This window comes from uncultured Halomonas sp., from assembly GCF_947501415.1.
Lineage (GTDB): Bacteria > Pseudomonadota > Gammaproteobacteria > Pseudomonadales > Halomonadaceae > Halomonas.
On record NZ_CANMVL010000010.1, the window covers coordinates 111330 to 169000 of the forward strand.

The following is a 57671-nucleotide window of genomic DNA, read 5'->3' on the forward strand; positions in this document are numbered from 1 at the left end:
GAGGGTGAGTGGCGCATCCAGCTCTCGGGTGTCGAAGATGATGTTGCCGTCCGCGTCACGGTCGATGAACTCCCCCGCCGCCTGGAGATAGAGGACGCTGGGCCATCGATGGGAATGTAGGGGCTCCACCACGCCCGGCAGCAGGGTGACTTCCAGCACTCGCACCCTGTCATTCTCCAGGAGGATCTCGTGGTTGTCCGGTGCGGCGACCACGGCATCCAGCTCTTATGGCCAGTTGGCAGGGTCGCCCGTCTTGTAGGTGACGGCAGAAGCCGGCGAGGTGACCTGGCTGAATGCCGTCATGGGGTGAAGGCACAACCTGAGGATGGCAGGGAAGGTGATCAGGGGCTTTTTCATGGCGAGATACCGGTGGTAGAGCGCCCACGTGAAGGGGTGGCGGTTGTGGGTCACTCCAGTGTAGGGAGGTTTTCGGCGGAGAGGTGAGCAGGGGCGTCGCCCGGGGCCGCCCAGTCGCTGGCCAGGGCTCTCGCTCGATGCGTCTTGGGGCTTACGCCCCATACCCGCTTGAACGCGGCGCAGAACTACCTGTTCGAGACGGTGCTCGACGGCCGCAATGCCTACATTGCCGACGGGCCCGGCCGAGCACATCGAGGCCTATCGCCGGGAGCGGGCGCTGCCCTTGCCGCCGTTGCTCGAGCACACGGGCGTCACGATGCAGCGGCGGCGGGTTGGGCCACCGCCGGGGCCTGCACCGGCGAGAAGCGATAACCCAGCAGCCGCATGGCATTCAGGGTCACCAGCACGGTGGCACCGGTATCCGCCATCACGGCAATCCACATGCCGGTGAAGCCCAGCGCCGTGGTGGCCAGGAAGATGGCCTTGAGTCCCAGGGCCAGAGCGACGTTCGTCTTCACGTTGTTGAGAGTGGCGCGAGACAGGTCGATCAGCTCGGCGATGCCGGTCACGCGGTTCTTGAGCAGGGCTGCATCGGCGGTCTCCAGCGCCACATCCGTGCCACCGCCCATGGCGATGCCCACGTCAGCCGAGGCCAGGGCCGGCGCATCGTTGATGCCGTCGCCCACCTTGCCGATCGGGCCCCGGCCGGCGGCCTGCCAGTCGCGAATATGGCGCGCCTTGTCTTCGGGCATCAGCTTGCCATGGGCCTCGATGCCGAGGCTTTCGCCGATGGCCCTGGCGGTGCGCACGTTGTCACCGCTGAGCATCACCGCCTGTACGCCGAGGCGCGAGAGGGCAGCGAGGCCTTCGCGGGCATCGTCGCGGGGTTCATCGCGTACGGCGATCAGGCCGAGCGGGCGCTCGCCCTCCACCAGCACGGCGAGGCTCTTGCCGGCCTCCTCCAGTGCGCTGACCTGTGCGCGCTGCCTATCGTTGAGGAGCCCCTGGTCGAGGAGGTGATGGGGTGGCACCAGGCCAAGCTCACGCCCCTCGACCAGAGCGTCGATTCCTCGACCCGCCACGGCGCGGCTCTCGCTGGCCCGGGGAAGCGTGAGATCCTGCTGCTGGGCATGGCCCAGGATGGCCTGAGCGATCGGGTGGCTGGAGTCCTGCTCCATCGCCGCCGCCAGGCGCAGCACCTCGTTTTCGCCCTGATCGCCGGTCCAGTCAGCCACATCGGTGACCCGCGGTGCACCGACGGTGAGCGTCCCGGTCTTGTCCAGCGCCACCAGGCGTAGCTTGCCCAGCTGTTCGAGCACGGCGCCGCCCTTGATCAGCAGCCCACGGCGCGCCCCCGTCGAGAGGCCGGCCGCGATCGCCGCCGGGGTCGAAATCACCAGGGCACAGGGGCAGGCGATAAGCAGCAGTGCCAGGGCGCGATAGATCGACTCCGACCAGGCCATGCTCGAGACCAGTGGCGGCACCACCGCCATCAGCAGGGCCAGCCCGACCACCGCCGGCATGTAGTAGTAGGCGAAGCGATCGATGAAGCGTGCCACCGGCGCCTTGGCGGCCTGGGCCTCCTCCACCAGGCGAATGACTCGCGCGATGGTGTTGTCCTCGGCGCCGCGGGTCACCTCCACCTCGAGGGCGGCGTTCAGGTTCACCGTGCCGGCCAGGACCTCGTCGTCGACCGAACGTGAGCGGGGCACGGACTCGCCATTGACCGGTGACTCGTCGAGCTCGGAGGTTCCCGCCAGGATACGACCATCGCAGGGAACGCGATCCCCCGGCCGAATCATGACGCGCTGGCCCGGGGTGAGGGAGGAGGCCGACACCTCGCGAGTCCCCTGCTCCTCGATCAGCCTCGCCGTCGACGGCGCCAGGTTCGCCAGGGCCGAGATGCTGCGGCGCGCCCGAGAGGCGGCCACCCCTTCCAGAAGTTCACCCACGGCAAACAGGAACACCACCACGGCGGCCTCGGCGGCGGCGTCGATCGCCAGCGCACCCAGGGCGGCGATGCTCATCAGCATCTCGATGGTGAAAGGGTTGCGCATCTTCAACGCTCCCCAGGCCCCCTTGATGATGGGCACCAGGCCCACCACGGTAGCCGCCACGAAGGGCCAGTTGCCCAGGGCCGGAAAGGTCATGCGCAGGATAAAGGCCAGCGCCAGCAGGCCGCCCGTGACCAGTACCAGCCGTCCCTTGGCGGTTTGCCACCAGGGAGTTGGCGAGTCGCTCGCCTGGTTTCGCTGATCATCGGTGACTACCCGATAGCCCAGCTCGTCGAGGGTACGCTCGATGGTCCGGTGGCTGGGGGAACCCTGCGATGCCGGGACAATCTTCACCGAGCCGGTGACCGAGCTTGCCTGTACCTGTTCGATGCCCTCCAGGCGCCCCAGGGCGGACTCGACCTTGCGCTCGCAGCCGCCGCAGTCCATGCCTTCGACCCGGAGCGTCAGCGCCGAGGAGGCTTGCATAGCGGGGGAAGTTTCCATGATGGCACTCCTGCTGGTAGGTTACTGTCTCCAGCATAAACCTTGTAGCAACTATAGGTTCAAGGTGTAGGCTCAAGGCACAGGTTCAAATGACAGGTTCAAGCCGTTTGGAAGGAGCGTCATCATGTTGGAGACCAACGCCGCCATCGGCATCGGCATCGGCATCGGAGAGCTGGCGCGGCGTGTCGGCTGCAAGCCTGAAACGGTGCGCTATTACGAACGTGTCGGACTGATGAGTGGTGCGATGCGAACCGAGGGTGGCCAGCGCCGCTATGGTGAGGAGGCCGTGAGACGGCTGACCTTCATTCGTCATGCCCGGGACTTCGGATTCTCGGTGGCCGCGGTGCGTGAGCTGCTGACGATGTCGGATCGGCCCGACATGTCCTGCCATGAGGTGGATGTCATCGCCAAGCATCACCTTGAGGAGGTGGAGACACGGTTGCAGCGTCTAGAGGCACTGCGCGACGAACTGCGCAGAATGGTGGGGCAGTGTGCCGGTGGCAAGGTCGAGAGCTGTCGCATCATCGAGGTGCTGAGCGATCACCAGTTGTGCAACAGCGAGCAGGCTCATGGTGGCGCCGGTGACCTGAGGCAAGGTCCTTACCGGTAGCGCTGTCGCCACTCCTTGACCGCGATCTGCTCCTTGAGCAGCTCCAGCATGTCGACCAGCACCTGCTCGGTGACCTGTTCGGTGTGCGGGTCGGTGCGCAGCCAGGCATCGAAGCCACTTTCGGCCAGATGCTCCACCAGGGTGGAGAACTCCGGCGACTGCAGCCCTGCCAGGGCCTCGTTGACCAGGCGGCAGGCTAGATCCGAGAGCGAGGCCTCGAGCCCCCGGGTCAACTGGCCGCCCATTGGCAAGCGCGAGAGTCGCTGGATCTCGGGACTCTCCGTCAGGGTACGGCCGACCAGACCCCGCACATAACGCAGGATATCGGGTCGGTTGTGGGTGTAGGCACTGCCGGCCATGGCCTCCAGGCGCTGGCTGATCTCCTGGATCAGTGCCTGCTGGCGAGGCCGCACCACCCGTTCCACCACCCCACTGGTGAGGGAGTCGTGAGAACGCACCTGAGCCTGGACGTTGTCCAGCATGCGGATGGCGATGCGGTCGGTAAGCTCCTCCATCAGGATGTCGTAGTACTTGGCGAGAACGGCATAGAGGTACCAGCGGCGTACATCGATCATCCCCAGCCGCTGCAGACGGTGCAGCAGCGAGATGACCCGCAGGACGCGCAGCAGACGGAAGCCAGCCAGCGGAATGCAGCCGAGCACGTCGTACCAGTGCACGAAGGGGTAGAAGAACCAGCGGTGATAGCGCCGCTCGGCGATTGCCACCGCCCAGCCCAGCAGGACATCGAGCAGGAAGACCGCCACGAACGCCAGGTCGATGGTGAGAAAGTGGGCATGGATATGGCGTTCGTAGGCGCCGTGAAGGCCTGGCGTCACGGCCTCGAAGGCGCTGTTCAGCGGCGGCAGCAGAAAGAGGCTGTCGAACAGCAGCAGTGCCAGGTTGGCGATGACCAGCGCAATGATCAGCAGGTCCCAGGCCAGATGAACGCGTTCCCCTAGCGGGGTGAGTGGGGGCTGGCGTGTCTCCGGCATGGGACCTCCTGGCCTGTTCTGCACACCGGCGGCCTAGTTGAAGCGTGAGCGAGCCTTGTCGAAGGAGTCACTCATCGACTTCCAGGCGCGCTCGGCACCCTCCTTGAGGTCATCCCAGGCGTCATCGCCGGATGCACGCATCTCCTCCAGCTTCTGGCGCAGCTCTTCACGCTTCTGCTCCAGCTGCTCGGCCTCCTGCTCCCGCTCCTCCTTGAGTCTGGCATCGGCCTCGGAGCTTTGGGCCTGTGCCTTCAGCTTGTCGATCTCCGCTTTCCATTCGTCCAGCTTGGCGCGCAGCTTCTGTTCATAGGCGTCACGGTTGCTCATGCGTCCTCCTCGTTGTCGACGGTCTGGATAACCTCGAATCCCTCGAAGCGCGGTGGGCCCAGGTAGAGCCCCTGCGTGGCAAGGGCGTCGCGCCTGATCATATGCTCCGCCGACGATGACATCTCTCCGCCGGCGGGACAAGAGCATGCCGGGCCATGGTCAGTAAAGGGCGGGTCGATAGCTGTGGTGCTACCTTGAGGGAAGGACAGGAAAGAAAGGTCAGGAAGGCAATAAACGGGCTGGCTTGCTGTAAACGCTGCGCTCTTCCCTCTTCCCTCTGCCCTCTGCAAGGCCTTGCCATCCACCTTCCTGGACAACACTCGTAAGGATCCCCTCCGACCGCACCAGGAGTCACCGATACGCAGCCGTTTATCCCCTAGCGTTATCGCCGAGCGTTTATCACCGAACGTTTATCTCTGAACAAGGAGACAAGACAATGAGCGATCAGCCTTCTGTCGTGCCAATTGAGGTGAAAACGGCGCCAGAAGCGGGAAAGGATCCCTTGACGAAGATGATCGAAATTGCCAAGGATGACAAACTGTCGGACCGCGACAAGGCCGCCTTGATCACCTACTCCCAGCAACGTTTTACCAATCGGCGGCGCATGGCCTATATGGCACTCTCCGGCTTGATCGGTTCACTGGCCTTTATCTTGGTTGCCGCGCTTGTCGACGGGCTTAACTGTCCGCCGGGCCAGACCTGCCAGGGCATCCTCGGTTCCATCGAGAATAGTCAGACCCTGATTGCCTGGATCATGGGCTTTCTGACGGCGATCGTCGGGGCGTACTACGGGGTTTCCGCCTGGCGCCCCGCCAGCTGACAGCGCCCCACGACGACCATCGGCGACCGGCCCCCGCACACTCGTTCTGAATAGCGGAGGCCATGCTGAGGTCAGAAGGCGCCGAACAGGCTGCCCAGGGTGATGACGCTGATCAGCGCCAGCATCGGAATGATGATGGTGACCATGGCGATGTTGAGGTAGGACTGGCGGTGGGTCAGCCCGCAGATGGAGAGCAGGGTGATCACCGCGCCGCAGTGGGGCAGGGTGTCGAAGCCGCCGGCGGCGAGCACCGCCACCCGGTGCATCAGCTCCGGGGCGATGCCGGCCTGCTCGGCCAGCGCCAGGTAGTCGCTACCGAGGGTCTGCAGGGCGATGCTGAGGCCGCCGGAGGAGGAGCCGGTGATGCCTGCCAGTGTGGTCATGGCCACTGCCTCGGAGACCAGCGGGTTGCCAGGCGCCACGCCGAGCACCGCGTCGCGCAGGATGGCGAAGCCCGCTAGCGAGGCGATCACCGCACCGTAGCCCACCTCCGAGGCGGTATTGAAGATCGGCAGCATCGAACCCAGGGCACCCCGGTTGAGGGTGTCCTGCAGGCTTTGCCAGTGGCGTAGCCGGGTCAGTACCAGCCAGGCGCAGGCCGTCAGCAGGGCGATGATGATCGCCCACAGGCCGGTCTGGTTGGCCACCTGCAGCTCCGGATAGGCGGCACTCAGTGCACTCATGTCCAGACGGGGGAAGATCGCGTAGGTGAACAGCGCGTTGATTCCGATCACCAGCACCAGCGGTGTTATGGCCAGCATGAAGGGCATGCCATCGACAGGGCGACTGTCGCCCTCGGGAGTCAGGTTCGCCTCGCGGCTTTCGTCATGCTCGCCGTAGCCTTCACCGGCGGTCTGGGCGCGCAGGGCGCGACCGTTCAGCCACCACCAGCCGACCCCGAACATGATCAACGCCGCGATGATGCCAAGGCCAGGCGCGGCGAAGGCGTTGGTGCCGAAGTAGGGAATCGGAATGGCGTTCTGGATCGCCGGAGTCCCCGGCAGGGCGGTCATGGTGAAGGTGAACGAGCCAAGGGCGATGGCGGCCGGAATCAGCCGCTTGGGAATCGCGGCGGCGCGAAACAGCTCCCGGGCGATGGGGTAGATGGCGAATGCCACCACGAACAGTGATACCCCGCCGTAGGTCAGCAGGCCACAGGCCAGCACCACGGTCAGGATGGCGTGACGCACCCCAAGCACTCGGGTGATCCAGTTGGCGATGGCGCTGGCCGCCCCGGAATCGGCCATCAGCTGCCCGAACAGTGCCCCAAGCAGGAAGATCGGGAAAAACTTCAGCAGGTAGCCGCCGAGTGCGCTCATGAAGGTCTCGGTATAGATCGGCAGCATCAGGGCGATATCGCCGGAGAGCAGCACCGCCAGAGTGGCCATCAGCGGTGCCAGCAGCAGCACCGAGTAGCCGCGGTAGGCCAGATACATCAGCAGCAGCAGCGAGATAACGATCGCCAGGGTACTGAAAAACATGCAGACGTCCTTGTAGACAGAAACAGGGGGTATGGGTGTGGCCCACGCGGGCAGGTCTCCTTGGAGCAGCGAGGTGGCCAAAATGAGGCGGCGAATACTTACATATCCAACAATAAATACAAGAGGCCGATTTCCCCGTTCGTCCAGGGCCGAGATTCGGTGCCTGGAGCCGGAGAGGGGCGCAAGGGTAAGGCGTCAGGTTACATGGGGAGGAAGTTAGAGGCGCACCCTGTCGCGAAGGGCCTGGGTTGCGCCTTGCGACATCCTTGTCGTCAGGCCTCCGTCAGGAGCCCATTGGTGGGCCTGGTACGCTTGTGCCCCATGCGCTGCTGGCAGATGCGGGGGCTATCGTCCGGACTCTGCCGGCTCTTCGACGTTGAACACGCTTCTCAGGTAGTGGACATATTCCGGGTCGCGGGTGGTGGCCTTGCCCGGGGCATCGGAGATCTTGGCTACCGGCTGACCGTTGCACGAGACCATCTTGATGACGATGTTCATCGGCGTCACCCCGGGCAGGTCGCAGGTCAGGCTGGTGCCGATGCCGAAGCTGGTGCGAATGCGCCCCTCCAGCGCCTTCTTGATGGCCATGGCCGAGTCGAAGGTCAGTGCATCGCTGAAGATCAGCGTCTTGCCTCTGGGGTCGATGCCCAGCCGCTCATAGTGGCGGATGCACTTCTCGGCGAACACCAGCGGATCGCCGCTGTCGTGGCGCAGGCCGTCGAACAGCTTGGCGAAGTAGAGATCGAAGTCGGCCAGGAAGGCATCCAGGGTGATGGTGTCGGTGAGCGCCACGCCGAGATGGCCTCGATACTCCTGGACCCAGGCCTCCAGGGCGGCGCGCTGGCTGTCCACCAGCCGGCTGCCCAGCTGCTGGTGGGCCATCACCCACTCGTGGGCCATGGTGCCCATCGGTGCCAGGCCGTGGCGGCGCGCGATATCGACATTGCTGGTGCCGACGAACTGGCCCGGAAACTCCTCGGCCAGCACGCCGATAATCGCCTCCTGCACCGGTTGCGACAGCCGCCTTCGGGTGCCGAAGTCGGCCAGGCGGAAGTCGGCCAGCTGGGCCGACGTGTAGTCGCGGCGCAGCGCCGCCAGCTTGTCGCGCAGCCGGCTCACCGCCTGGTCGATGCTGGCGTCGGGATGCAGCACCCGATTTCGCACCTCGCTGATGATCGCCAGGATCACGATCTCGAACAGGATGCTGTGCGACCAGGGACCGTCGATGACGATGCACAGCTCGCTGCCTTCCATGTAGGTAGCCACGTACTCCGGGCGGAAGCGGTAGAGCTCCAGGAAGCGAATGAAGTCGGGGGACAGGTAGGGAAAACCGCTCAGGTAGGCCGACTCGTCGCGGCTCAGGGCCAGGCTGGCCAGCCGATCGATCTGGTCGCGAATCTCGCCCAGGTAGGGCGCCAGGTTCTCGGCGTTGCGGCAGCGAAACTCCCAGGCCACGCTGGCGTTGGGGTACTTGTGATGCACCCCCTGCATCATGGTCAGCTTGTACCAGTCGGTATCGAGCAGTGAGGTGATGATCTGGCCCGGTGCGCGGTACGCGGCCGCCATGGAGTGCTCCCTGTGTGGTGATGGCATCGATGGTAATCGTATCGCTCGGGGGCGGCCATTTCGAGAGCTATCAAACAAGACACTCTCGCTTCAGGGTGGCAAGGCGGCCCGGGTCGGTGGCATTGTCGAGTCTGACGTGCCCGCGTCGCAATCTCGGCCACGCCGGTCACGCACCCTCGAAATCCGACAGGAGGAGTCGCCATGAAACCGCTTTCGGGAACGGGGTTCGCGATCTTCGGGGCCGCCCTGGTTGCCATCAGCTATGGGTTGGCACGCTTCGCCTTCGGGCTCTTCGTGCCCCCGATACGCGACGAGCTGGGCCTCTCCTCCTATGTGATCGGCATCATCGGCTCACTGCCGCTGATCAGCTTCCTTCTGGCCACCGCGGTGGCCCCCGTGATCACCGACCATCTCGGCGCCCGCTATACGGCGGTGCTCTCGGGACTCTTCGGTGCCGCCGGGCTTGCGCTGATCAGTCGAGCCAGTGGGCCGCTGATGTTGGGCTCGGGGGTATTCGCGTGTGGCATCTGCACCGGCTTGATGATGCCTGCGCTGACCGCGGCCATGCAGGCAACAGTCAGGCGGTCGTTGCATGGCCGCGTCAGCTCGGTGATGAACGCGGGGACCAGCATCGGCGTGATCGTGGCCGTCCCGACGGTGCTGTTCCTGGCTGGCGCCTGGCGCCACGCCTATCTCTCCTTCGCCGTTCTTGCCGTTCTCGGTGTGATCGCCGCCTGGCTCCTCCTGCCCTCGGTCTCGCGGGTCGTGCCGGCCGACGCGGCATCACCACCGCCGCTTGGCGAGCTGCCGTGGTCACGGCTGGTCAGGCTATCGCTGTTTGCCTATGTGATGGGCTTGGTCTCCTCCGCCTACTGGATCTTCGCGCCTGACCTGGTGGTCACCCTGGGTGGCCTTCCCCCGGGCGTTACAGGGTGGTTATGGCTGGCGGTGGGTATCGCGGGGCTTGGCGGTGCCATGGTGGCCGATCTGGCCGATCGCAACAACCCGCCGATTACCCAGGCGCTGATGCTGATGATGTTGGCGGCGAGCCTGGCGCTGCTGGCGGCAAGCCCCGCCAACTCGGTGCTGGCGGCCTTTTCCGCGCTGGTCTTCGGCCTGGCCTACATGAGCCTGACCGGTCTCTATCTGATGACCGGCATCCGGTTGCTGCCGGGCCGGCTCTCGATGGGGCCGGTGCTGCCCTTCATGGCGGTATCGCTGGGCCAGGCCACTGGCTCGCCGGCAGTGGGGGCGCTGGTGGATGGCTTTGGCTATGCCGATGCGTTCGCCATGTTCGCGGCCCTCGGCATTCTGGTGGCCGTGCTCTCGCCCTTCTACCCCGGCGCCATCGCCCAGGCGGAGGAGGAGGCCTCCGAGGAGGAGGGCGGTCTTCAGGCGGCCTACGACCACCAGCTTCAGAACGAGGAGGGTGAGCCGCTGGAGGATCCTCTCGAGGATGAAGATGAAACTTCCGCCGCCACCTCGTGACTGACCACTACCCGGTTCCTGCCGCCGTGCTTGCCATTGTAGAGCGCGCGGTCGGCCCGCTGGATCAGCTCGTCCAGATCGGTTTCATCGTCGAGAACTTCGGCGATGCCGATGGTGACGGTGAGGCGGTGGTCGGGCATGGCCTCCATCACCGTCAGCTCGCTGATCTTGCTCCGCAGGCGCTCCGCCACCATTCGTGCGTCCTTCAGATGGGTCTCCGGCAGGGCCACGATGAACTCCTCGCCCCCGAAACGCCCGATCACATCCTGGGGACGGAGGGATCGCCGGCAGGCTTCCGCGATCGCGGCCAGCACTCGATCTCCCTGGCTATGTCCCCAGGTATCGTTGATGGCCTTGAAGTGATCCACGTCGATCATGAACAGGCAGAAGGGCGCCTGGTCGCGCCGCGTGCGCCGTAGCAGCGTCTTGGCGCGTGTCATGAAGTGGCGGCGAGAGTCCAGGCCGGTCAGCGCGTCCTGCTCGGCGACCCTGCGCAGCTGTGCCTCCAGCGACTTGCGGTGTGCGATCTCCTCGACCAGCTGGCGGTTCTGTACACGCTCCTCCTGCAGAAGCGCGAACTGCTTGCGCTGCAGCTTCTCCAGGCGTAGCAGGGTGAAGAAGCCTACACCATTGGTCATGATAAGCAGCAGGGTGGTGCGCATCACGACCACGGCAGAGGCGTCCGCCGCCATCACGGAAGCAATCAGAAAGCCGATGCCCAGATAGAGGCTGGCGACTGCCGCGACGGGCAGCAGATTTGGGATGAGCAGATAGAAGGCCATGGTGGCGACCACGACTGCCGGCACCTGGGTTGCAAGGCTCTCGGGTCGCAAGGGAACGATCAGGATGATACCGGTTGCCAGTATCCAGAGTGGCAGGGCGTGCAGCCAGTCATGGCAGATGTAGTGGCCTCGGTGTCCAATCACGACGGCGAGGGTCAGGCATGAGACGACCACCAGGATGCGCATGGTGATCAACAGCGTGAACTCCAGGGTCAAGCCGGTATAAAAATAGTCCGAGATGGCAAACATGCCGAAGATCAAGGCCGCCACGCTTAGCGCCAGGCCGGTTTCCGTTCGAACTCGCGGCTGGATGCTTCGGCGATACAGCGCTTCCCTGCCCTGCTCGTGGAACTGACCGGTCAACCGGTGCAAGTGATGTGTGGTTCCTGGTGCCGGCAAGGCCAGGTTCTCCCCGTCCAGTTTGGGTTGAAGGGCATTGCGTCTCCCGTCGGGCATGGTGGACCCGAAGGCGACTGGATCCCGGGTCAGGATATCGGAACCGGGCGTTGCCAGACGTTTAATCGGCCTACGCGGTATTCGCTGACGCGGAGCCTTGTTGGGGCAGTGAGGCCGGCAACGCCACACAGACGCGATTGCGACCGCTGCGCTTGGCCCGGTAGAGTGCCTCGTCGGCATTCTTGAGCAGCAGCGGTAGTCGGTCTTGTTCGGGACGAGGGTGTGTGGCCACGCCGATGGAAACCGTGTAGTGAATGGCCTCACCCGAGGTGAGGGTTACCGGCTTTTCGGCCAGTGCCTGACGCAGTGCTTCCGCTCGGCGATGACCCTGAGCCAGATCGGCATTGGGCAGCAGCACGACAAACTCCTCGCCACCAAAGCGAGCCAGAATATCGGTGCCACGCAGCAGATGCTGGCAGGTTTTTGCCAGCTCTTTCAGTACCTCATCGCCTGCATCATGCCCATAGCGATCATTGACCGCCTTGAAGTGGTCAATATCCAGTGCCAGTGCGGTTAGGGGGTTGCCCTCGCGCTGGAGGCGCTTGACCTCGTTGCTGGCCAGCTCGTCGAAGTAACGTCGGTTGGCCAGCCCCGTCAGCGCATCACGGTAAGCCAGGTCCTCGAGGGAGCGTTCGAGTCTCGCCTGCTCACTGATGTCCTGCACGCTGCAGCGACCCACCATCAGCGTGCTGAAAGGGGAGAGTCGTGATGACACGCTGCACAGCACGGTCAGCCGCTCGCCATTTCGGCACACCAGGTCGGCACGATGCTGCTGTTGTTGACCACTGGCCAGGGAGCCCATCAATGCGTGGATGGTCTCCCGTGACTCCTCGTCCATCAGATCACTGATACGCAGGCGATCCACGATATCGTCGCGTTCATAACCCAGGTAGTCCAGGAGGGCACGGTTGACGTTGGTAATCAGCCCATCCGCCGCCACGGTCACATAGCCGATGGGAGCGTTCTCATAGAGATCCTTGAAGTCCGCCAGCTGCTGGCGCTGTGCCGCACGCGCCGCACGTCGCTCTTCGCGACTGGTGATGATGAAGTGAACCAGTACCCCGGCCATCGCAAACAGGCCGGCCAGGAACGCCTTGAACCAGTTCTTGAGATACAACGCGCCTGCCTGCCACTGAGCCTTTTCAGTTTGTACCAGCATCGTCCACTCGGCGGCATAGGTATCGTTGATAAGCCCCCTATTGATCGCATAGTCACCGTGAAAGAGGCCATTGCGGAAGTTGGCGATATCGAAGCGAGTGAAGCTGAAGAGGTCGTCGTTCAACTCCAGCTGCCCTGTCGGTTCTGCCTGCAGGCGCTCCCACAACCTCGGTTGCCATGCGGAGAGGGTGCGTCCGGGCTGCCCCAACATCCAGCTCCACTCATTTTCGCGCCGGTGGTTGAGCAACCAGTAGCCCTCCGAGTTCAGCAGCATGGCGCGGTCGACAGCGGGGAAGTGTGCGCGATACTGGTTGAGCAATCCGCCCGCCAGGTAGTTCAGCACCAGCAGGCCAGCGGGCTCCCCTTCGCCGTCGCCGATCATGCGCACCAGACGCAGCACCGGTTTGTGGGGCGTCTCGATCCTGCCCTGTTCGACGTTGAGGTCGAGCGGCGAGAGATAGACCTGGCCCACTTCCAGGTTCAGCCCCTCCTGGACATAGTAGCGTCCAGACTTGTCTTGCAGTGCCTCCTCGGACACGGCATGGGAGGCGCCAGGTGCATGGTTGATGCGCACCCGCTCATGGCCCTGCAGGTCGATAAACCGGATCTGGTCGTAGCGTCCATACACATCGCTGGTATCGATCAGGGTGCGTTCCATCCTGGCCTGGTTGACGGCAGACGGGGTCGCCACGAAGTCTCTTACGCTGTCGAGCAGCGCGAGCTGGTGGGCATCCTGTACCGCCTTGAGCAGATGTTCCTGTAGCTGAGTCCTGGCCGTTCTCAGCAGCTGGGTGTGACGCTCGAGGGCTCGCTCCTTGAGGTTGGCGTCGTAGAGCGCCTTGCCGCCCCACAGCAGACCCGCCAGCACCACGAACACTACCGCGGTGGTATATGCCTGTGTCTTGAGTATCGTTTTATGCATCGTGTTTCCCGAGAGCGGCTCGCAAGGCTAGACCCGGTTTGCAGGGCTTTCGTAACGTTGTGCTTGAGCCACCGGTAATGGCTTGGTGAAGATTGCAGGCGATGATCATGCCTTCCCGGGCGCCACCAATCCACCGCTTCGCATCACCTGCCTTGCCATCCGCTAGCGTGGCTGCGCGCCTCGTGAACATATCCTTCGTGCAATGTGGGCATGACTGTGGCTGGTCAGGAAAGCCCTTCAGGCATGGCGAGTCAGGTGGGGGGGCTCAGCTCGGGCTTCAGTGGCTGGACGCAGGAGGCTCGTCAATCAAGTACTGGTAGATTCGAAAAATCTTGATGATGGTCAAGAAGGTGGCGAGAGGGTGTTATAGGATTATGACTTTTTGACCGTGTTGCCTACTCTGTTGGGCCGGCTAATGTTCTGCACATTAACCGTAGCTCTGGACGTCAATCATAAGAGGAGTGCAGTGTGCTGAACCGACAGCTGGGCCGGCATGGGAGGTGGTATGACTGTCAAAAATAACCGTGCAGGAGTGAACCCGGTTCAGTCGGCCGGTAATGCGGGGGCGGAAGGCGCTGCTTGTCACTGCAGCACGATGTCAGCCTTGCGCCAGCGCCTCAATCAACTCTCTACCGCGGTCGAGCAAAGCCCGGTCGCCATCGCGATCACGAACACCGAGGGGCAGATCGAGTATGTCAATCAGCGCTTTGTCGATGTGACGGGCTACAGCCGCGAGGAGTTGCTGGGCAAGACGCCAGCCGTGATTCAGTCAGGAGAGACGGCACCCTCGGTCTACCGGGATCTCTGGGAAACGCTGAAGGCCGGTGAGGTGTGGCGCGGTGAAATGCTCAACCGGCGCAAGAACGGGGAGTGTTACTGGGAAGCCGAGGTGATCACTCCGGTGCGCGATGATCAGGGCCAGGTGGTCAACTATGTCGCTGTCAAGGAGGATGTTACCGAGCGCCGTCGCCAGAAGCGTGAACTCGAACTGTTGGCAACGGTCTTCAAGACCGGTCAGGCGACCATGATTACCGACGCCGAGATGCGGATCGAGCGTGCCAACCAGGCATTCACCGATGTCACCGGGTATCGCGAGGATGAAGTGCTGGGCAAGACACCCAGGATCTTCAAGTCGGGCAGGCATGGCACGGCATTCTATCGGCGGCTGTGGGACTCGCTTTTCGACACCGGCCATTGGCAGGGGGAGATCTGGAATCGCAACAAGTTCGGTGAGGTTTATCCGTTGTGGCAGTCGATCACCGCGGTATACGACGACGAGGGCGAGATTCGACATTTCGTCGCGGTTTTCCATAATATCGCCGAGCGAAAGCGCATGGAAAACGAGCTGGAGCGCCAGGCAACACGGGATCACCTCACTGGCGCCTTGAATCGCCGCGCCTTCGATGACTCCCTGCGCCAGGCCCTGGAACAAGCCGAACGCGACAGCATGCCCTTCACTCTGCTGCTCTTCGATATCGACCACTTCAAGCAGGTCAACGATCGATACGGCCATGATGTCGGCGATGCCATACTCAAGCGACTCACCGAGCGGGTGGCCAGCACGCTGCGTACCACCGATATCCTGTGCCGCTGGGGCGGTGAGGAGTTTACTGTCCTTTTGCAGGGTACCTGCCTCAAGGGTGCTGCCAGTTTCGCCGAGCGTCTGCGTTATCAGGTCGCGAGTGCACGCCTCAACGGCCTGGAAGTGACGATCAGCACCGGTATCGCCCAGTATCGCCCGGGAGACGGCATGGACTCGCTGTTGGCTCGGGCCGATGACGCCCTCTATCGTGCCAAGCAGATGGGGCGCAACTGCATCGTGGTGGAAGACGAATGACGGTCGCCCTGGTACACGCCTGGAGGTAACGCAGCAGTGATGTACCGGCCTGTAGGCTCGGCAACCGTCAGTCGTCCGTTTCATGCCCGGCGCAAGAGCCGGGCTAGCCAAACCCGCTTGCTCAGTATTTGCTGAGGGCACCGCTCTCCTCACGACGTCAGGAGGTATATCTTATGGGGGCCTGTACGTGACCGACGACCTCGCCCTGCTGGAAGCGCAGCAGACCATTCACGAACTGATCGCCCAACAGGCACCGCTTGAAACCACCCTGGACGCCATCGCTCACTGGGTCGGGATTCAGCTTCCCGGTGCCATCGTTGCCTTCATGCGCTTCGACCCAGCACGCTGCACCCTCAGCCTGACCTCGAGTTCGCGGTTTTCTCGGCTCTATTTCGAGCGCCTCCAAAATGTCTCGGTCGGGGAGGGCATGGCGTCCTTCGGCGAGGCAGCCTATCGGCGCCGTCAGGTCCTCACGGAAGATATTCTGACGGATCCAATCTGGGACAGGTTCCGTGACGCAGCGCTTGCCGAGGGGCTGCGTTCCTGCTGGTCGAGCCCGGTCCTTTCCTCTGATGGCGAACTGCTGGGGACCTTCGGTACCTACTATCGTGACCCCATCGCCCCTAGCGGCATCAGCCGGCGACGGCTGCAACAGGCCGCCGCCCTGATCGCTCTGGCGATCATCAAGGACCGCAACAGCCGTCAGCACCGCTCACTGGTCGAGCGGTACCACGCTCTGTTCGTGAATCATCCTGACGGGGTCTACGAGCTCGATCTCGAGGGTCGCTTCCTGCAGGGCAACGCCGCCCTGGAGAGCATTTCTGGTTACTCGATGAAGGAGCTTATGGGGCGTCACTTCAGTAGTTTCGTTGCTCGCGACCATCTCGACCAGGCTCACGCCGCCTTCGATGCCGCCAAGCGGGGCAAGTCACGTCATTACGAAACTCAGGCCCTCCATGCCGACGGCCGCCACCGCTACATTGATGTCATCAACTTTCCGGTTGTCGTCGAGGACGAAGTCATCGGTGTCTATGGCATCTGTCGGGACATCACCGAGCAAAAGCAACAGGAGGCGAAGATCGCCTACCAGGCCAGCCACGATATGTTGACTGGCCTGCCCAACCAGCTAGCACTTGGCGAGCAACTCGAGCGAGACTACCGGTGGTGCCAACAACATCAGCGCCTGCTGGCAGTGATGTACCTCGACCTGGATGGGTTCAAGGCCATCAATGAAGGGCTGGGGTACGAGGTCGGCAACCACCTGCTGGTGGCCATCGCCGACCGTCTGCGACCGCTGCTCGGTCCCCGGGACACTCTGGCCCGCATGACGGGCGACGAGTTTGTCTTCCTGCTGCCGGACCTCGAGAGTCGCGAGGAAGTGGCTGTTGCCGCCGAGCGCATCCTCGCCATCTTCGAGCGCTCCTTCGAGATCGAGGAGAGAGTGCTGCACATCAGTAGCAGCATCGGGGTTGCCTGTAGCGATGAAGATACCCTGCAGGCTCATGAGTTGCTGCAGAAAGCCGATCTTGCCGTGGGGGTAGCAGAACGGCAGGGACGCAACACCTGGCAGTGGTATCAAGGAGGAGGGAAGCAATACACCAATCAACATGTGCTGCTGCGTCATGATCTCCACATCGCACTGCGCGATAACCAGCTAGAGCTTTACTACCAGCCCATCATCGATGCCGTCACTGGCCGCATCCGTAGCCTCGAGGCCCTGGTCCGCTGGCATCATCCGGAACATGGCATGATCTCTCCCGGAGTCTTTATCCCCATCGCCGAGCAGAGCGGGCAGATCATTCCCCTGGGGCGTTGGGTACTGCGGCAGGTCTGCGAGCACCTTGCCGCCATGCGCGCCAAGGGCGAGCGAGTCTTTCCGGTGGCGGTCAATATCTCGTCGCTTCAGTTCCACCGCGACGGCTTCATCACCGAGGTGCAAGCCATTCTCGATGAGACAGGGCTGCCCCCCGAACTCCTCGAGCTGGAGATGACCGAGAGCATCCTGCTGAGCGACGCCGAGCAGGCCATCGAGAGAATCAACACCCTCCGTGGGATGGGCATCACGATCGCCATCGACGACTTCGGCACTGGCTTCTCCAGCCTTGGCTACCTGCGCGACCTGCCGATCCAAAAGATCAAGCTCGATCGCTCTTTCATCGGGGATATCCTCACCTGTCGCGACAATGCCGCTCTGGTTCAGGGCATCATTACCATGGCACACCATATGGATCTCATCGTGGTCGCCGAAGGTGTCGAGGAGCGTGAGCAGCAGGAGATCCTGATAAGTTGGAAAAGCGACATGTTACAGGGCTACCTCTTCGCCAAGCCCATGCCTTGGAGGGAGCTCAGGACCCTCCCTGGTCTGCTGCCCGCTCCCTAGGTATCAGTCGGCATATCGTGTGACGGGCATATGTGGGCAGCACACTGGCGCCTACTGAATCTTACCCGGCGCTCCCAGTCCACTCACCCGCATTACCCGCCTTTCTACCGCGTCCAGCAGCTGGCCGCGGCCGGTTTCGACCAGGGTGAGCCAGTGTCTGGCGCGGGTGATGCCGGTGTAGACCAGCTCCCGGGTCAGGATCGGATTGGGGGCGTCGGGGAGGAGCAGGGCGGTGTGGGTAAATTCCGAGCCCTGGGACTTGTGCACCGTCATGGCGTAGACCGTCTCCACCGCCTGCAGGCGGCTGGGTAGTACCCACTTGATCTGGCCGCTGCCGTCCCCGGCCGGGAAGGCGACGCGCAGTGCCGGAACGCCGCGAACAGGCCCATCGGATGGAGCTCGCGGCCGCGGCAGCGCCAGGGTGATGCCGATATCGCCGTTCATCAGCCCCAGGCCGTAGTCGTTGCGGGTCACCAGCACCGGCCGGCCGGGGTACCAGAGCCGCCGGCCGTTGCCGGTGTCGATCAACCCCTCCTTCTCCAGCGCGGTGCGGATGCGCTCATTGAGCCCCTCCACGCCCCAGGGGCCGCGGCGCAGGGCACAGAGCAGCTGAAACTGGCCGTGGGCGGCCAGTACCGCGCGGGCCCAGTCATCCAGGGGCTCGCGGTCGATTTCACCGTTTGCCTCCGCCGGTGGCGCGACATCTTTCATCGTCTCCAGATAGTGGCGATACCCCACCGGTGGCGGCAGCGGCTGGCCGCGCAACCGGCGACCCTCGCCGGCGCCGGGGAAGCCTTCGGCGTGACCCGAGACCACCAGCCGTTCCAGGCGGTGGTCGTGGTCGGTGTCGAGCTTGAGATGCGAGAGGTCGGCGTAGCCGTGTTCGAGCACGCGGCGAATGTCGGCGCGCTTTTGCTTGCCTGGTACGTCCTGGTTGACCGGGTCACGATTGACCGCACCGGCGAACTGGCCGATGCCGCTCTCGGCATCGAAGCGGTGACTGACCCGCAGCATGGCGATGGCCTGGTCCAGTGGCGCCCCGGCGGGGTCGAGCATCTCCGTGGGCAGCACCTGGCCGGTGGCCTCGCTGAGCCAGTCGGCTGTGGTCGGGGTGTAGTGGCCACCCTCGGCTCGGGCGCACAGGTCGCCCAGCACCGAGCCGGCCTCGACCGAGGCGAGCTGGTCCTTGTCACCGAGCAGCACCAGGCGGGCACGCCGCGGCAGGGCATCGAGCAGCGCGGCCATCATCTCCACATCGACCATGGAGGCCTCGTCCACCACCAGCACATCCAGCGGCAATGGATTGCGCGCGTTGTGGCGGAAATGGCGGGTATCGGGGCGCGAACCCAGCAGGCGGTGCAGGGTGGTGACTTCGGTGGGGACCGCTTGGCGAAGTCGCTCGCTGTTGTCCTGGGAGGACTGATGAGTCGCCGATAAATCGGGCTCCCACAGGGTGGCCAGGCCTTCCAGTCCCAGGGAGCTGACCTGCCCGGCGATGGACTCGTTGAGTCGCGCGGCGGCCTTGCCGGTGGGGGCGGCCAGGCGAATGCGCAGCGGTCGCTGGCCTTCGCTCAGGGCCAGGGCCTGCAGCAGGGTCAGCAGTTTGACCACGGTGGTGGTCTTGCCGGTGCCGGGCCCGCCGGTGATCACCGCGAAGGGCGAGCGGATGGCCAGGGCGCAGGCGGCCTTCTGCCAGTCCAGGGTGTCGCTGGCGGGGAAGAGGGCGGCAAGCGCCTGGGATAGCGTGCCGGTCTCAGCCGCATGGGGATCATGGTCGGAGGCCCCTCCGGCGTCGCTCTCCAGGCGGGCGGCGATATGCTGCTGGATCGAGCGCTCATGATGCCAGTAGCGGCGTAGGTAGAGGCGAGTGCCCTCGAGTACCAGCGGGGTGTTGCCGGGGCCGTCGCCGATGATCGTCGGGTAAGCGAGTGCCGTCAGCCAGTCGGCGAGGCTGAGCTCGGTGAGCAGTTGGCTGGGTCGAGGCGGTGGATCCTCCAGGCTGTCGCCCTCCGGCGGCAGCGAGAGTGCGAGGTCAGGCTCGGCCAGGGTCTGGGCCAGGTCCAGGCACACATGGCCGCGGCCGAGCTGGTGGCTGGCGAGTGCGGCGGCCAGCAGCAGCGGGGCGGGGGTGTCGGCCACCTCCCGGGCCAGGAAGGCGGCGAAGGCGCGGTCCAGGGCGCGCAGCCAGCCGCGCTCCACCCAGCGGTCGAGCAGGGCGAACAGCGCTGCGGTGTCGTGCAGGGCCTCGGCGGTGGGTGAGAAATCGCTCATGGTGGACTCACTGTGACTCATGGCTGTGCCTCCAGAGCGGTAGTGTCGGCGTCACGAAACAGGGCATCGAGCGCCTCGATCAGCTGGCGTGGCGGGCGTTCGCGATGCACGCCGCGGGAGGGGGCATGCTGGCCGCGCAGGAATACGTAGAGCGCCCCGCCCAGGTGACGGTCGATATCGTAATTGGGCAGGCGCGCCCTGAGCAGGCGATGCAGGGCCAGCAGATAGAGGCAGTACTGCAGGTCGTAGCGCCGCTCGAGCACCGCATCGCGCATGGCCGCCTCGGAATAGGCCTCGTCGTCACGGCCCAGGTGGTTGGACTTCCAGTCCAGCACGTAGAAGCGCCCCTCGTGTTCCACCACCAGGTCGATAAAGCCCTTGAGCATGCCGTTGAGACGGTCGCGCTCCAGGGCAGGGCGTGCCGCGCCGCCCAGGGTGTGAGTACTGACCAGCGCGTCCAGACGCGTGGTATCGACCCTGTGCGCGGCGAACCAGAACTCCAGCTCCACCTGATAGCGAGTGCTCTCCAGTCGATCGAGGCGCAGTGGCGCCACCGGTCCGTCGGGGGCTTTCGGCACAGGCAGCTCGCTTGCCAGCAGGCCACGCAGCCAGGCCTGCAGCGCCGGGATGCGATCGCGCCAGCCACGCAGGTTGGCACGCCGCGCCAGGGTGTCGTCCAGCCGTTCGGGCTCGGCGGCCAGTCGCGAGAATCCCTCCTGGCCGGCCCACTCCAGCAGGCCGTGCAGGAAGGTCCCCGCCGCCGGACCACGCGGGAAACGGTGCAGCGAGTCGTCGCTCACCCGCAGTGGCTGGGCGGGGTCGCTGGGCTCGTCGCGCATTTCCCGGGCGGTGGCCTCCAGAGCGGTTTCGGGCTCTATCAACAGTGCCTTTTCGGGCTCTTCCAGAAGAGCGGACTCGTCTCCTTCACCTTCGATGCGTGCGCCGCTTAACTGCAGCGCCGAATAGCTGGCGATCCACCAATGCTCCCGGGCTCGCCGAACGGGGCTCAGAGCCTCGCGAAGGGGCTGGTCGCTGGTCTCGAGAGCCACCACCCGGTCGTCGGCCTCGGGGGCCGGCAGCACCCGTAGCTCCGACTCCTCCGCCCCCTGGGCAAGGGGGACGAGGGCCTCGAGCAGTCCCTCCGTCGCGGGTGGCGAGAGCGGCGCCCCGGCGGTCAGTACCTGGCCGATGGCGCTGCGCTCCAGCTCCTTGAGCGGCGCGAGGCCCAGCCAGGTGGCGTGGCGGGCACGGGTCAGGGCCACATAGAGTTTGCGCAGGTCCTCGCCCAGACGCTCGTCGTCGGCGCGGGCCAGCACGGTTTCGTCGGGCTTCAGGGAGAGCCGACGGCGCCCCGCCTCGTCATGCCAGGTCAGTGGCAGGTCGCTGGCCTTCTTCGCCCGGAAGGCGCAAATAAAGGGCAGGAAGACCAACGGGTACTCCAGCCCCTTGGACTTGTGGATGGTGATCACCTGCACCAGGTCGGCGTCACTCTCCAGGCGCAGCCGGTGGCTATCCGCCTGGGCCGGCGGCTGGGCGCGGGCCTCGCCGAGGTGGCGGAGCAGGGCGTGCTCGCCGTCCAGTTCGGCACTGGCCTGCTGCAGCAGTTCGCCCAGATGGAGAAGGTCGGTGAGGTGGCGTTCGCCGCTGGTACTCTTCAATAGCCGGGTGGGCACGCCGAAGTCGGCCAGCAATCGGTGCAGCATGGGCAGTACCCCCTGGCGCTGCCACTGGCGTTGATAGGCCCGGAACTGCAGGACGCGCTCCTCCCAGACCAGCTCGTCGTGCTGCAGGGCATCGAGTGCGGCGAGGCTCATGCCAAGACTGTGCATGGCGAGCGCCGCATGCAGGCGACGCTCGCTGTCGGGCTCGGCGCAGGCGGCCAGCCATATCTCCAGCTCCAGGGCCGCGGGCGTCTCGAAAACCCCCTCCTTGTCGGAGAGATAGACGCTCTTGATGCCGCGCTCGAGCAAGGCATCGCGGATCGCCCTGGCCTCGCCGGCGTTGTTGACCAGCACCGCCAGATCCGAGGGCGCCAGCGCTCTGAATGGCTCGCCGGGTTCGCTGAAACCGGTGCGACCGGCCTGTCCCTCGCGCAGCAGCTCGGCCATATGGGTGGCACAGCGCGCCGCCATCTCCTCGAAGTAGGCACCCTTGGCGATGCCCTCCTCGGAGGCACCGTCCTCGGTGGGGAGATGCCAGAGCGTCATCGCGGGCACCGGGGCCCCCTCGCGAGTCAGCACGTCCTTCCTGCCCTTGGCGGCGACCGGCAGGAACGGCACGGGGTTGTCGCCTTCGGTCGAGCGGAACATGAAGGCGCCGCGACCGGCCGGGTGCGACTCGGCGAACCGAAACACCCGGTTGACCGCCGCCACCATGGCCTCGGCCGAGCGGAAGTTGGTGCCCAGGGTGACATGGCGACCGGCGGTGTCGCGGCGGGCCTGCAGGTAGGTGTGGATATCGGCACCGCGGAAGGCGTAGATCGCCTGCTTGGGATCGCCGATCAGCAGGATGCCGCTGGGGTCGCCGGGGTCCGGCTCCGCCGCGAGCCGATAGACATGGTCGAACAGCCGGTACTGCACCGGGTCGGTGTCCTGGAACTCGTCCACCAGCGCCACCGGGAACTGGCGCCGCACATGGGCGGCCAGGGCCTCGCCGGAGGGGCCGGCAAAGGCGACATCGAGACGCTCGAGCAGGTCATCGGGGCCGAGTTCGGCGCGGCGTTGCTGTACCCGCCGGCGACGCTCGTTCATCCAGCGTACGGCGTGGGCCAGCAGGTCGGCATGGGCATCGGGCAGGGCCTGGAGCCGGTCCGGCAGTTCGGCGATGGCCTGCAGGGCAGCATGCTTCAGGGGCGCGCCGTCCTTCCAGATCTCGGCGATGCCCTCCGGGGTCAGGCGCTTCCAGGCAGTGTCGGTCAGTGCCGGGGTGTCGAGTTCTGGGTCGTTGACCCAGTCGCGCAGGGCGCCCAGCCAGTTGGCGCGGCTTTTGCTGTTGAGCTTGCGCTGATCGAAGGCCTTGCCGGCGGCGGCTGTCTCCAGGGCCTCGTCGAGCTCATCGAGCCAGGCGGGCCAGGGCGCCTTGAGCTCGCCCAGCACTCGCCTGCGTTCTGCCTGCATGCTGGCCAGCGCCCCGGCGGGTGCAGGGGCATCGTGGAGCAGGTCGGCGTCACCCTGCAGGCGGCGTACGTCCTTGGCCAGGGCGTCGGGGCTCTCCCAGTAGCGGCTGACCACCGCCAGGGCCTCGGTATCCAGGGCGTAGTAGAAGCTGCGCCAGTAGTCCCGGGCGACCTCGAGCTCGAGTTCCGACTGGTCGAGGTTCATCTCCAGGGAGAAGAGGCTGCCGCTCTCGAAGGCGTGCTCGCGCAGCATGCGGTGGCACCAGGAGTGGATGGTGGAGACGGTGGCCTCGTCCATCCACTCGGCGGCCAGCTGCAGGCGGCGGGCGCAGGCGGGCCAGCGCTCCCGGGGGTAGCTGTCGCGCAGGGCCAGCAACGGGTCGCCGACCTCGTCTTTTGATGGAGCTTTCATGGACGGAGCTGATCCGGAGGCAGGCCCCGAAGTGTCGGACCATCGAGTAGGCGCTGTGGACCCCTCCCTGGGCGCTACCGACGCCGTTCCTGGCGTAGGACCTCCTCTGCGGCCTGCCTCCGGCGCTCCTTCGGCGGCATCGAAATGGGGGACTGTCCCCGGTTCCGTCTCTGGTTCCGGTGATTGAAATGCCTCGGCGGCTTCCACCAGTCGGGCGCGGATGCGGTCGCGCAGCTCCCGGGTGGCGGCGTTGGTAAAGGTGACCACCAGGATCTCCGGCGGGGTGAGGGCACGGGGGAAGCTCCCGGTGTCGGTCTCGTCCCGCGGGCCCAGTACCAGGCGCACGTAGAGCAGGGCGATGGTGAAAGTCTTGCCGGTACCGGCGCTGGCCTCGATCAGCCGGCTGCCGGTGAGCGGCAGATGGATCGGGTCCAGGGTCGGGGGCGTCTGGTCCTGTGGGGTCATGTCCTGTCTCCGTTGCCCTTTCCGGTGCTTCCCCTGGTGCTCTTCCCTTTCGGCTTCTTCACCGCATGTAGCAACGGGGCGTAGAGCCGTTCGGCCAGCTCGGCGAAGCCCATGGGGTCAGACCCCATGAACTCGGGGTCAGACCCCATGGGCGATAGCGCGTCACGCAACATGAGTTCCAGCTGCGGCCACTGGCGCATCAGGTAGGCATCACGGCCGCGCTCGCCATGATCGTTGTTGAAGCCACTGCCGTAGTAGGCGGTGACGAGGGCTCTCCAGGCCTTGGTATCCTCATCGCCTGCCTCACCGGCGAGGCAGCGTTGCATGGCCTGGGGCGTGCCGCCCTTCTCGAGCCAGGCGAAGGCGGCATCCCTGGCCAGCGGCAGGGGCGTGGCCATGCCGTGCTGCCAGGCGGCGACGATGGTTGCCAGGTGCGCGCGGGCCTCCTCGGCGGGCAGCGGAGCGAGGGTGCCACCACCGGCGCGGGAGAGCAGTCGGGTGGTCATGGGCCCTTCCAGCTGGCCGGCGAGGTGGGCGACCCAGGGGGTGAGCCAGTGCTTCCAGTGGTACTTGCCCTTGTTGACCAGGCTGCTGGTGGTAAGCAGTACACGGCAGCGCTCCATGGCATCGTTGACCCGCAGCTCGCCCAGCCAGTCCTCCAGTGCCGGGGCGTCGCCCGGTGTCTCCCGGAGGTCGAGCGAGATGTCCAGCGGCTCCTGCATGGCATGGGGCCACTCCTCAAGCACCTGACGATATTCGGAGAAGAGACTCTCCATGGGCTCGACGAGCTCGTCACGCATGCGCTCGGCGAAGCCGCCCATGGCCAGGCGCCCCTCGCGTTCCAGGCGCTCCAGGGTGGCCAGCATGGCGGGCTCATGGGGTTCACCGGCCTCCACCGCCGTGCGGCTCGCCTCGATCAAGGCATTCTGCAGCTGCCAGCGGTCGAGGCCATCCAGGATGAAGGGTTCACTGTCGAGGGACTCGGTGGCCTCGGTATCGAGGTGGACCTTGAGTCGAGTGTTGTAGAAGGCCTCCACCGGTGCCTTGAGGAAGTGGCCCAGCTGGGCCAGGGTCAGCGGGTTCTCCTGGTGGAATGGCGCCAGCGGTGCCGCCGTGGTCGAGTCGGCCTTGGACTCGGTGTCGTGGCGATGCAGCTCGCGCCACTCGTGGGCGTAGGTGGCGAGACCCGAGCCCTCTCCACCGGTGCCCGGTGCCGCACCTCGGAAATAGTCGATGCTGAAGGGTTGCAGCGGATGCTCGGTGGTCAGCGCGGCCAGCAGGGGGTTGCCGCTGGCTTCGTCCTCGCTTCCGGCCAGGCGCCAGCCCCGGGCGAGGTGATCGCGCAGCTGACCGAGCAGCACCGAGGGGGGCTGCTCCGTGTTGTCGATGATGCTGCGTCCCACCCAGCTGATGCTCAGCCGGTCGCGGGCCGAGAGCATTGCCTCGAGGAACAGGTAGCGGTCGTCCTCGCGGCGCGAGCGGTCGCCGGGACGGTAATCCTGAGCCATCAGGTCGATATCCAGCGGGCGCTGTACTCGCGGGTAGTCGGCATCGTTCATGCCCAGCAGGCAGACGTGGCGGAAGGGGATGGCGCGCATCGGCATCAGGGTGGCGATGTTCACCGCCCCGGCCAGGAAGCGCTGGGAGAGGCTCGCCTCGTCGATCTGGGCAAGCCAGTGCTCGCGCACCACCGAGAGCGGCAGGGGTTCGCTGAGCTCGGCCTCCTCGGCGCTCTCCTGCCAGCTTTCCAGTGCCTGCTCGAGTCGCGTCAGCGCCATCAGGTCCTGGTCCGAGTCGGCCAGGAAACAGGCCTCCAACAGGCCGCGCAGCCGCTCACCCCAGGTGGCCACATCACAGGGCTCGGCCAGGGTGCGCCACTGGGTTTCCAGGGTATCGACAAGGTCAATCAGCGGGCCGGCCAGAGCCGCCTCCAGCCCGCCGATATCGTCATAGGGTTCCACACCCTGCCAGGGCCCCTCGGCGGCATTTCCCACCGCATAGCCGAGCAGCAGCCGGCGCAGGCCGAAGGACCAGGTGTTGGCGGTGAGGCCCTCCGGCAGGTCGAGGCTCTGGCGCTGATGGGCGTCGAGCCCCCAGCGGATGCCGGCACCCTCGATCCAGCGGCGCAGGGTGGGCAGGCCACTCTCCGGGATGCCGAAGCGTGCACGCAGCGCCGGCACCTCCAGCAGGTCGAGGAGGTCGCTTACCGAGAGGCGCAGTTCCGGCAGGCGCAGCAGCGATTCCAGGGCGATCAGCAGCGGCAGGCGGTGGCGGCTGGCCTGGTCGGAGAGGGTGAAGGGGATATGGCGCGGATCGTCGGCGTCGAGGCGACCGAATACCGCCTGCACCGCGGCGGCGTACTGGTCCACGTCGGGCACCATCACCAGGATGTCGCGAGGCTTGAGGGTCGGGTCCTCGCTGAAGGCGGCGAGCAGCTGGTCGTGAAGGATCTCCACCTCACGCAGGGCACTGTGGGCCACCTGGAAGCGCAGCGAACGGTCGTGGGCCGGGTCCACCGCCGGCCAGGTGTCACGAGTCTCCTGGAGAGGGCGAAGCTCGAGAATATCGTCCTGCAGCTGGCGAAGCAGGCTGGGGCTCATCTCCGGGGAGACCGCCGCTGCCTCGCTCTCGCCCAGGGGGGATTCGAACAGGTCGATGCGCAGTGACTCGCCCTCGAACAGACGACGATAGGCCTGGGCCTCGTCGAACTCATCCAGCAGGCGCAGGTAGTCGCGGCCCTGCTTGCCCCAGGCGGCCAGCAGTGGCTGGGCATGCAGATGCAGCTCGGTCTCGGCCAGGTCCTTCGGCATGCCGGGGCGCCGCTGCTGGCGCCGACGCTCCGCCCGAAGGAGGTCCTTGTGCTCGATGATATCCGCCCAGTAGTGGCGGCAGGGGTTGTGCACGCAGAGCAGCACCTGGCTGACCCGGGCCATGGCGGCCAGTGCCTCGAGGGTCTGGGCGGGCAGCGAGGAGATACCGAAGACGATGACCCGGCGGGGCAGGCCGTGCGGACGATGCGTTGTGTCGAGCTCCCGGCATGCTTCCAGAAAGCGTTCGTGCACCGCCGCGCGGCTCGAGGCGAGGCCCGCCTCGCCATGGGCCCTGGCGATGTCTTCGCGCAGTACCCGCCACAGCTCGGCCTGCCAGCACTGCTCCTCGGCGAGAAGACGCGCCTCGCCCCGGGCGGAGATCAGCACATCCTCCCCCTTCGCCCAGGCGGCTAGCCAGTCGGCGCGATAGACCTGGTACTGGTCGAAGAGGTCCGCCAGGCGCTCGGCGAGCTGATGGCGCTTGCGCAGGTCGTCATCGCCTTCCAGGAAGCGTGCCAGGGGAGCGAAGGTGGAGGCGTCGAGCAGAGTCGGCAGCAGCCGCATCAGCCGCCACACCAGGCGCGGCTTGTCGAAGGGGGAGACCGGGGGCACGGCGTCTTCGCCTTCTCGTTGGGCGAGAACGGCCCGATAGGCCTGCCACAGGAAGCGCGCGGGCAGGGTCACGTCCAGGGCCGCGGCGATCCCGGCGCCACCCTGGTCGCGGTCCTCGGCGAGCGCCAGCTTCAGCCACTGGCTGATGCCGTTGCTCTGCACCAGGATCGTCTCGTTCTCCAGTGGCGCGAGCGGGTGGCGGCGCATCCATTCGACCGCCAGGCCTCGCAGGGCCTCCAGGCGGTTGCCATGGATCACCATGAAGCCGGGAGTAAGCTCGGTTTCCTGGAAGAGGCATGAGGGCATGGCGAGTCCTTCGCAACGATAGGCGGACCCTCATGGTGCCGTAAATCGGCAGGGGCATGAAGCGAGTCACGCCCCCGCCGATGTCGCGCTGTTTCGAAAAGGGGCGAGGCACGGGCCTTGCAGTTCGTCATGGCCCGATTGAGTGTCTCGTCAGGCTAGCGGGCTTGGGGGCTTAGCGCCTTTTCTCCCGCCTGAAGCTGCCGGCTCCAGTCGCCAAGGGCCGTTACCAGCTTGGCGATGAACTCGCGTGTGGTCTCATCGGCAAGACGGCCTTCGGCATCGAAGCGTTGATGGGCAGAGGAAATCATCACTTCCGGCTTGTTCACGCAATGCATGTCCAGAGCGACCATGGTACGCCGCAGATCATATTGCGCACGCACCCCGCCCAGCAGGCTCATGCTGGCGCTCATGATCGCGGCGGGCTTGCCGGCGAACGGCTGGGGCCGTTCGCGAGAGACCCAGTCGATGGCATTCTTCAGCACACCGGACATCGAGTAGTTGTATTCCGGCGTGGCGAACAGCAGCGCGTCGGCCTCCTTGATCTGCTCCGCGAGCCTGGCCACGGCAGCGGGGACTTCCCGATCACGCTGGTCCTGGTCGTAGAGGGGGATCCGTGACAGATCGGCGAACTCGATGATGATGTCGGCAGGGGCCGCGTCCCTGGCCGCACGAAGTGCCGCGGTATTGTAGGAGTCCTTTCGCAGGCTGCCGGAAATGGCGAGAACCTTGAGCGTGTCAGTCATGACGTCTCCTTGAAGGGTGTACTGGCATTGTGCGTCGAGCAAGCAGGGGCGATGACACCCCGTCGATCGACACTATCTCGAACTTACGCAAGATCAAACAGCAGGACCTCCGAGGCCTCGATGCCGGTCACGTCGATGGGCTCTCCCGGCTCGAAGGCGGCGGCGTCGCCGGCCGAGAGCCGCTGGCCGTTGACCTCGGCCGCGCCGCGGGCCACATGCAGCCACGCATGGCGTACCGTCGGTGTCGCTGCCTGTTCGCCGGCATCGAACAGTCCGGCATGGAGGTTGACGTCCTGGTTGATGCTGACCTAACCATCGCGGCCCGCTTCGGAAACCACCAGTCGCCACTCTCCCTGTCGCTGCTCTTCCGGAAAGCGCTTCTGCTCGTAGCTGGGAGCGATACCCTGTTGCTTTGGCTCGATCCAGATCTGCAGGAAGTGAAGCCCCTCACTCGAGGAGTTGTTGAACTCACTGTGCACCACACCGGTACCCGCCGACATGCGCTGCACATCACCGGGTTGCATGACCGCTCCATTACCCATGCTGTCCTTGTGGGCCATGCCCCCCAGTGTCAGGATGAGTGTCGCGCCATCTGATACCCTGTTCTTATAAACCCGACCAGGGGGCAAAAGGAGACACTCATGCCTCGTTACTCCGAGGAGCGCCGGCAAGCCGTAGTGACCAAGCTGCTGCCTCCCCACAACCTCTCCCCGAAGGTGATCGCGGAGCAGGAAGGGATCTCGCTGGGTACCGTCTACAAGTGGCGCAAGGAAGCCCGCGCCGAGGGGCGTTGCTTGCCGGACGCTCTGGGCAAGGGCGCCGATGGCTGGTCGTCCAAGGACAAGTTCAGCGCCGTGATCGAGACCGCCTCGATGAACGCCCAGGAGACGGCGGAATACTGCCGCCGCCGAGGGATTTATCCCGAGCAGCTCGAGCGGTGGCGACACGACTGCGAGCAAGCCGCCAGCCTCTCGCACTCGGAACGCCAACGTGAGGCCGACGAGGCCAAGCAGCAACGCAAGCGCATCAAAGCCCTGGAGAAGGAGCTCGCCCGCAAGAACGAGGCCCTGGCAGAAACCACGGCGTTACTGGCCCTCAGAAAAAAGGCGAGGGCGATTTGGGGGGACGAGGACGCATGATCAGCACCCCAGATCGCCAACGCGCCATCGCGCTGATCGAAGAAGCCCGGGCCCAGGGTGCCCGACTGGAGGCCGCCTGCCGCGAGCTAGGTATCACCGCCAGAACGTACCAGCGCTGGACGCGCGACGGCGAGCTACGCGAGGACCAGCGCCCTTTGGTCGACCGGCCGGTGCCGGCTAACGCGCTGACACCGGCCGAAGAGCAGGAAATCCTCGACGTGTGCCATCGTCCCAAGTACGCCAGCCTGCCGCCAGAGCAGATTGTGGTGCGCCTGTTCGACGAGGAGCAGCGCTACCTGGCATCCCCCTCGACGTTCTACCGTGTCCTGCACAAGCACCAGGAGGTAGTGCACCGCGGCCGCGCCAAACCGCCTCAACGCCGCGCCGAGCCGACGACCTACCAGGCCACCGCGCCCAACCAAGTGTGGTCGTGGGACGCGACCTGGATGGGCGGCCCGATCAAGGGGCAGTACTACTACCTGGTGATGATGATCGACATCTATAGCCGCAAGATCACCGGCTGGGAGGTGTTCCTGGCCGAGTCGGCCCATAACTCTCGCAGCGTGCTGGAGCGGGCGGTGCTGGCCGAGCAGATCATCGATCAGCCACTGGTGTTGCATGCGGACAACGGCAGCCCGTTCAAGGGCGCGACGCTGCTGGAGAAGCTGCATGACCTTGGCATCACCCCGTCCTTCAGCCGGCCGCGGGTCAGCAACGACAATCCCTATTCGGAGGCGCTGTTTCGCACCTGCAAGTACCGGCCTTGCTACCCAGTTAATGGGTTCGTCACGGTCGACGACGCCCGTGAGTGGGTGGCCGGCTTCGTGCAGTGGTACAACCACGAGCATCGCCACAGCGGGATCCGCCTGGTGACACCGGCACAGCGCCACGCTGGAGAGGATACCGAGGTGCTGGCTAAGCGCCATGCCATCAATCAGGCAGCGCGTGCGGCCAACCCCGCTCGTTGGAGCGGTAAGACCCGCAACTGGACGCCGATTGGCACCGTGTCGCTTAACCCGGAGCGGGAGCTCCAGGTCACCGTCGCCGAACCGGAAAAACAGGCGGCTTGAAGGACCTCAGAGGCGACAGATTTCTTGACAACTACCGATGCTGCCCGACAGCACGTAGGAGATGATCTCCATGTTCCGATGTGGGTGGGCGCCGAAGCCGGCCCCGCCCTGGACTCGGTCTTCGTTGATGACACGCAGCTTCCTGAACCCCAGATGGTCGGGGTCGAAGTAGTCGGCGAACGAGAAGGTGTGACGGGAGCGTAACCAGCCGTGATTGGCATGACCGCGTTCATTGGCGCGTCGCAGGATCATCTTGTACCTCCTGGAGTGGTGAGATAAGTCGGATGGAGAGCGTCGTTGCGGGCTCGGTCCCGTAGCGATGTGTGCATGTTATTTGTTCATTTTAATCGATTGAAAGCGGCATTTTTTGCATTAAAGGTTCGATTTATACGAAAATTTTGATCCGAGTGTTTCAGCTTGCGCTGCCAGTCACATTCCCTTCAGGGGCGGGACGCACTCCGGGATGGGGTACCATCGGGAACAGGTTCGATAACGGGGATACGGTATGAGTGACTATCTGCTGGAAGAGCAGGAACTAAGCGCCGCAAAGATCTACCGGCTGTTCTCGGGCAGCATCTGTCCGCGGCCCATCGCCTGGGTCTCGACTCTGGACGACCGGGGCAATGCCAACCTGGCACCCTTTTCCTTTTTCAATGTCGTCAGCGTCAACCCGCCGGTGCTGGGGTTTTCCCCCCTGCTCGATGGAGACGCCAACCCCAAGGACACCATTCGCAACCTGGAGCAGGTGGGCGAGTGTGTGGTGCATATCAGCGGTGAGGGATTGGTGCAGGAGATGAATGCCACCAGTGCGGGACTCGAGCACGGTGATGACGAATTCATCCACGCCGGGCTCGAGAAGGTGGCCATGGCAGGCGTTTCGGTACCCAGGGTGGCCGGGGCACCGGTCGCCTTCGGCTGTCGACTGCGCGAGATCATCCGCTTCGGTGATCAACCACTGGCCGGCAACCTGGTGCTCGCCGAGGTGGTGTCGATTCATGTCGACGATGCCGTATGGGATGGCCGGCACGTCAGTGTCGAGGGGCTGCGCCCCCTCGGGCGAATGGCCGGCAATGACTACGCCCGCTGCAGCGATCTCTTCGAGGTGGAGCGCCCCGCCTCGGGTAGCTCACTGACCCGGGATGAGCGGGGACGCTGAGGCTGGCCGCGCCGGCCGAGGGTGTGGGCGCGGCCATCATCGCTATCTTTCTGGCGTCACGGGCTCAGCGGTAGGTGTCCTGGAACTGCTGGCGCAGCTGGTTCTTCTGCACCTTGCCCATGGTGTTGCGGGGCAGACTGTCGATGAAGAACACCCGCCTGGGCTGCTTGTAACGGGCCAGCCGCCCCTCGAGATGGCCGAGCACTTCAGCCTCGTCGAGACTGGCTCCGGGCTGGAGTACCACCACGGCGGTAACGCCCTCGCCAAGGTCGGGGTGGGGCAGGCCGATCACCGCCGACTCCACCACGCCTGCCTGCTCGTCGATGACCTCCTCTGCCTCCCTGGGGTAGACATTGAAACCACCGGAGATCACCAGGTCCTTGTCACGGCCGACGATCTGCACGTAGCCATGATCGTCGATCATGGCCAGGTCGCCGGTAATGAAGAAGCCGTCATCCAGCAGCTCCTCACGCGTCTTCTCGGGCATGCGCCAGTAGCCGATGAAGACGTTGGGGCCGCGCACCTGAAGGATGCCGATCTCGCCATCGGCCACCTCCCGGCCGGTCTCGCGATCGATGATACGAATCTCCACCCCCGGTAGCGGCCGACCCACGGTGCCGGCCCGGCGCGTCCCGTCGTAGGGGTTGGAGATATTCATCAAAATTGCGCGAGAGACCCCTGCCTTCAGGCATGGGGAGGGATAGCGCGTCGTCCGCCAGGACGACCCTGTTCTCGCTGCCTCTATTTTTGATGGTTGCTATTTACACATGTTTGTTTATACAGTATGTATATGATGAAACGCGCTTACCGATACCGCTTCTATCCGACGCCTGAGCAAGAACAGCTTCTTGCTCGGACGTTTGGCTGTGTGCGTTTCGTCTACAACGCGGTGCTTCGCTATCGCACCGATGCGTTCTACGAGCGCCGAGAGAAGATCGGCTATGTGGCCGCGAACGCCGAGCTGTCGCGGATGAAAAAGGCCGAGGACACGGCCTTCCTCAATGAGGTCAGCTCGGTTCCGCTTCAGCAGTGCCTTCGACACCAGCAGACGGCTTTCAAGAACTTCTTCGAAGGCCGTGCCCGCTACCCGAACTTCAAGAGCAAGCGTCACCGCCAGTCGGCGGAGTTTACTCGCTCCGGGTTCAAGTACCGAGACGGAAAGCTGTTTCTTGCCAAGTGCAAGGAGCCGCTGCCGGTGCGTTGGAGCCGCGAGCTGCCCAGCGAACCGACGACTATCACCGTGACCAAGGACTCGGCAGGCCGCTACTTCGTCAGCTGCTTGTGCGAGTTCGATCCCGAGACGCTGCCCGTGACCCCGAAAGTGGTGGGCATCGACCTCGGTTTGAAAGACCTGGTCGTCACCAGCGACGGGCATCGAATCGGCAATCCCCACCATACGGTGAAGTACGCGACCCGCCTGGCCAAGGCGCAGCGGAACCTGAGCAAGAAAAAGCTCGGCTCCAAGAACCGCGCCAAGGCCAGGCAGAAGGTCGCCCGTCTTCACGCCAAGATCTTCGATTGCCGGATGGACAACTTGCACAAGCTGTCCCGCCAGATCGTCAACGAGAACCAAGTGATCTGCGTCGAGTCCCTCAAGGTGAAGAACATGCTGCGCAACCCTGCCCTGGCCAAGTCGATCAGCGACGCTGGCTGGGGCGAGTTCGTCCGCCAACTGGAATACAAGGCGGCTTGGGCGGGTCGGCAACTGGCGGCCATCGACCAGTGGTACCCGTCCAGCAAACGCTGCTCCGGCTGCGGGCATGTGATGCCCGAGATGCCGTTGCAGGTTCGTGCCTGGACGTGCCCCGAATGCGCAAGCGAACACGACCGTGACGTGAACGCCGCGGTCAACATTAAAGCCGCCGGGCTGGCGGTGTTAGCCCTTGGAGAGAATGTAAGCGGCATGGAGCAAGTCTCCGTGTCCGGTTCTCGGTGAATTGGGAATCCCCTGGCTTCAGACATGGGGAGCAGTCAAGTTGGTCTCGGTCATGCCGTAGCGCTCGAGGATGGCGTGGCCGGTCTTCTCCTCGAAGGCCTGGTGAGTCTCGGCGGTGAGCGGTGCCGAACCGGAAACGAACAGTCGCATCCTGGCGGTAACCTCGGGAGTCAGACGCGGGTCTGCCACCAGGCGGGTATAGAAGGTGGGTACCCCCATCAGCACCGTGCCGTGGTGCATCGCCTCGACGATCATGTCGGCATCGAACTTGGCCAGGAAGAGCATGCTGGCGCCCGCCATCAGGGTGACGTTACAGGCCACGAAGAGGCCGTGGGTGTGGAAGATCGGCAGGGCGTGGATCAGCCGGTCCGTTTTGCTGAAGTGCCATGCCTCGGCCAGGGTGGCGGCATTCGAGGCGAGGTTGCGGTGGGTGAGCATGGCTCCCTTGGAGCGCCCGGTGGTGCCGGAGGTGTAGAGGATGGCGGCCAGATCGTTCTCGTCGCGGGGTTCCACCGCCTCGTGCGGGGTCGCCGCCGCGGCCGCTTCCATCAGGCTGCCGTCGGCGGCGGTGCCCAGGGTCTGTACCGCAGGGCAGCCGGTCTCGGCGGCGAGTGTGCGCGCCTCCTCCACGGCGGCGGGGCGACAGACGAACAGCGCCGGCTCGGCGTCACCGAGGAAGTAGCGGATCTCGTCGCCGGTGTAGCCGGTGTTGAGTGGCAGATAGACGGCACCGATGCGCAGGGTAGCCAGGTAGAGCAGGATTGCCTCGGGACTCTTGTCGACCTGCACCGCTACCCGATCGCCTGGCGCCGCGCCCAGCTCGATCAGGGCGCCGGCCAGGCGTGCACTCATGGCCAGCGCATCGACGTATGAATAGTCGCGCCCCTCGCGGGTGGTGATGAAGTTGGCGTCGCCACGCTCGTGCATGCGGCGGGCAAAGGTCTCGAACAGGTTGTGGCTCATCCTGGTCACGGCTCCTTGAAGTGTTGTCATCCGATGTTTCTGCCGCCGCATCACAGCAGCATCGGCACCTCACCTGCCTCGAAGGCGAGCAGCCAGCGCTTGCGGCCGATGCCGCCGGCGTAGCCGGTCATGCGACCGTCACTGCCGATCACCCGGTGGCAGGGCACCACGATGGAGATGGGGTTTCTGCCGTTGGCGGCGCCTACCGCGCGCTGGCCGCCCTTGCTGCCCAGCTGCTCGGCGAGTTCGCCGTAGTTGCGGGTCTCGCCATAGGGGATCCTCTCGAGCGCGGACCACACCCGGCGCTGGAAGTCGGTGCCCCGGGGGGCCAGCGGCAGGTCGAAGTCGCGGCGGGTGCCGGCAAAGTACTCGGCCAGCTGCTCGCGGGCCTGGTCGGTCAGCGGGCCGGGGCAGGGCGGGTCGGTCTCGGTATCGACGAAGTCGATCTCGGTGATGCCGGTTGCATTGGCGCGAAGGCGAATCAGGCCGAGGGCGTCGGCCGCCGGTGGCCGATAGTAGTCGAGGGTGTCGCGGCTCATGGGGTGCTCCTGGCAGTGCGAAGGCCTTCCCGGAGTCTACCCGCTTTGATGGGTGGTGCTACAGAGTGAAACGGCCCCGCGGGCAGCTCGTGCGCGCGGGGCCGTTGCGGGCGACGCCTGAGTTTCACACCTGAGTGTCAGACCAGTTCGCGATTCTCTTCGCGCGCCTGGCGACGATCGCGGATCACGGCGCGGCAGATCAGTGCCAGTACGCCCAGGGTCAGGGCGGGCCAGATCAGTACATAGAAGGCAAACAGCGTAGTCATCATCGGTCTCCTCTGGATGAGGTCGGCGCTGCCGGCCTCATCCTCGTGGTTGATGGGTGGATATCAGCGCTGGGTGGCGAGGCCGGCGGCGGCAGGTGCTTCTTCCGGTGCCGCGGTCGGCTTGTCGTTCTGTGCCGAGTCGCTGTAGTTGCCCACCCGTTCGGCGATGGTGTCGAAATCGAAGCGCTCGCGGCTGCTCAGGCTCATCACCACGCAGACCAGGGTGCTGGTGCCGTAGGCGGTCAGTGAGGCCAGCAGCACTGTGTAGTCGCGCAGGAAACCGGTGGCGAAGATCAGCATGGCGATCAGCGCCAGGGTGCCGGCGATAAAGCCGACGGTGCGGCCGAAGAAGCCGAATGCCATCAGGCCGATGATCACGCCACCACCGATGCTGGCCAGCAGTTCGAAGAACAGGCCACCGGGACCGGCCAGGTCGACCAGCTCGAAACGCGCGACACAGAACAGCACCATGGCGACCAGTACCGAGACGGTAAAGGCCTGGTTGGTAATGCGGTCCCAGAAGCAGCTGGCGATCACCGGGAAGACAATGGCCCCCCACAGGGCACCGACGAAGACCAGCATCACCAGGATATCCAGCGAGAAGCTGGCGAAGACGATGCCGACGACCGTGGCGGTGATCATGGTCAGGCGGCCGACCAGCAGCATGCGCTGAGGATCCACCTTGCCGCGGGCGATATTCTTGCCGTAGACGTCGGCCATCATGATCGCCGACAGTGCCGAGAGGTCGGAGTCGGCGGTGGAGGAGAGCGAGCCGATCACCAGGATAAAGAACAGCGCGATGAAGATCGGCGGCAGGTAGCCGGAGACCATCTGCGGGATCAGGTTGTTCATGTTGCCGTTCAGCGGCTCCATGCCCAGCGTCAGTGCCATCAGGCCGATCATGCCCAGGCCGATGACGATGGCGCCGTACCCCACGGTGGCGGTCAGGAAGGTCGGCTTGATGTGGTCTTCGTTCACCGCGAACAGGCGCTGGGAGATGGTCTGGTTGCCGATGGCATAGGCCAGCACGGCGACGAAGAAGGGCGCGCCCTGGTTGAGGATGGCGTCGCTGGAGAAGAAGTTGGTCTGCTCCGCGGTCAGGTTGTCGAGACCGGCGACCAGCTCAGTCGGGCCGCCCATGGCGAAGAACACTGCGGGAATGATCACGATGGCAATGGCCATGAGCGCCACCAGCTGGGCGAAGTCGGTGAGTACCGAGGCACGAAAGCCCGACCACAGGGTATAGAGCAGCACGCCGACACCGGAGATGATCACGCCGGCCTGGAAGGAGAGCGGGGAAAGTACCGAAACCAGCGCACCGGCGGCTGTGAAGTTGACCATCAGGCTGATGATGCTGCCCAGCACGTTGGATAAGGCCAGAATCAGCTGGCTGGAACTGCCGTGACGAGCGTGGATCAGCTCTCCCAGGGTGGCGGCGTTGGGGGCGAGCTTCCTGAAGCGCCGGCCGAACGGATAGATGAACAGGATCATCAGGGCACCCCACAGGCCATAGTGGATGGGGCCCGAGACGCCATAGGTGTAGCCGGAGGTGGCGGCGGCATAGAAGGAGGCGGCCCAGATCCAGGTGGCGGTCATGCTGGCGGCGCCGATGCCGAACCCGATGCGATGGTTGGAGACCATGAACTCGTCGGCACACTCCTTCTTCTTGCGGATGCCGAGCGTGAGCAGGTAGGTGCCGCCGTAGAAGGCCAGCAGCAGCAGGATCACGGTCAGGGTGGAGAATTGGTATAGAGATTCGCTGTTCAAGGGCAGTCCCTCGGTAGGTGGATAGAACACGTCCTGAGCACTTCTTGTCGGTGCTGTCAGCAGGACGCAGTGGGCCGAGCCGGGCAAGATCCGAACGATAGACAGGGGCTTGCGCGCACAGGAGTTTCCTGGGCGGCGGCAGCGGCGCTGTAGCGGGTGGTCGGCTCTATGGCGGCAGGCGAGTGCCGCGGCAATACGGTATTACCCCAGCGCGGGGGGAGCAGGTGGAGGGCGTGACGGCATGCGCCTGCCCTTGTTGGCAAAGTGTAGCGACATGGATTCCTTCTCTTTCGATAACGTCATCGACGATCGGCCGAGGTAACGGCGATCCAGTCTGCGATGAGGCAAGACCAGGTGGGCGGGGCGCAGGGGCCATCGCCCGTCAGAGAGCCGCTGGAGGCACGGTGGCCTGATCCAGGGCCCACTTACCCTACCCACACAAGCGGGATATGTCCAATCGGTCTCGAATCAGAAGGCAATTGTGCTCAGCTACGCCGAAAAGCTCGCCTGGAGAAGGAGGGGGCCACGCGCTTCGGCTCCGCGGCGGCGACCACGCTGCCCGCGACCACCAGCACGGCCGCCAGCGGCAGTCGCCAGTCCGGTACGCTGACGCCCGCCAGTACCAGGAAGAGGGTGGCCACCACCGGCACGCCATGGGCCAGGTTGCCGACGCGGTGGGCCAGGGGATCGCGCATGGCGCGGTCCCAGGCCAGCATGGCCAGCCCGTAGGGGCCCAGCCCCAGGGCGATGACGATCACCAAAGTGTCCCTGGCGGGCAGGGCGATGGTGCCCTCCAGGGCCAGGCTGGCGGTGCCGGTCAGCAGGCTGGCGATCAGCAGCAGGTGTGGCATGCGATCCCCCAGGCGCCAGGCCGCGACCTGTCCCGCCAGGGAGTAGAGCGCCCAGCACAGCGCGCCCAGCGCAGCCAGCAGATAGCCCACCCAGGAGCCGGAGGCACCGCCGCTCAGCGCCTGGGGCCCCACCAGCAGCGCGGCGCCAGAGAAGGCCAGGCTGGTACCGAGCAGGCAGTTCCCCGGCAGGCGGCCCAGGGCTCGCCACTGGCTGGCCAGCAGAAACAGTACCGGCCAGGTGTAGAGAATCAGCGCGACCTGCTCGGCCGGCGCCCGGTTGAATGCGGCGAAGCAGGCGCCTACCGCACCGGCGGTCAACAGTGGCACTCCCAGGTAGACGACCACCCCTTCCACCGGACGAAGCGGGGCATCCCGGTGACGGCGACGGCGTGCCATGGGCAGGGTGCCCAGCGCACCGGCCAGCAGTGCCAGCGCCGAGAGGCGCAACGGCGGCAGGTCGCCCGCCTGATTGGCCAGCAGCGGTACCAGCGCCCACAGCAATACCGCCAGCGCCGCGGCGCCGCCGCCGAGCCAGGGAGAGTGTGTGAGGTGTGGGCGCTGAAGTTGCATGGTCGCGGCCTCCCGTGAAGCGTGGGTGGAGTCAGGCTGGATGTTGACCCCATGCTAGCCGTGCCATACTCATCACAATATCGATCTTAATTGATCATTCTCATCAAGAGGTTTGATGAATCATGCGTGCTCCGACCCTCGATCTCGCCCTGCTGCGCACCCTGGTGGCGGTGGCCGATACCGGAAGCGTCACCGCCGCCGCACGGCGCCTGGCCTTTACCCAGTCGACCGTGAGCATGCAGCTCTCGCGCCTGGAGGCGGTGCTCGAGGTGTCGCTCCACGAGCGGCAGGGGCGGCGCATCCGCTTCACCGCCGAGGGGGAGCGGCTGCTGGAGCATGCCCGACGGCTGCTGGCGCTCAACGACGAGGTGCTGGCCGACATGCGTACACGGCGTGTCACTGGAGAACTCAACCTGGGGATCCCCGAGGACTATGCCCCGCTGCTGACGGCGGTGTTCTCCTGGTTTCATCAGCTCTATCCGGATGTCGGCCTGCAGGTCACCTGCGGCGTCAGTGCCGAGCTGGTGGAGCGCGTGCGTGCCGATGAACTCGACCTGGCGCTGGTCACTCGTCAACGCCGTTCGCCGGGCGGCGAGGTGATCCGCCGCGAACCGCTGACCTGGGCGGTGGGGCTGGAGCGTCAGCCGCCGCTCTCCGATCCCCTGCCGCTGGCGCTCTATTCGCCCGGCGCGGACCTCTTTCGTGAGTCGGCGGAGGACGCCCTGGCCGCCGCGGGTCGCGACTGGCGGGTGGCCTATACTAGTCAATCCATGGCCGGGCTGGCACCGGTGGTGCAGGCGGGTCTGGCCATCGTGGTGGTCACCCGCAGCATGCTAGGGCCCCAGCTGCGTGCCCTGGACGAATCCAGCGGAATGCCGCCGCTGCCGGCCGTGGAGCTGGCCCTGCACCGTGCCGCCCGCCGCCCGACCGAGCCCGCCCGGCGCCTGGCCGAGTTGATTCGTGAAGAGCTGGCGCCGGCCAGAATGAGCTGGGTCAGCCGGGACGAGCTGGGTCGATAGGGAGATGTCCGAGCGTTATACTCGGGTATTTACTCCTCTCTTTCCCCCGGCCACGCTGGCCCGCGACTGGAGCCGCCATGTTTCCCGAGTTCACACTGCGTTTCGCGCGCCTGCCCGAACGTTTCTATCTGCGCTTCGATCCCGTGCCGGTGCCCGAGCCTCGACTGGTCGCCTTCAATCGACCGCTGGCGGAGGCGCTGGGCTTCGATCTCGACGCCTTCGAAGCGCAAGGCGCCGCCCGGTGGTTCTCCGGCAATCGTGTGCCACAGGGCGCCGAGCCCCTCGCCCAGGCCTATGCGGGCCACCAGTTCGGGCACTTCAATCCGCGTCTCGGCGACGGCCGAGCGGTGCTGCTCGGCGAGGTGACCGATCGCCAGGGGCGCCTGCGGGATATTCAGCTCAAGGGCGCCGGCATGACCCCCTTCTCACGGGGCGCCGACGGGCGTGCACCGCTGGGCCCGGTGCTGCGCGAGTACCTGATCAGCGAGGCGATGCACCGGCTCGGCGTGCCCACCACCCGAGCACTTGCCGCGGTGACCAGTGGCGAGCGGCTGTTTCGCCGCGTGCCGGAGCCGGGGGCCGTGCTGACCCGGGTGGCGGCGAGTCATCTGCGGGTGGGCACCTTCCAGTACTTCGCCGCGCGTGATGATGGTGAGGCGGTGCGTCTGCTGGCCGATATGGCCATCGAGCGGCACTATCCAGGCCTGCTGACCGCAGAGCGGGGCGAGGGCGAGCGCTACCTGGGCCTGCTCGAGGCGGTGGCCGACCGTCAGGCGTCGCTGGTGGCGAAGTGGATGGGGTTAGGCTTTGTCCACGGGGTGATGAATACCGACAACTGCACCATCTCGGGCGAGACCATCGACTATGGCCCCTGCGCCTTCATGGAGGCCTACTCGCCGACCATGGTGTTCAGCTCCATCGATGAGCAGGGGCGCTACGCCTATCGCAATCAGCCGTGGATCGCCCAGTGGAACCTGGCGCGCCTCGCCGAGACCCTGATTCCGCTGATCGACGATGACCAGGAGAGGGCTGTCGCGAAGGCCACCGAGGTGATCAAGCGCTATGAGCCGCACTACGAGGCCGAGTGGCTGGCGGTGATGCGTGCCAAGCTCGGGCTGGAACGGGAGGAGGAGGGCGACCGTGAGCTGGTCGAGGCCCTGCTCGAGGCGATGCAGGCCGGGTGCGCCGACTTTACCCTGACCTTTCGCCGCCTGAGCGAGGCGGTGGAGCTGGACGCCCCCGCGCTGTTCGAACTGTTCGAGACCGGTGACGGCCTGGCCGCCTGGCTGCCGCGCTGGCGCGAGCGCCTGGCTCGGGAGTCGGCCGATAGCGGCGCGATCGCCGCCCGCATGAACGGCGTCAACCCGCTCCATATCCCGCGCAACCACCAGGTGGAAAGGGTGATTGCCGCCGCCGTCGAACACGACGACTTCGGCCCCTTCGAGGCCCTCGGTGAGGTGCTGGCCGAGCCCTTTGCCGAGCAGCCCGGCCGGGAGGAGTATGCCAGGGCTGCTCCATCCACCGAGCGAGTGTTTCGGACCTTCTGCGGGACTTGATCTGGCATGTCGCAAGGGTCAGTCGGTAGTGGTCTCGGGTATCACCAGCTCCTTTGCTGCCCCCATCAGAAAGGCGCGATTGGCCTCCAGCGCCTCGCGCAGGTAGTCCCACAGCAGGCGCACCCTGGCCAGCCGGCGCTGCTCCTGCCGGGCGGTGATCCAGAACTGGCGGTCCACCGCGATCTCCCGCTCCAGCACGTTGCGCAGGGTTGGTGAGGTACTGGCCATGAAGCAGGGCAGGATGGCGAGCCCTGCGCCGTGGACGCAGGCGGCATGCTGCGTGGTCACGCTGGTGCTGCGCATGGTGAAGTGGGGCGGCTTGCCGATGGTCGACGGCTCGAGCAGCGGCTCCAGGTAGCTGAGCTGCTCGCTGAAGATCAGGTCGTCGACATAGCCCACCAGACGATGGTCGCCCAGCTCGGAGAGGTGTTGCGGCGTGCCGTGGCGAGCCAGATAGCCCTCGCTGCCATAGAGCCGCAGGCGATAGTCACACAGCCGCGAGATCACCAGGCCCGGGCTGACCGGGCGCTCCACGGTGATCGCCAGGTCCGCCTCGTGGCGGCTCAGGTTGACCACCCGGGGCAGGGCGAGCAGATCCAGGGTGACCCCTGGATGGCGCTCGCAGAAGGCCGAGAGTAGCGGGGCGATCACCCAGGTGCTGAAGCCTTCGGTCACGCCGAGGCGGATCTGGCCGCTGATCTGGTGGTTCTTGTCGGTCAGACTCTCGCCGGCCTCGAAGGCGTGACGGGCCATCTCCTCGGCGTGGGCGAGCAGCTGCTGGCCGGCCTCGGTGAGGTGGTAGCCATGGGTGCTGCGCTCGAAGAGCTGGGTATTGAGCTTCTGCTCGAAGCGCCGGGTGCGCCGCGACAGGGTGGAGTGGTCCAGCCCCAGGCGTCGGGCGGCATCGGTAAGCCGCTGACTGCGGGCGACCTCGAGGAAGATCTGGATATCATGCCAGTCGAGCATGATGGCTCTCCACTGGGTAGTTTTCTTGTGCATAAATGCACAAGCAATGTGCCCGAGTACCCGTTGTCATGCCATGCGACCTCTGGATAGACTCATCTTCACTCTCTTGCGTGTATTTCTACACACAAAGTCTAATAACGGATGATGGCAACGGCCGTTGATACGGCTCACAACGACAAGCCAGTCCTCCGCCAGCCACAGCATGACACCGACACGACTCGATGCCGGTAGCGACAATCCCGAGGAGCACGCCCATGTCAGTCCGCGAAATCCCCATGTACATCGACGGCCAGCCCATCCAGTCCGCCAGCCAGGAGTGGCGCGATGTGGTCAACCCCGCGACCCAGGAAGTGGTGGCGCGGGTACCGTTCTGTACCGCCGAGGAGGTGGAGCGTGCCGTGGCCAGCGCCAAGGAGGCCTTCAAGACCTGGCGCAAGGTGCCGCTGGGCAAGCGCATGCGCATCATGCTCAAGCTGCAGGCGCTGATCCGCGAGCACACCGACGAGCTGGCCGCGTTGATCACCGAGGAACACGGCAAGACCCTGCCCGACGCCGTCGGCGAAGTGGGCCGTGGCCTGGAAGTGGTGGAGCACGCCTGCTCGATCACCTCCCTGCAGCTGGGCGAGCTGGCCGAGAATGCCGCCAACGAGGTGGATGTCTACACCATGCACCAGCCGCTGGGCGTGGGTGCCGGCATCACCGCCTTCAACTTCCCCATCATGCTGCCCTGCTTCATGTTCCCGCTGGCCATCGCCACCGGTAACACCTTCGTGCTCAAGCCCTCCGAGCAGGACCCCAGCTCCTCCATGCGTCTCGTCGAGCTGGCCCACGAGGCGGGCGTGCCGGCCGGCGTGCTCAACGTGGTTCACGGTGGCCCGGACGTGGCCAACCAGATCGCCGACCACCAGGACATCAAGGCCCTTTCCTTCATCGGCTCCACCCACGTGGGCTCGCTGCTCTACAACCGCGCCGCCGCCGCCGGCAAGCGCATGCAGTCGATGATGGGCGCCAAGAACCACTGTGTCGTGATGCCCGATGCCAACCGCAGCCAGGCCATCAACAACCTGCTGGGCTCCGCCTTCGGTGCCGCCGGCCAGCGCTGCATGGCCAACTCCGTGGTGGTGCTGGTGGGCGATGCGCGCGAGTGGCTGGACGATATCGTCGAGGGCGCCCGCAACATGAAGGTGGGCCCCGGCACCCAGACCGACGCCGACCTCGGTCCGCTGGTCTCGCCCCAGGCCAAGGAGCGCGTCGAGCGCCTGATCACCGCCGGCGAGAAGGAGGGGGCCAAGCTGCTGGTCGACGGCCGCGGCTACGAGGTGGAAGGGTATCCGAACGGCAACTTCGTCGGCCCGACCCTGTTCGCCGACGTCACTCCGGAGATGACCATCTACCGTGAAGAGGTCTTCGGCCCCGTGCTCTGCGTGGTAAGTGTCGAGACCCTGGACGAGGCGATCGAGTTCATCAACGCCAACCCCAACGGCAACGGCACCTCGATCTTCACCAACTCCGGCTGGGTGGCGCGTCGCTTCGAGGCCGATATCGACGTCGGCCAGATCGGCATCAACGTGCCGATCCCGGTGCCGGTGGCCTACTTCAGCTTCACCGGTTCGCGAGCCTCCAAGCTCGGTGACCTGGGTCCCAACGGCAAGCAGGCCATCGCCTTCTGGACCCAGACCAAGACCGTCACTGCCCGCTGGTTCGAGCCCGAGAACGTCTCCAGCGGCATCAACAGCACCATCTCGCTGGGCTGACAACCTCCGCCAGGTAACAAGCGCGCCCCCGCCTCGAGAGAGGTGGGGGCGCTGTCGTTGTGGCCGAGAAGCGGCGCTTGGTCGTGGAGGGGCACCGGCGGCGCTGGTGTATACGCCCTGCGCGCGGCGGGGCAGCCGCGCTTTGATTCGTTAGCGTGCACCTCTTACCATATGCGAATGCTCGACGCCGAGTCGGCCGCCCGACGTCGAGAGCTTCAAGGGCCGAAGGCTTGGCCGCTATCCAGCAGGCACCTGCCTGCGTTCTCCCAACGCTCCGGTTGACGCCGTAGAGCAAACACCAAAGGTGACACGATGCGCGCGAAGCGAAGGATCAAGTCTGCCATCGGCCGCTGGGCGGCGATCGCGTCTACCCTGTTGTTGGCGGCGTGTAGCCACTCAATGGGGATAGAGGACGCGCAGCGACAGGCGCAGAAACCGGATAACTCCCTGATGCGGGTCATTAGCGGCGACGTGTGGTATCGCGAGCGTATCGCGCTGCCCCCCGGCGCCGAGCTGACCGTGACTCTTGAGGACCAGTCGCGTGCGGACGCGCCCGCCACCATCCTCACCGACTACACCCATACTGTCGATGGGACTCCGCCCCCGTACCCTTTTCGCCTGGTGTTCAACCCCGCGGTTATCGATGAGCGCATGACCTACGGATTACGAGCCCGAATCGAGCACAACGGCGATCTGCTTTTCATCAGCACACAGCACATTGATCCGTTTGCCGGCAAGCCCGGCGATCCGGTACGTATCCGGGTGTCGCAGCCGTGATCGCGATCCCCGCGCGATGCCGAGTGGTGCGTAGCGGGGCATCGTGACTTCAGCGGGGCGACGAAAGGCGAGTACGGCATATCTTGATCTCGGTAGTGACGTTGACGTTAACTGAAAGGCGCGCCGTAACCGCAACTCCAACTCCAACTCCAACTCCAACACAAGGCCCTCCATGACCGCGCCCATCAGCCGTTTCCCCGTTCCCGAATCGATCCACGACCTGCCCGAGGACATCCGCGACGCCATACTGGCGGTACAGGAGAAGGCCGGTTTCGTGCCCAACGTCTTCCTGATGCTGGCCCACCGCCCGGCGGAGTTCCGTGCCTTCTTCGCCTACCACGACGCCCTGATGGAGCGAGAGTCCGATACGCTGACCAAGGCGGAGAAGGAGATGATCGTGGTGGCCACCAGCGCCCGCAACCGCTGCCTCTACTGTGTGGTGGCCCACGGTGCGCTGGTGCGTATCTATGGCAAGGACCCGCTGCTGGCCGACCAGGTCGCCATCAACCACCGCACCGCGCCGATCAGCGAGCGTCATCGCACCATGCTGGATTTCGCCATGTATTGCGGACTCGAGGTGGGGGAGCTCACCGACGAGTGGGAGGAGCGACTGACAGCCGCCGGTTTCACCCGCGACGATATCTGGGATATCGGCGCCATCACCGCCTTCTTCGGCCTCTCCAACCGGCTGGTCACCCTGACCGGCACCCCGCCCAACGAGGAGTTCTACCTGATGGGGCGAGTGCCGCGGGAGAAGAACTAATAGTCTCTACCGAGTCAAGAATCGCTGATAACGCAGCTCCAGTGCTTCCTGGCTCGGCCTATCCCTGTCGTTTCTGGGGATAGCGATTCGCTGGCCGTTGAGCTGCTTCATGCTTTCTAGCAGAGGCCCATCCTGTGTCGAGAGCAGGTTGTCATTCAGGTGGATGCGGTAGTCGGGGTCTATGCCGATCAAGTCGGCATCGTAGGCCCTGTGGTGTAGCCGGCTGAGCGATATGCCATTGCTCACTTCGGCGGTGCTGTCCTGATGGGTATCGGGAATGATATGCGCTGCCTCCAATAGTTGTGGCACGGGCAACCCTGTCATGGCGCAGCGATTGGAATATGCCAGCATCACTCGTGCACGAAACTCAGCCTGATGGACTCGCGTTTTGGCTTCACGGATAACGTAGCGCTTCTCTATCTCATCGACCGTATAGGTCCCATGGCTTTCAGCGACATGGCGCGCCTGGCCAGCTCGGTCGTGCATGCTGACATGGCATAGCTCTTTTGCCAGGTCCACGTTGTCGATATAGCAGGGCCATAAGGGAAGGTAGCGGCCTGGTGCGACACCCACTAGGTAGATGATCGGGTCCTGCCTCTCGTAGCTGATTAAGAGCTGACGGTTAGCACGTTTGGCTGTTCCGCCGGCTTCAAGTGAATACCAGAAGCCGCCCTCGTCGCTCGTAGCATCGGAGTAAATATTGATACGTCCCTGCTTGGGCACCACGGTTTTGATGCTCAGGATGCCGTCTGGCATTTGCCTGGGTTGAAAGATGCCGATTGCTCGACTGGCGATGAAGAATGATTCACCATCCAAGGGAATTGGCTTAGCAATGGCCTCCCAAGGCACATCATTCGAGTATTGTTGATTGAGTGCTTCAAGGCGCTGAAAGGCTGCTTGGCGAAGACGAGTGTCAATATTCAGCAAAGCTGGTTCCCCACTCTATGCCGATAGTATCCGCTCATACTAATCAAGAAGGGTGGCTTTTACACCGTTGAGTGTATTGAACGCCGCGAAGATCTTCTGTGCCGTCGAGTAGTCGAGCGTGTGTCGCCGGTCCCCTGGCAGGCAGGACTCTGCCTCGCTATGATGCCTCCGGCTCGTCGTGTTGCTGACAGCGGCGGGCCCACACAACACATTCACTTGTCGCCAGGGGAGTCCCGCCGCATCCGCGTGGGCTGAGAGAGCACATAGTGCTGACCCTGGAACCTGATCCGGTTCACACCGGCGGAGGAAGTGCGACATGCCCTACCTGACGTCTGCCGTGCTCGGTGCGGCGCTGCTGTGCTTTGCTTTCCTGGGCCTGCGGGCCCGTCGGGCCGATGGCCCCCTCGATGACTACGTGACCGCCCGCAACTCCCAGGGCGCCCAGGCCATCGGCCTGTCGTTCCTGGCTTCCGGCATGGGCGCCTGGATCCTCTTCGCGCCGCCGGAGATCGGCGCCTTCGTGGGACCGCTGGCGCTGGCCGGCTATGCCATCGGTTCCTCGCTGCCCTTTATCGTGCTGGGGCTCTACGGCCCGGCGATCCGTCGCCACCTGCCCGAGGGACGCAGCATCGGCGAGTTTGCCGAGGCTTGCTACGGCGCTGGGGTGCGGCGCTGGGTGTCCTGCGTATCGGTGGCCTACATGGCCTGCTTTCTGGCCGCCGAGCTGACCGCTATCGGTGGCATCGCCGCGCTGCTCTCCGATGTGCCGCCGTCGCTGGTGATCCTGGGCGTGGCGCTGGTGACCCTGGTCTATACCTCCCTGGGCGGGCTGCGGGCCAGCCTGGCCACCGACCGGTGGCAGGCCTGGCTGCTGCTGGCGCTGCTGGTGCTGGTCGGTGGTGTCGCCTGGTGGTGGCTGCCACCGATGCCCGCCGGGGCTGTGATGCCGGCGATTCCGATGGGCAGTGCGCTGTCGGTATCGCTGACCCTGGTGATCGCCGTCACCGCGGCCAACCTCTTTCACCAGGGCTACTGGCAGCGTATCTGGGCCGCCGAGGACGCTCGCGCCCTGGGCCGCGGGGCGTTGCTGGGCGGGGCCAGCAGCCTGGTGGTGGTGATGGCCATCGGCGGCCTGGGGATGCTGGCGGCGATGCACGCGCTGCCGCTGGGCGAGCCGCCGATCCCGTTCTTTGCCCTGCTCTCCGCCGCGCCAGACTGGCTGGGGCTGCCGGCGCTGGTGCTGGCGGTGACGCTGGTGGCCTCCAGCGTGGATACCCTGCAGAACGCCATCGCCTCCATGGCGGTGGCCAGCTCCGGCCGGCGTGGGCTCTCGGTGCGCGCGGCGCGCTGGGTGACGGTGGCACTGATGGTGCCGGTGGTCTGGGTGGCCCTGCAGGGCTTCTCGGTGCTGCGCCTCTTCCTGATCGCCGACCTGCTGTGTGCCGCCATCCTGCTGCCGGTGCTGCTGGGGCTGTGGCGGCGCATGTCGCCGCTGGCGGCGGTGGCCGGCGGCCTGGCCGGCCTGGCCGGTGCCGTGCTGCCGGGCTGGATCAGTCACGGCAGCCTGAGCGCCGGCGTGCTGGCCGCCACCTTCCCGGGCAGCATCCCGACGCTGCCGCCCTTCCTGGGGGCCCTGGTCGCCTCTACTCTGGTCAGTCTGCTGATCGCCTGGTGGCGCCCGGGCGTCCGATATGACGTGAGCAAGGAGCAAGGCTGATGACGACACGTACCGAGTGGAGCGCCTGGGCCGCCGAGCGCAAGACGGCATCTATCACCGACTGGCTGCGCGAACTCAGCGAGCCCGACTGGTCGGCCACCGTGAACCATGCGCTGTTCGATGCGCTGGCCGAGGGGCGGCTCTCGGGTGATGACTTCGCTGCCTACATGGTGCAGGACTATGGCTTCGTGGATCCCTTCACCGCCCTGATCGGCCACGCCATCGGCCGGGCGCCGGGCATGGAGGACAGGGTGGTACTGGGGCAGTTCATGGGCATGCTGACCAGTGATGAGAACAGCACCTTCCAACGTACCTTCGAGGCCTTCGGCGTGCCCGCCGCGACGCGGGAAGCGCCGGACTACCTGCCCGAGACCCGGGCCTTCCAGGCACTGCTGCGCGAGATCGGCGCTGGCGGCGACTACGCCGAGATCCTGGCGGCGCTGGTGGTTACCGAGTGGATCTATCTGGAGTGGGCGCTGCGCGTTACCCGCGCCGCGGGGCTGCACCCGCTGGTGGAGGAGTGGATCGACCTGCACGACAACCCCGCCTTCCAGGAGTTCGTGGCGTGGCTGCGCCGTCGCCTGGACGAGGCGGCGGCAGGGCTCGATGACGCCGCCTTCACCCGCATGGCCGAATGCTTCCGGGAGACCGTGGCCAGGGAGCGCGCCTTCCATGACGCGGTGATGCCGCGCTGAAAAAGTCGCCAGCGAGCCGCCTGTGACGGCTCTGGTAACGGTAGCCTGGTAACACAGCGACGCCCCTACCGGTGATATCCGGCCGGGGCGTCGCTGCGTTTGCGCAGGGCATGCATGCGCAGGGTATCGAGGCGGGCTCAGCGAATGCCGAACGCTTCGGGCATCACCATCTGGGGCAGGAACAGGAACAGGTCCGGCACCAGGATGCCGGCCAGGATGATCAGCATCACCAGGCCGATCAGCGGCAGGATGGCGACGAAGGCCCGTGGGGTGGAGACCTCGCCGATCTGGCTGGCGATCAGCAGGCAGATGCCGTAGGGCGGCGTCACCAGGCCGAGGGTCAGCGACAGGATCACGATCAGCGCCATATGGATCTGATCGATATCGGCGGCCACGCAGATGCTCTGGATGATCGGCAGGAAGATGATGACCGCCGTCACCGGGCTGAGCACGGTGCCGATGATCAGCATGCAGGCCATCACCATCAGCATGATCCCGACCCGGGTGTCGGTGACCGAGAGGATGAAGCGTGCCACCTCGTCGGCGATGCCCAGATAGGAGATCAGCCAGCCCATGATGCCGGCGGCGGCCACGGCGAACATCGGCAGGGAGTAGGCGATCACCGACTCGGCGAGGATGCCGGGCAGGGCGCGCAGACGGATGGCGCGATAGAACACCACCGCCAGCAGCAGGCCCACCAGCACCGCCACCGAGGCCGCCTCGGTGGCGGTGAACACCCCGGCGGTGATGCCGCCCAGCACCACGATGGGCAGGATCATCGGCGGGGCGGCGACCAGGCCGGTGCGGGCGACCTGGCGCAGCGAGAACTCGCTTTCCGCCTGCAGGTTGAGCCGCCGGGCCACGCTGTAGGCGTAGCCCATCTGGGCCAGCCCGATCAACAGCCCCGGCACCACACCGCCCAGGAACAGCGCCCCTACCGAGACGTTGCCGAAGGCGCCGTAGATCACCATCAGGATCGACGGCGGAATGATGCCGCCCAGCACCGAGGAGGCGGCGGTCAGGGCCACCGCGAAGGGCGAGGGGTAGCCGGCCTTCTTCATGGCCGGGATCAGCACCGCGCCGACGCTGGCCGTATCGGCGGCCGCCGAGCCGGAGAGGCTGGCGAACATCATCGACACCATGACGTTGATATGGCCCAGGCCGCCGCGGATATGGCCCACGGTGCTGTCGGCGAAGCGCAGCAGGCGGTCGGTGATGCCTCCATCGTTCATCAGCCGTCCCAGCAGCAGGAAGAACGGTACCGCGAGCAGCGGGAAGGAGTTGATGCTGGCGAACATCTGGTTGACCACCGAGGTCAGCGGAATATCGAGCTGCCAGATGGTGATGATGGAGGCCAGGCCGATGGCGAAGGCGATGGGGACGCTCAGCGCGATCAGCAGCAGGAAGCTGGCGATAAGCGTAACGATGGGGCTCATGAGCAGGTGCTCTCCTCGGCTGCGGTGGACGTCGAGGCGGGTCGACCGATCAGGGCGCGAACATCCTCGTGGAGCACCTCGAGGGAGAACAGCGCCATGGCCACGCCGGCGATCGGCATGGCCATAAAGACATAGGCCATGGGGGTGCCGAGGGCGACCGAGCGGCGCCCCCAGCCCATGTCGGTCAGGATCTGGCCGTGGACCACCAGCACATAGATCAGTGGCAGGCAGGCCAGGCTGCCGAACAGGCGCAGCGCCCGGTTGGTGGTCGTGAAGCGTGCCGGCAGCACCTCGATCACGTAGTGCTGCCGGCGCCTCAGCGCTACCGCAGCGCCCAGGAAGACCGACCAGATGAAGCAGGCCATGGCCACTTCGTCGGACCAGGACACCGAGATCTTCAGATAGTTGCGTGCCAGTACCTGATACAGGATGGTAGCGATAAAGATCGCGAACAGCGTGCCGGCCACCGTCAGGAACAGGCGTTCGATGAAGTCATTGAGTCGCCGCATGTTGTCGTATTCTCCCGAAACGAGTCGGCCCCACGCCGCCGGGCGGGGGCCGGCTCGGTCCCTTACAGCTCGCGGATCAGGGTCAGCAGGTCGGTGACGCCGCGCTCGGCGGCATACTCGTCATGAAGGGGCACGCTGGCATCGATGAAGGCCTGCTTGTCCACCTCGGTGACGGTCACGTCCTGCTCCTTCAGGGTATCGATCAGGGCGGCGTCGTACTCCACCCCCTTTTCGGTACCCAGCTCGCCGGCCCGCTGGGCGGCGGCCAGCACGATGGCTTGATCCTCCTCGGAGAGGCGCGAGAAGCTGCGCTCGCCGATGGAGAAGTGACTCATCATCACCTGGTGTTCGGTCTTGGCGTGGTAGGGCGCCACTTCATAGAGACGGCTGGAGTAGAAGCCGCTGATGGTGCTCTCGAAGGCGCCGATGACCCCGGTCTGCATGCCGGTGTAGATCTCGGTCCAGGGCAGCGAGGTGGTCAGCGCGCCCACCGCCTGCCACATCTTGGCGTCCAGCTGCGAGCCGGTGATGCGCATCTTGACATCGTCCAGGTCGGCGGGCTCGGTGACCGGTCCGGTGTTGGTGCTCAGGTTGCGGGTGCCGCCGCCGGTCAGTGCCAGCAGCTTGAGGCCGGTGCCGGCGCTCTCCATCTCCTCGGCGAAGTGGGCGAACACCGCGGAGTCGGGATCGGTGGCCGCACGGAAGGCGTCCATGTCGTCGAACAGGTAGTTGAGACTGAAGATCTCGAAGTCCTGCACGTAGGGGGCGATGTTCTGGACCCCGCCGATGATCATGTCGGTGGTGCCGATGCGGATCTCGTCGACCACGGTCTGGTCATTGCCCAGCTGGCCGCCGGGGAACAGCTCCACAGTGATCCGCTGGTCGGTTGCCTCCTCGACCTCGGCCTTGAAGGCCTCGGCGGCATCGACCCAGGGGTGGGGCGCACTGACCACGGTGGCCAGGCGCAGCTTCTGGGCCAGGGCGGGGGAGGCGGCCAGCAGGGTGGCGGCGGAGAGCAGAGTGAACTGGGTGAGACGTGTTGTTATGGCCATGACAGGCGCTCCATTGGTCGTCAGAGGGGGTGCGCCGGCAGGCCGGCGCGGGTTTCGTTGTCGTTCAGGAGGCGGCCACCGGCTCGCCCAGGGTGTGCATCAGGCGATTGGCCCAGCCGAACAGGGTGGTCGCCAGGGTCAGGTCGAGGATCTCCAGCTCGTCGAGGCCGGCCTCGCGCAGGCTGGCGATGTCATCGGCGCCGACCTTCGGCGGGCATTCGGACAGGCCCACCGCGAAGCGCAGGATGGCCTGCTGGCGGGGGTCGAGCCGGGCCTTCTCGCCGTGAAAGAAGATCTCCTGCATCACGGCGTCCTCGCCGGTCAGCTGGTTGTAGCGCTGGGCATGCACGGCGGCGCAGTAGATGCAGCGGTTCACGAACGAGGCGGCCACGGCGCCCAGCTCGCGCTCGGCACGAGACAGGCCGTCGGGGTCATACATGATGCCGTTGAACAGCGCCGTGCGAATGCGCAGCGACTCGGGATCATGCGCCAGCACCAGTACATAGTCGGAGACCTTGGTGTTCGACGGGGTCTCCTTGAGGGCCTCACGCTGGGCCGGGGTCGCGTTGTCGAGATCCACCGGGGTCAGGTGCGGACGCCACTGGGGCACACGGGTAGTGAACTTGCGGATCACACGGCTCATGTCGGCTCTCCCATCACGGCCAGCACCGCGGCCACGCGCAGCTGGTAGTTGACGAAGGCGACCAGGCCCGCCAGGCGCACGATATCGCTCTCGGCGATGCCGGCCTGCAGCAGGCGCTGGATATCCTCGGGGCTGGCGTCGCGAGGGGACTCGGTGACGAGGTCCACATAGGCGACGATGGCCATGAGCCGGGCGTCCTCCGCCGGGGGCTGGGCGCCGGGCGTGGCCAGCACGGCCAGTTCGGCGCTGGCGCCCTTTTCGTCGAGCAGGGCGGCGTAGTGCTCGGTCAGTCCGGACTGCTGACAGATCCGCGCCATGCGGCAGGCGAGCACGGCACGCTCGGCATGGGAGAGCCCGCCCGGATCCTCGGGCAGCAGGGCCGCCTCGTAGGAGGCCTGGGTGCGGCTCATCAGCGCCTGGCGCCGTGCCAGGGCGTCACCCAGCGGCCCCTGGGCCGCCGCCACGCCGGCGGCCTGCTCGAGTACGTGCTGCGGAGTCGAGTCCGCGGATGAAGAGGGGGAGGTCATGACGACTCCTTGTCGATAACGGGGCGATGGTTCACGGGCGCGAGATCAGGGCAGCGGTTCGGGCTGCCACTCGTCGCCGAGCAGCTCGGGGGTGTCGTAGGCCTGCAGGGTCTGCCAGTGGGTCTCGATATCCTCCCGGTAGAGCTGGGCGGCGATGGCGCTGGCCAGCCAGCTGGCGCCCTCGCTGATGCCGGGGATATCACCGCTCACCTTGCCCATGCTCAGCGAGGCGCCATAGTTGAAGCAGTGAATGTTGCCAAGCCAGGGAGCCGTGCCGGGCTCGCGCTCCTGGAAGGCGAAGTCGCTCCCCACATAGGGGAAGTTGCCCAGTTCGGCGTGCTCGAGTTCCGCAGGCGGGCTGTAGCGGTCCTTCCACAGCAGGATGCGATCGGCATAGCCGGCCAGCTCGGTGCGTGCCATGGGGTCGATCTGAAAACCGGTCCCCAGGATCAGGTAGTCGCAACGCAGCTCCTTGCCCCGGGAGGTCTCGATGACGATCTCGTCGCCCTCCATGCGCGTGGCGCTGACGCCGGCATTGAAGTGGAAGTGGGCATTGGGGTGGCGGCTGACGCGCAGGGTCGAGCCCCGGGGCGGCGGCGTCTGGGTGACGAAGGAGTAGTGCATGAAGCGCCAGCGCCACTCGTCGGGCAGTCCGGCGTAGCCATGGGTGAAACCGAACGAGCCGATGCCCATCATCTTGTTGATGGTGGGCATCGCCGGGCGGCGAATCAGGTGGCGGACTTCCCGGGCGCCATGCTCGAGCGCCTCGGCGGCGTTGTCCACCGCCGAGGCACCGACGCCGACCACCACCACTCGCTTGTCGGCCAGGCTGGCGAAGTCGATCTCGTCGGAGGAGTGGGCCCAGGCGTGGCGCGGCAGCGGGTCGACGAAGGCCGGAATCTTGGGACCGCCGGTGCCTTCACGGCCGGTCGCCATGATCAGCTTGCGGGTCAGCAGTGGCTCATCGGGGGCGTTGCGGCCGGAGAGCTCCAGCTGCAGCAGGTCGCCTTCGGGGCGCACATGCTCCACCTTCACCTCGTTGTCGACGGGCAGCTCGAGCACCCGACGATACCAGCGCAGGTAATCCATCCACATCGGGCGCGGGATCTTGTCCAGGGCCTCCCAGGCCTCGCTGCCGAACTGGGCCTCGTACCAGGCGCGAAACGTCAGCGAGCCCATGCCGTAGCTGGGGCCGGGCAGCGTCTTGGGAGAGCGCAGCGTCTCCATGCGCGCGTAGTCGAGCCAGGGTCCCTCATGGCCCTCGGGGCTGCGGTCGAGGATGCGGATGTTGCGGATACCGCCGGAGAGCAGGGCGAAGGCGGCCACCATGCCGCACTGGCCACCACCGATGATCACCACGTCGTGGATGTGCCTGCCACCGGCCGTGTGCCGGGAGGGCACCCAGTTGGCGGCGGGTAGATTGAGACACGCCAGGTCGTGGCGGACCCGGGCGTTGAGCTGGTCGAGGCCGGCGGTGGCGAAGGATGGCGTCTGGGTCATGGAGTCATCTCGTCTAGGGCGGAGGCGGCCTCGCTGGATTCGTGTGGCCACCAGAACCAGCGCAGCGATTCTTCATCTGCGCAGGTGCTCGAGGGCGGCTCGATGGCAGACGTGCGCGCGCTCTCGACCAGCGCCTGGGCCTGGGCGAAGCACTGGGCGAAGTCTGGCGGAGTCGGTTCGGGGTGGGGTGCGTCGGGGCTCAGCAGTGCGCTCAGCGAGGGCGTTTCGCAGGGCGCCTGAGCCTGGCGAGCACGCCAGGTACCACTCTGCACGTCGACACGATAGAGCCGCATCAGCACGGCGGCATGACGGGCGATAAATTCGACGGCATCGATAATATAGCAAGCCGTCTCACTGTTAAAGAAGTAATTAAAACCGAGTCTTACCCATCCTGGACGGAATAAGCTTTTTCCCTTATGGACTAGTTCGGCATGCTGTTGGGCCTGGGTCTCACTGATGTCCAGCAGGGAGTGAGCATAGGGTCCGGCGCAGGAGCAGCCGCCCCGGGCCTGGATACCGAACAGGTCATTGAGCAGTGCCACCACCAGGTTATGGTGCAGCAGGCGCGCCCCGGCGGAGATGTTGAACGAGACGATGCCCAGGCGCGGGGTGTGCCGCGGCCCCAGGATGTGCAGGTTGTCGAGTCGCGACCAGCGCTCCATGGCGCGTCGGGTCAGTGCCGTCTCGAGTTCGGTGATGTGGTGTGCGCCTACCTGCTGCTTGAGGGTGAATACCAGCCCGGTGCGAATGTTCTCGACGATGCCGGGGGTGCCACCCTCCTCGCGCCGTTCGGGGTCGGTGACGTAGTGGTGCTCGCCTTCGGTCACATAGGAGACGGTACCGCCGCCGGCCACGCCGGGCACGGCGTTGCGGCACAGGGCGCGGTCGATGACCAGGACGCCGGAGGTGCCGGGCCCGCCGATGAACTTGTGCGGCGACAGGAAGATGGCGTCGAGATGATCGTTGGCGCCGGGGGCGCTTTCCGCCATGTCGATCGGCACATAGGGGCCGGCGGCGGCATAGTCACAGGCCAGGATGCCGCCGTGGCGGTGGACCAGTGCAGCCAGCTGGCGCACGTCGGCCAGCACGCCGGTGACGTTGGAGGCCGCGGAGAAGGCCGCCACCTTCAGGGGCCGCTCGGCGTGGGCCTGCAGCGCGCGCTCCAGCTCGACCAGGTCGGGCAGGCCGTCCGCGTCAAGTGGGATGCGTACCAGGTCGGCATCGGCCTCGCGCCAGGCCAGGTCGTTGGAGTGGTGCTCGAAGGGGCCGATGAAGATCACCGGGCGTACCGCTTCGGCAGAGCGGTGCAGGCCGGGCAGGTCGAGAATGCGCGAGAAGCGGTCGATGGCTGCGGTGGCGCCGGCGCCGGCGAAGATGACCGCGTGCTCGGGGCCGGCCCCCACTCCCTCGCGCACGGCCTGACGGGCCGCCTCGCGCAGCCGGGTGGTGCGCATCCCGGTGTGGGAGGTCTCGGTATGGGTGTTGCCGTAGTTGGGCAGCACCTCCTCCTGAATGGCCCGCTCGATCATGTGCAGGGCACGGCCCGAGGCGGTGTAGTCGGTGTAGACCAGGGGGCGCGGTCCGAAGGGGCCGGGAATGGCCCGGCCTTCGCCGATGATGTCGTGACGGATGCGCGCGACCCACTCACTGGCCCGTGGAGAGGGGGAGGGCGTGGGTGCGCTTGACGTGTTCCATGGAGAAACAGGATGTGACATTGCTCAGCTCGATTCTGGAAATGAGTCGCTTGTAGAAGGCGTCGAAGGACTGGTTGTCACGGGTGATCACCTTGAGCAGGTAGTCGTACTCGCCGGCCAGGCGATTGACCTCGATGATCTCATCGAGCGCCTGGGTGACCGCCTGAAAGCGGTCCAGCCAGGCCTGGTTGTGCTTGTCGGTCTTGATCATCACGAACACGGTCAACCCCAGGTCCAGCTTCTCGGGATTGAGCACCGCGACACGCCGTTCGATGAAGCCTTCCTTCTCTAGGCGCTGAATTCGCCGCCAACAGGGGGTCGGCGACAGGCCGACGCGGTCAGCGATCTTTGCAATGGATAAGCTAGCATCGCGCTGAAGTTGATCAAGGATTTTGGAGTCAAAGCTGTCGATTGGCATGATATTTCCTTTTTTTCCCGTATTTTGGAAATTTTATTTCAGACAAGAGGGGGCGGCAGGTCAAGGTGCGTTGCCGCAGAGGCATCACCATGGAGAGTCGTGGCCATGGACAGCCGTTGGCTTCGCAGTCCACTCTAATGGGTCGTCACTGCTTGTATGCTCAGGAGGCCTGTCATGTCCGATTCCCCGAAAGATATCCGCCGCCACTCCGCCCGGGTGGTGGATGGCCCCGGCAAGGCGGCCAGCCGTGCCATGTTGCGAGCGGTGGGCTTTAAGGACGAGGACTTCACGAAGCCCCAGGTGGGAATCGCCTCGACCTGGAGCAACCTCACCCCCTGCAACAGTCATATCGACGAGCTGGCGCGTCATGCCAGCGACGGGGCGGACAGCGCCGGCGGCAAGGGGGTGATCTTCAACACCATCACCATCTCCGACGGCATCGCCAACGGTACCGAGGGCATGAAGTACTCGATGGTGTCGCGGGAGGTGATCGCCGACTCCATCGAGACGGTGGCCGGCTGCGAGGGCTTCGATGGCCTGGTGGCCATCGGGGGCTGTGACAAGAACATGCCCGGCTGCCTGATGGGCCTGGCGCGCCTCGATCGTCCCAGCGTGTTCGTCTACGGCGGTACCATCCAGCCCGGCAAGAACCACACCGATATCGTCTCGGTGTTCGAGGCCATGGGCGCTCATGGTCGGGGTGATATCGACCTGATCGAGCTCAAGCAGATCGAGGAGACCGCGATTCCCGGCCCCGGCTCCTGCGGCGGCATGTATACCGCCAATACCATGGCATCGGCCATCGAGGCGCTGGGCATGAGCCTGCCGGGCAGCTCGGCCCAGAACGCCGTCTCCAACGACAAGCGCGAGGACTGTGAAGCGGCCGGTGCCGCGGTACTCGAGCTGCTCAAGCGCGACCTCAAGCCCTCGGACATCATGACCCGCCAGGCCTTCGAGAACGCCATCAGCGTGGTGATTGCCCTGGGCGGCTCCACCAATGCGGTGCTGCACCTGATCGCCATGGCGCGCACCATCGGCGTCGAGCTGTCGCTT

The 57671-nt window shown here is 65.5% G+C and carries 44 protein-coding genes, 3 pseudogenes and 1 riboswitch (2 of these 48 cut by a window edge); of the genes and pseudogenes, 16 read left to right on the top strand and 31 right to left on the bottom strand.

The window, feature by feature from the left end:
* Together Q0894_RS08140 and Q0894_RS08145 are read right to left on the bottom strand one after the other, a co-directional pair.
* Window positions 1–213, bottom strand: partial view of a hypothetical protein gene (locus tag Q0894_RS08140; RefSeq protein ID WP_299233544.1) — the 5' portion only. Its footprint begins 120 nt before the window's first position; only the first 213 of its 333 coding nucleotides appear in the window; it begins with the start codon at window positions 211–213; its stop codon lies beyond the left edge, outside the window.
* Between the two features lie 455 nt (window positions 214–668).
* Window positions 669–2855, bottom strand: coding sequence for a heavy metal translocating P-type ATPase (locus Q0894_RS08145; protein ID WP_299233547.1), 2187 nt, complete (start codon window positions 2853–2855; stop codon window positions 669–671).
* Between the two features lie 124 nt (window positions 2856–2979).
* Here Q0894_RS08145 and Q0894_RS08150 point away from each other — a divergent pair, with 124 nt between their 5' ends.
* Complete coding sequence (locus tag Q0894_RS08150) at window positions 2980–3465, top strand: helix-turn-helix domain-containing protein (RefSeq protein ID WP_299233550.1); 486 nt, start codon at window positions 2980–2982, stop codon at window positions 3463–3465.
* On the opposite strand, the gene Q0894_RS08155 is transcribed toward Q0894_RS08150, so the two are convergent.
* Together Q0894_RS08155 and Q0894_RS08160 are read right to left on the bottom strand one after the other, a co-directional pair.
* Window positions 3456–4457 carry an ion transporter gene (locus tag Q0894_RS08155; protein WP_299233552.1) on the bottom strand — a complete coding sequence of 334 codons (1002 nt, stop codon included), beginning with the start codon at window positions 4455–4457 and terminating at the stop codon, window positions 3456–3458. The genes Q0894_RS08150 and Q0894_RS08155 overlap by 10 nt on opposite strands.
* A 33-nt stretch (window positions 4458–4490) precedes the next feature.
* Window positions 4491–4784 (bottom strand): coiled coil domain-containing protein, encoded by a 294-nt coding sequence (locus tag Q0894_RS08160; RefSeq protein WP_299233555.1) that lies wholly within the window; start codon window positions 4782–4784, stop codon window positions 4491–4493.
* 436 nt (window positions 4785–5220) lie between these two features.
* Between Q0894_RS08160 and Q0894_RS08165 the strand changes: the two genes are divergently transcribed.
* Window positions 5221–5604, top strand: coding sequence for a hypothetical protein (locus tag Q0894_RS08165; RefSeq protein WP_299233558.1), 384 nt, complete (start codon window positions 5221–5223; stop codon window positions 5602–5604).
* Between the two features lie 71 nt (window positions 5605–5675).
* On the opposite strand, the gene Q0894_RS08170 is transcribed toward Q0894_RS08165, so the two are convergent.
* Window positions 5676–7085 carry a GntP family permease gene (locus Q0894_RS08170; RefSeq protein ID WP_161423086.1) on the bottom strand — a complete coding sequence of 470 codons (1410 nt, stop codon included), beginning with the start codon at window positions 7083–7085 and terminating at the stop codon, window positions 5676–5678.
* Between the two features lie 345 nt (window positions 7086–7430).
* Complete coding sequence (pncB, locus tag Q0894_RS08175) at window positions 7431–8651, bottom strand: nicotinate phosphoribosyltransferase (protein ID WP_299233563.1); 1221 nt, start codon at window positions 8649–8651, stop codon at window positions 7431–7433.
* Window positions 8652–8852: 201 nt separating this feature from the next.
* Here pncB and Q0894_RS08180 point away from each other — a divergent pair, with 201 nt between their 5' ends.
* Window positions 8853–10139 (top strand): MFS transporter, encoded by a 1287-nt coding sequence (locus tag Q0894_RS08180; RefSeq protein WP_299233566.1) that lies wholly within the window; start codon window positions 8853–8855, stop codon window positions 10137–10139.
* On the opposite strand, the gene Q0894_RS08185 is transcribed toward Q0894_RS08180, so the two are convergent.
* Both Q0894_RS08185 and Q0894_RS08190 read right to left on the bottom strand, forming a co-directional pair.
* A complete protein-coding gene (locus Q0894_RS08185) occupies window positions 10067–11293 on the bottom strand; it encodes a GGDEF domain-containing protein (protein ID WP_299233568.1) in 1227 nt (408 codons plus the stop codon). The genes Q0894_RS08180 and Q0894_RS08185 overlap by 73 nt on opposite strands.
* 154 nt (window positions 11294–11447) lie before the next feature.
* On the bottom strand, window positions 11448–13457 hold the full coding sequence (locus Q0894_RS08190) for a diguanylate cyclase (protein ID WP_299233570.1): 2010 nt from the start codon (window positions 13455–13457) through the stop codon (window positions 11448–11450).
* Window positions 13458–14052: 595 nt separating this feature from the next.
* Between Q0894_RS08190 and Q0894_RS08195 the strand changes: the two genes are divergently transcribed.
* Both Q0894_RS08195 and Q0894_RS08200 read left to right on the top strand, forming a co-directional pair.
* Window positions 14053–15294 (top strand): diguanylate cyclase, encoded by a 1242-nt coding sequence (locus Q0894_RS08195; protein WP_299233573.1) that lies wholly within the window; start codon window positions 14053–14055, stop codon window positions 15292–15294.
* A 187-nt stretch (window positions 15295–15481) separates the two neighbouring features.
* Window positions 15482–17674 (top strand): EAL domain-containing protein, encoded by a 2193-nt coding sequence (locus Q0894_RS08200; protein WP_299233576.1) that lies wholly within the window; start codon window positions 15482–15484, stop codon window positions 17672–17674.
* A 51-nt stretch (window positions 17675–17725) separates the two neighbouring features.
* On the opposite strand, the gene recD is transcribed toward Q0894_RS08200, so the two are convergent.
* The 6 genes from recD to Q0894_RS15745 form a co-directional block, all read right to left on the bottom strand.
* Window positions 17726–19966 (bottom strand): exodeoxyribonuclease V subunit alpha, encoded by a 2241-nt coding sequence (recD, locus tag Q0894_RS08205; protein WP_299233579.1) that lies wholly within the window; start codon window positions 19964–19966, stop codon window positions 17726–17728.
* Complete coding sequence (gene recB / locus Q0894_RS08210; RefSeq protein ID WP_299233582.1) at window positions 19963–23937, bottom strand: exodeoxyribonuclease V subunit beta; 3975 nt, start codon at window positions 23935–23937, stop codon at window positions 19963–19965. The genes recD and recB overlap by 4 nt, the downstream gene beginning before the upstream one ends.
* Window positions 23934–27665: an exodeoxyribonuclease V subunit gamma gene (gene recC / locus Q0894_RS08215; RefSeq protein ID WP_299233584.1), complete on the bottom strand. Its 3732-nt coding sequence runs from the start codon at window positions 27663–27665 to the stop codon at window positions 23934–23936. Before recC ends, recB begins: the two co-directional genes overlap by 4 nt.
* Before the next feature lie 155 nt (window positions 27666–27820).
* Window positions 27821–28408 carry an NAD(P)H-dependent oxidoreductase gene (locus Q0894_RS08220; RefSeq protein ID WP_299233586.1) on the bottom strand — a complete coding sequence of 196 codons (588 nt, stop codon included), beginning with the start codon at window positions 28406–28408 and terminating at the stop codon, window positions 27821–27823.
* An 83-nt stretch (window positions 28409–28491) separates the two neighbouring features.
* Window positions 28492–28710 (bottom strand): hypothetical protein, encoded by a 219-nt coding sequence (locus Q0894_RS15740; protein ID WP_366130990.1) that lies wholly within the window; start codon window positions 28708–28710, stop codon window positions 28492–28494.
* 6 nt (window positions 28711–28716) lie between these two features.
* On the bottom strand, window positions 28717–29109 hold the full coding sequence (locus Q0894_RS15745; RefSeq protein ID WP_366130986.1) for a pirin family protein: 393 nt from the start codon (window positions 29107–29109) through the stop codon (window positions 28717–28719).
* Between Q0894_RS15745 and Q0894_RS08230 the strand changes: the two genes are divergently transcribed.
* A protein-coding gene (locus tag Q0894_RS08230; protein ID WP_299233589.1) for an IS3 family transposase occupies window positions 29050–30617 on the top strand; the annotation gives its coding sequence in 2 pieces (ribosomal slippage) (window positions 29050–29515 and window positions 29515–30617; 1569 coding nt in all). The genes Q0894_RS15745 and Q0894_RS08230 overlap by 60 nt on opposite strands.
* Before the next feature lie 36 nt (window positions 30618–30653).
* Here the strand turns inward: Q0894_RS08230 and Q0894_RS08235 are convergent.
* Window positions 30654–30869, bottom strand: a pseudogene (locus tag Q0894_RS08235) (pirin family protein); the annotation flags it as partial.
* 253 nt (window positions 30870–31122) lie between these two features.
* Between Q0894_RS08235 and Q0894_RS08240 the strand changes: the two are divergent.
* Entirely contained in the window at window positions 31123–31773 is a 651-nt protein-coding gene (locus Q0894_RS08240) for a flavin reductase family protein (protein WP_299233592.1), read from the top strand.
* Between the two features lie 64 nt (window positions 31774–31837).
* Here the strand turns inward: Q0894_RS08240 and Q0894_RS08245 are convergent.
* Window positions 31838–32431: pseudogene (locus Q0894_RS08245) on the bottom strand (AMP-binding protein); the annotation flags it as partial.
* A 132-nt stretch (window positions 32432–32563) separates the two neighbouring features.
* Between Q0894_RS08245 and Q0894_RS08250 the strand changes: the two are divergent.
* Entirely contained in the window at window positions 32564–33709 is a 1146-nt protein-coding gene (locus tag Q0894_RS08250; protein ID WP_299233595.1) for an RNA-guided endonuclease TnpB family protein, read from the top strand.
* A gap of 36 nt (window positions 33710–33745) precedes the next feature.
* Here Q0894_RS08250 and Q0894_RS08255 read toward each other — a convergent pair.
* The 5 genes and pseudogenes from Q0894_RS08255 to Q0894_RS08275 form a co-directional block, all read right to left on the bottom strand.
* Window positions 33746–34672: pseudogene (locus Q0894_RS08255) on the bottom strand (AMP-binding protein); the annotation flags it as partial.
* A 50-nt stretch (window positions 34673–34722) separates the two neighbouring features.
* Complete coding sequence (locus Q0894_RS08260; RefSeq protein ID WP_299233598.1) at window positions 34723–35211, bottom strand: methylated-DNA--[protein]-cysteine S-methyltransferase; 489 nt, start codon at window positions 35209–35211, stop codon at window positions 34723–34725.
* Window positions 35212–35348: 137 nt separating this feature from the next.
* Window positions 35349–35480, bottom strand: coding sequence for a putative transporter small subunit (locus tag Q0894_RS08265; RefSeq protein ID WP_299233601.1), 132 nt, complete (start codon window positions 35478–35480; stop codon window positions 35349–35351).
* Window positions 35481–35540: 60 nt separating this feature from the next.
* On the bottom strand, window positions 35541–37244 hold the full coding sequence (locus Q0894_RS08270) for a sodium:solute symporter family protein (protein ID WP_161423067.1): 1704 nt from the start codon (window positions 37242–37244) through the stop codon (window positions 35541–35543).
* Between the two features lie 485 nt (window positions 37245–37729).
* Complete coding sequence (locus Q0894_RS08275) at window positions 37730–38665, bottom strand: DMT family transporter (RefSeq protein ID WP_299233606.1); 936 nt, start codon at window positions 38663–38665, stop codon at window positions 37730–37732.
* A 122-nt stretch (window positions 38666–38787) separates the two neighbouring features.
* Between Q0894_RS08275 and Q0894_RS08280 the strand changes: the two genes are divergently transcribed.
* Together Q0894_RS08280 and Q0894_RS08285 are read left to right on the top strand one after the other, a co-directional pair.
* Window positions 38788–39684, top strand: coding sequence for a LysR substrate-binding domain-containing protein (locus Q0894_RS08280; RefSeq protein ID WP_132042053.1), 897 nt, complete (start codon window positions 38788–38790; stop codon window positions 39682–39684).
* Between the two features lie 77 nt (window positions 39685–39761).
* Window positions 39762–41240 (top strand): protein adenylyltransferase SelO, encoded by a 1479-nt coding sequence (locus tag Q0894_RS08285; RefSeq protein ID WP_299233610.1) that lies wholly within the window; start codon window positions 39762–39764, stop codon window positions 41238–41240.
* 18 nt (window positions 41241–41258) lie between these two features.
* Here Q0894_RS08285 and Q0894_RS08290 read toward each other — a convergent pair whose 3' ends face one another.
* Window positions 41259–42206, bottom strand: coding sequence for a LysR family transcriptional regulator (locus Q0894_RS08290; protein WP_299233613.1), 948 nt, complete (start codon window positions 42204–42206; stop codon window positions 41259–41261).
* A gap of 254 nt (window positions 42207–42460) precedes the next feature.
* Between Q0894_RS08290 and Q0894_RS08295 the strand changes: the two genes are divergently transcribed.
* The 3 genes from Q0894_RS08295 to Q0894_RS08305 all read left to right on the top strand — a co-directional run bounded on the left by Q0894_RS08295 (window position 42461) and on the right by Q0894_RS08305 (window position 45500).
* Window positions 42461–43960, top strand: a complete 1500-nt coding sequence (locus Q0894_RS08295; RefSeq protein ID WP_299233616.1) for a CoA-acylating methylmalonate-semialdehyde dehydrogenase — start codon at window positions 42461–42463, stop codon at window positions 43958–43960.
* A gap of 312 nt (window positions 43961–44272) precedes the next feature.
* Window positions 44273–44737, top strand: a complete 465-nt coding sequence (locus tag Q0894_RS08300) for a YbaY family lipoprotein (protein WP_299233619.1) — start codon at window positions 44273–44275, stop codon at window positions 44735–44737.
* A 172-nt stretch (window positions 44738–44909) separates the two neighbouring features.
* Complete coding sequence (locus tag Q0894_RS08305; RefSeq protein ID WP_299233622.1) at window positions 44910–45500, top strand: peroxidase-related enzyme; 591 nt, start codon at window positions 44910–44912, stop codon at window positions 45498–45500.
* 6 nt (window positions 45501–45506) lie between these two features.
* Here Q0894_RS08305 and Q0894_RS08310 read toward each other — a convergent pair whose 3' ends face one another.
* Complete coding sequence (locus tag Q0894_RS08310; protein WP_299233625.1) at window positions 45507–46427, bottom strand: HNH endonuclease; 921 nt, start codon at window positions 46425–46427, stop codon at window positions 45507–45509.
* Window positions 46428–46641: 214 nt separating this feature from the next.
* A riboswitch (TPP riboswitch) is annotated at window positions 46642–46754 on the top strand.
* Here Q0894_RS08310 and Q0894_RS08315 point away from each other — a divergent pair.
* Together Q0894_RS08315 and Q0894_RS08320 are read left to right on the top strand one after the other, a co-directional pair.
* Window positions 46744–48144 (top strand): sodium:solute symporter, encoded by a 1401-nt coding sequence (locus Q0894_RS08315; RefSeq protein WP_299233628.1) that lies wholly within the window; start codon window positions 46744–46746, stop codon window positions 48142–48144. (Overlaps the previous riboswitch by 11 nt.)
* On the top strand, window positions 48144–48839 hold the full coding sequence (locus Q0894_RS08320) for a TenA family protein (RefSeq protein ID WP_299233631.1): 696 nt from the start codon (window positions 48144–48146) through the stop codon (window positions 48837–48839). The genes Q0894_RS08315 and Q0894_RS08320 overlap by 1 nt, the downstream gene beginning before the upstream one ends.
* A 137-nt stretch (window positions 48840–48976) precedes the next feature.
* Here Q0894_RS08320 and Q0894_RS08325 read toward each other — a convergent pair whose 3' ends face one another.
* From Q0894_RS08325 to Q0894_RS08360, 8 genes are all read right to left on the bottom strand, one after another.
* Window positions 48977–50275 (bottom strand): TRAP transporter large permease, encoded by a 1299-nt coding sequence (locus Q0894_RS08325; RefSeq protein ID WP_299233634.1) that lies wholly within the window; start codon window positions 50273–50275, stop codon window positions 48977–48979.
* Window positions 50272–50784, bottom strand: coding sequence for a TRAP transporter small permease (locus Q0894_RS08330; RefSeq protein ID WP_299233637.1), 513 nt, complete (start codon window positions 50782–50784; stop codon window positions 50272–50274). The genes Q0894_RS08325 and Q0894_RS08330 overlap by 4 nt, the downstream gene beginning before the upstream one ends.
* A gap of 62 nt (window positions 50785–50846) precedes the next feature.
* The gene (locus Q0894_RS08335) at window positions 50847–51836 is read right to left on the bottom strand and encodes a TRAP transporter substrate-binding protein (protein ID WP_299233639.1); all 990 of its coding nucleotides are present in this window, start codon (window positions 51834–51836) and stop codon (window positions 50847–50849) included.
* Between the two features lie 64 nt (window positions 51837–51900).
* Entirely contained in the window at window positions 51901–52479 is a 579-nt protein-coding gene (locus tag Q0894_RS08340; protein WP_195689921.1) for a peroxidase-related enzyme, read from the bottom strand.
* Window positions 52476–53006: a hypothetical protein gene (locus tag Q0894_RS08345; RefSeq protein WP_299233648.1), complete on the bottom strand. Its 531-nt coding sequence runs from the start codon at window positions 53004–53006 to the stop codon at window positions 52476–52478. Before Q0894_RS08345 ends, Q0894_RS08340 begins: the two co-directional genes overlap by 4 nt.
* A 45-nt stretch (window positions 53007–53051) precedes the next feature.
* On the bottom strand, window positions 53052–54506 hold the full coding sequence (locus Q0894_RS08350; protein WP_299233650.1) for an NAD(P)/FAD-dependent oxidoreductase: 1455 nt from the start codon (window positions 54504–54506) through the stop codon (window positions 53052–53054).
* Window positions 54503–56221, bottom strand: a complete 1719-nt coding sequence (locus Q0894_RS08355) for an aminotransferase class V-fold PLP-dependent enzyme (RefSeq protein ID WP_299233654.1) — start codon at window positions 56219–56221, stop codon at window positions 54503–54505. Before Q0894_RS08355 ends, Q0894_RS08350 begins: the two co-directional genes overlap by 4 nt.
* On the bottom strand, window positions 56151–56618 hold the full coding sequence (locus tag Q0894_RS08360) for an Lrp/AsnC family transcriptional regulator (protein WP_299233657.1): 468 nt from the start codon (window positions 56616–56618) through the stop codon (window positions 56151–56153). Before Q0894_RS08360 ends, Q0894_RS08355 begins: the two co-directional genes overlap by 71 nt.
* A 174-nt stretch (window positions 56619–56792) precedes the next feature.
* On the opposite strand from Q0894_RS08360, the gene ilvD reads away from it, so the two are divergent.
* Window positions 56793–57671 carry the 5' portion of a dihydroxy-acid dehydratase gene (gene ilvD / locus Q0894_RS08365; protein WP_299233660.1) on the top strand. 807 nt of this gene lie beyond the right edge of the window, so only the first 879 of its 1686 coding nucleotides appear in the window; its start codon is at window positions 56793–56795; the stop codon falls past the right edge of the window.

Bases quoted from the DNA above. Each gene is read 5' to 3' on its own strand.
- Q0894_RS08145 (WP_299233547.1), bottom strand. From the start codon at position 2,855: ATGGAAACTTCCCCCGCTATGCAAGCCTCCTCGGCGCTGACGCTCCGG.
- Q0894_RS08150 (WP_299233550.1), top strand. From the start codon at position 2,980: ATGTTGGAGACCAACGCCGCCATCGGCATCGGCATCGGCATCGGAGAG.
- Q0894_RS08155 (WP_299233552.1), bottom strand. From the start codon at position 4,457: ATGCCGGAGACACGCCAGCCCCCACTCACCCCGCTAGGGGAACGCGTT.
- Q0894_RS08160 (WP_299233555.1), bottom strand. From the start codon at position 4,784: ATGAGCAACCGTGACGCCTATGAACAGAAGCTGCGCGCCAAGCTGGAC.
- Q0894_RS08165 (WP_299233558.1), top strand. From the start codon at position 5,221: ATGAGCGATCAGCCTTCTGTCGTGCCAATTGAGGTGAAAACGGCGCCA.
- Q0894_RS08170 (WP_161423086.1), bottom strand. From the start codon at position 7,085: ATGTTTTTCAGTACCCTGGCGATCGTTATCTCGCTGCTGCTGCTGATG.
- pncB (WP_299233563.1), bottom strand. From the start codon at position 8,651: ATGGCGGCCGCGTACCGCGCACCGGGCCAGATCATCACCTCACTGCTC.
- Q0894_RS08180 (WP_299233566.1), top strand. From the start codon at position 8,853: ATGAAACCGCTTTCGGGAACGGGGTTCGCGATCTTCGGGGCCGCCCTG.
- Q0894_RS08190 (WP_299233570.1), bottom strand. From the start codon at position 13,457: ATGCATAAAACGATACTCAAGACACAGGCATATACCACCGCGGTAGTG.
- Q0894_RS08195 (WP_299233573.1), top strand. From the start codon at position 14,053: ATGTCAGCCTTGCGCCAGCGCCTCAATCAACTCTCTACCGCGGTCGAG.
- recD (WP_299233579.1), bottom strand. From the start codon at position 19,966: ATGAGTCACAGTGAGTCCACCATGAGCGATTTCTCACCCACCGCCGAG.
- recB (WP_299233582.1), bottom strand. From the start codon at position 23,937: ATGACCCCACAGGACCAGACGCCCCCGACCCTGGACCCGATCCATCTG.
- recC (WP_299233584.1), bottom strand. From the start codon at position 27,665: ATGCCCTCATGCCTCTTCCAGGAAACCGAGCTTACTCCCGGCTTCATG.
- Q0894_RS08220 (WP_299233586.1), bottom strand. From the start codon at position 28,408: ATGACTGACACGCTCAAGGTTCTCGCCATTTCCGGCAGCCTGCGAAAG.
- Q0894_RS08240 (WP_299233592.1), top strand. From the start codon at position 31,123: ATGAGTGACTATCTGCTGGAAGAGCAGGAACTAAGCGCCGCAAAGATC.
- Q0894_RS08250 (WP_299233595.1), top strand. From the start codon at position 32,564: ATGATGAAACGCGCTTACCGATACCGCTTCTATCCGACGCCTGAGCAA.
- Q0894_RS08260 (WP_299233598.1), bottom strand. From the start codon at position 35,211: ATGAGCCGCGACACCCTCGACTACTATCGGCCACCGGCGGCCGACGCC.
- Q0894_RS08265 (WP_299233601.1), bottom strand. From the start codon at position 35,480: ATGATGACTACGCTGTTTGCCTTCTATGTACTGATCTGGCCCGCCCTG.
- Q0894_RS08275 (WP_299233606.1), bottom strand. From the start codon at position 38,665: ATGCAACTTCAGCGCCCACACCTCACACACTCTCCCTGGCTCGGCGGC.
- Q0894_RS08280 (WP_132042053.1), top strand. From the start codon at position 38,788: ATGCGTGCTCCGACCCTCGATCTCGCCCTGCTGCGCACCCTGGTGGCG.
- Q0894_RS08285 (WP_299233610.1), top strand. From the start codon at position 39,762: ATGTTTCCCGAGTTCACACTGCGTTTCGCGCGCCTGCCCGAACGTTTC.
- Q0894_RS08290 (WP_299233613.1), bottom strand. From the start codon at position 42,206: ATGCTCGACTGGCATGATATCCAGATCTTCCTCGAGGTCGCCCGCAGT.
- Q0894_RS08295 (WP_299233616.1), top strand. From the start codon at position 42,461: ATGTCAGTCCGCGAAATCCCCATGTACATCGACGGCCAGCCCATCCAG.
- Q0894_RS08300 (WP_299233619.1), top strand. From the start codon at position 44,273: ATGCGCGCGAAGCGAAGGATCAAGTCTGCCATCGGCCGCTGGGCGGCG.
- Q0894_RS08305 (WP_299233622.1), top strand. From the start codon at position 44,910: ATGACCGCGCCCATCAGCCGTTTCCCCGTTCCCGAATCGATCCACGAC.
- Q0894_RS08315 (WP_299233628.1), top strand. From the start codon at position 46,744: ATGCCCTACCTGACGTCTGCCGTGCTCGGTGCGGCGCTGCTGTGCTTT.
- Q0894_RS08320 (WP_299233631.1), top strand. From the start codon at position 48,144: ATGACGACACGTACCGAGTGGAGCGCCTGGGCCGCCGAGCGCAAGACG.
- Q0894_RS08325 (WP_299233634.1), bottom strand. From the start codon at position 50,275: ATGAGCCCCATCGTTACGCTTATCGCCAGCTTCCTGCTGCTGATCGCG.
- Q0894_RS08330 (WP_299233637.1), bottom strand. From the start codon at position 50,784: ATGCGGCGACTCAATGACTTCATCGAACGCCTGTTCCTGACGGTGGCC.
- Q0894_RS08335 (WP_299233639.1), bottom strand. From the start codon at position 51,836: ATGGCCATAACAACACGTCTCACCCAGTTCACTCTGCTCTCCGCCGCC.
- Q0894_RS08340 (WP_195689921.1), bottom strand. From the start codon at position 52,479: ATGAGCCGTGTGATCCGCAAGTTCACTACCCGTGTGCCCCAGTGGCGT.
- Q0894_RS08345 (WP_299233648.1), bottom strand. From the start codon at position 53,006: ATGACCTCCCCCTCTTCATCCGCGGACTCGACTCCGCAGCACGTACTC.
- Q0894_RS08350 (WP_299233650.1), bottom strand. From the start codon at position 54,506: ATGACCCAGACGCCATCCTTCGCCACCGCCGGCCTCGACCAGCTCAAC.
- Q0894_RS08355 (WP_299233654.1), bottom strand. From the start codon at position 56,221: ATGTCACATCCTGTTTCTCCATGGAACACGTCAAGCGCACCCACGCCC.
- Q0894_RS08360 (WP_299233657.1), bottom strand. From the start codon at position 56,618: ATGCCAATCGACAGCTTTGACTCCAAAATCCTTGATCAACTTCAGCGC.